General features: G+C 71.2%; 59 protein-coding genes (2 of these 59 only partly in view). 26 read left to right on the top strand and 33 right to left on the bottom strand.

Going from position 1 to position 54,584, the window contains the following annotated elements; genetic code table 11:
• From ACODT5_RS34830 to ACODT5_RS34820, 3 genes are all read left to right on the top strand, one after another.
• Nucleotides 1–84 carry the end of an amidohydrolase family protein gene (locus ACODT5_RS34830; protein WP_422523074.1) on the top strand. Its footprint begins 1,137 nt before the window's first position, so only the last 84 of its 1,221 coding nucleotides appear in the window; its start codon lies beyond the left edge, outside the window; it ends in the stop codon at nt 82–84.
• A 186-nt stretch (nt 85–270) separates the two neighbouring features.
• Complete coding sequence (locus ACODT5_RS34825; protein ID WP_422523073.1) at nt 271–510, top strand: type II toxin-antitoxin system VapB family antitoxin; 240 nt, start codon at nt 271–273, stop codon at nt 508–510.
• Entirely contained in the window at nt 507–923 is a 417-nt protein-coding gene (locus ACODT5_RS34820) for a PIN domain nuclease (protein WP_422523072.1), read from the top strand. Before ACODT5_RS34825 ends, ACODT5_RS34820 begins: the two co-directional genes overlap by 4 nt.
• A 40-nt stretch (nt 924–963) precedes the next feature.
• On the opposite strand, the gene ACODT5_RS34815 is transcribed toward ACODT5_RS34820, so the two are convergent.
• Complete coding sequence (locus ACODT5_RS34815; protein WP_422523071.1) at nt 964–2,055, bottom strand: alpha/beta fold hydrolase; 1,092 nt, start codon at nt 2,053–2,055, stop codon at nt 964–966.
• A 407-nt stretch (nt 2,056–2,462) separates the two neighbouring features.
• Here ACODT5_RS34815 and ACODT5_RS34810 point away from each other — a divergent pair, with 407 nt between their 5' ends.
• Nucleotides 2,463–3,110: a trypsin-like serine peptidase gene (locus ACODT5_RS34810; protein WP_422523070.1), complete on the top strand. Its 648-nt coding sequence runs from the start codon at nt 2,463–2,465 to the stop codon at nt 3,108–3,110.
• Nucleotides 3,107–3,529 (top strand): DUF6086 family protein, encoded by a 423-nt coding sequence (locus ACODT5_RS34805; protein ID WP_422523069.1) that lies wholly within the window; start codon nt 3,107–3,109, stop codon nt 3,527–3,529. The genes ACODT5_RS34810 and ACODT5_RS34805 overlap by 4 nt, the downstream gene beginning before the upstream one ends.
• A 2-nt stretch (nt 3,530–3,531) precedes the next feature.
• On the opposite strand, the gene ACODT5_RS34800 is transcribed toward ACODT5_RS34805, so the two are convergent.
• From ACODT5_RS34800 to ACODT5_RS34750, 11 genes are all read right to left on the bottom strand, one after another.
• Nucleotides 3,532–3,972, bottom strand: a complete 441-nt coding sequence (locus ACODT5_RS34800; protein WP_422523068.1) for an NUDIX hydrolase — start codon at nt 3,970–3,972, stop codon at nt 3,532–3,534.
• Nucleotides 3,973–4,080: 108 nt separating this feature from the next.
• Nucleotides 4,081–4,884 (bottom strand): crotonase/enoyl-CoA hydratase family protein, encoded by an 804-nt coding sequence (locus tag ACODT5_RS34795; protein WP_422523067.1) that lies wholly within the window; start codon nt 4,882–4,884, stop codon nt 4,081–4,083.
• 78 nt (nt 4,885–4,962) lie between these two features.
• Entirely contained in the window at nt 4,963–6,159 is a 1,197-nt protein-coding gene (locus tag ACODT5_RS34790; protein WP_422523066.1) for a cytochrome P450 family protein, read from the bottom strand.
• 1,024 nt (nt 6,160–7,183) lie between these two features.
• Entirely contained in the window at nt 7,184–7,738 is a 555-nt protein-coding gene (locus tag ACODT5_RS34785) for a GNAT family N-acetyltransferase (protein WP_422523065.1), read from the bottom strand.
• Between the two features lie 55 nt (nt 7,739–7,793).
• Complete coding sequence (locus tag ACODT5_RS34780; protein ID WP_422523064.1) at nt 7,794–8,684, bottom strand: DNA alkylation repair protein; 891 nt, start codon at nt 8,682–8,684, stop codon at nt 7,794–7,796.
• 5 nt (nt 8,685–8,689) lie between these two features.
• The gene (locus ACODT5_RS34775; protein WP_422523063.1) at nt 8,690–9,970 is read right to left on the bottom strand and encodes an MFS transporter; all 1,281 of its coding nucleotides are present in this window, start codon (nt 9,968–9,970) and stop codon (nt 8,690–8,692) included.
• Complete coding sequence (locus ACODT5_RS34770) at nt 9,967–10,506, bottom strand: ArsR/SmtB family transcription factor (protein WP_422523062.1); 540 nt, start codon at nt 10,504–10,506, stop codon at nt 9,967–9,969. The genes ACODT5_RS34775 and ACODT5_RS34770 overlap by 4 nt, the downstream gene beginning before the upstream one ends.
• 114 nt (nt 10,507–10,620) lie before the next feature.
• Nucleotides 10,621–11,901, bottom strand: a complete 1,281-nt coding sequence (locus ACODT5_RS34765; protein ID WP_422523061.1) for an ABC transporter permease — start codon at nt 11,899–11,901, stop codon at nt 10,621–10,623.
• The gene (locus ACODT5_RS34760) at nt 11,901–12,653 is read right to left on the bottom strand and encodes an ABC transporter ATP-binding protein (RefSeq protein ID WP_422523060.1); all 753 of its coding nucleotides are present in this window, start codon (nt 12,651–12,653) and stop codon (nt 11,901–11,903) included. The genes ACODT5_RS34765 and ACODT5_RS34760 overlap by 1 nt, the downstream gene beginning before the upstream one ends.
• Complete coding sequence (locus tag ACODT5_RS34755; RefSeq protein ID WP_422523059.1) at nt 12,650–13,858, bottom strand: peptidoglycan-binding protein; 1,209 nt, start codon at nt 13,856–13,858, stop codon at nt 12,650–12,652. Before ACODT5_RS34755 ends, ACODT5_RS34760 begins: the two co-directional genes overlap by 4 nt.
• Nucleotides 13,855–14,373 carry a hypothetical protein gene (locus ACODT5_RS34750; RefSeq protein WP_422523058.1) on the bottom strand — a complete coding sequence of 173 codons (519 nt, stop codon included), beginning with the start codon at nt 14,371–14,373 and terminating at the stop codon, nt 13,855–13,857. Before ACODT5_RS34750 ends, ACODT5_RS34755 begins: the two co-directional genes overlap by 4 nt.
• Nucleotides 14,374–14,463: 90 nt before the next feature.
• Here ACODT5_RS34750 and ACODT5_RS34745 point away from each other — a divergent pair, with 90 nt between their 5' ends.
• From ACODT5_RS34745 to ACODT5_RS34735, 3 genes are read left to right on the top strand one after another with little or no spacing between them, the layout of a single operon-like run.
• The gene (locus ACODT5_RS34745; protein WP_422523057.1) at nt 14,464–15,147 is read left to right on the top strand and encodes a response regulator transcription factor; all 684 of its coding nucleotides are present in this window, start codon (nt 14,464–14,466) and stop codon (nt 15,145–15,147) included.
• Nucleotides 15,144–16,412, top strand: a complete 1,269-nt coding sequence (locus ACODT5_RS34740) for a sensor histidine kinase (RefSeq protein ID WP_422523056.1) — start codon at nt 15,144–15,146, stop codon at nt 16,410–16,412. Before ACODT5_RS34745 ends, ACODT5_RS34740 begins: the two co-directional genes overlap by 4 nt.
• A 42-nt stretch (nt 16,413–16,454) precedes the next feature.
• A complete protein-coding gene (locus ACODT5_RS34735) occupies nt 16,455–17,345 on the top strand; it encodes a hypothetical protein (protein WP_422523055.1) in 891 nt (296 codons plus the stop codon).
• On the opposite strand, the gene ACODT5_RS34730 is transcribed toward ACODT5_RS34735, so the two are convergent.
• Nucleotides 17,317–17,979 carry a transmembrane-type terpene cyclase gene (locus ACODT5_RS34730; protein ID WP_422523054.1) on the bottom strand — a complete coding sequence of 221 codons (663 nt, stop codon included), beginning with the start codon at nt 17,977–17,979 and terminating at the stop codon, nt 17,317–17,319. The two genes, ACODT5_RS34735 and ACODT5_RS34730, sit on opposite strands and share 29 nt — an antisense overlap.
• A 174-nt stretch (nt 17,980–18,153) precedes the next feature.
• Between ACODT5_RS34730 and ACODT5_RS34725 the strand changes: the two genes are divergently transcribed.
• The 7 genes from ACODT5_RS34725 (at nt 18,154) to ACODT5_RS34695 (ending at nt 28,306) form a co-directional block, all read left to right on the top strand.
• Nucleotides 18,154–19,404 (top strand): FG-GAP-like repeat-containing protein, encoded by a 1,251-nt coding sequence (locus ACODT5_RS34725; RefSeq protein WP_422523053.1) that lies wholly within the window; start codon nt 18,154–18,156, stop codon nt 19,402–19,404.
• A gap of 513 nt (nt 19,405–19,917) precedes the next feature.
• Nucleotides 19,918–20,865 carry an LLM class F420-dependent oxidoreductase gene (locus ACODT5_RS34720; protein WP_422523052.1) on the top strand — a complete coding sequence of 316 codons (948 nt, stop codon included), beginning with the start codon at nt 19,918–19,920 and terminating at the stop codon, nt 20,863–20,865.
• Nucleotides 20,866–20,881: 16 nt separating this feature from the next.
• Nucleotides 20,882–21,667, top strand: a complete 786-nt coding sequence (locus tag ACODT5_RS34715) for an SDR family NAD(P)-dependent oxidoreductase (RefSeq protein ID WP_422523051.1) — start codon at nt 20,882–20,884, stop codon at nt 21,665–21,667.
• Between the two features lie 115 nt (nt 21,668–21,782).
• Nucleotides 21,783–22,910, top strand: a complete 1,128-nt coding sequence (locus ACODT5_RS34710; RefSeq protein WP_422523050.1) for an LLM class flavin-dependent oxidoreductase — start codon at nt 21,783–21,785, stop codon at nt 22,908–22,910.
• A gap of 390 nt (nt 22,911–23,300) precedes the next feature.
• The gene (locus ACODT5_RS34705; RefSeq protein WP_422523049.1) at nt 23,301–25,040 is read left to right on the top strand and encodes an N-acyl-D-amino-acid deacylase family protein; all 1,740 of its coding nucleotides are present in this window, start codon (nt 23,301–23,303) and stop codon (nt 25,038–25,040) included.
• Nucleotides 25,037–26,512 carry an aldehyde dehydrogenase family protein gene (locus ACODT5_RS34700; RefSeq protein WP_422523048.1) on the top strand — a complete coding sequence of 492 codons (1,476 nt, stop codon included), beginning with the start codon at nt 25,037–25,039 and terminating at the stop codon, nt 26,510–26,512. The genes ACODT5_RS34705 and ACODT5_RS34700 overlap by 4 nt, the downstream gene beginning before the upstream one ends.
• Before the next feature lie 243 nt (nt 26,513–26,755).
• Nucleotides 26,756–28,306 carry an APC family permease gene (locus tag ACODT5_RS34695; RefSeq protein WP_422523047.1) on the top strand — a complete coding sequence of 517 codons (1,551 nt, stop codon included), beginning with the start codon at nt 26,756–26,758 and terminating at the stop codon, nt 28,304–28,306.
• Between the two features lie 118 nt (nt 28,307–28,424).
• On the opposite strand, the gene ACODT5_RS34690 is transcribed toward ACODT5_RS34695, so the two are convergent.
• Both ACODT5_RS34690 and ACODT5_RS34685 read right to left on the bottom strand, forming a co-directional pair.
• Nucleotides 28,425–28,766: a helix-turn-helix domain-containing protein gene (locus ACODT5_RS34690; RefSeq protein WP_382756828.1), complete on the bottom strand. Its 342-nt coding sequence runs from the start codon at nt 28,764–28,766 to the stop codon at nt 28,425–28,427.
• On the bottom strand, nt 28,763–29,134 hold the full coding sequence (locus ACODT5_RS34685; RefSeq protein WP_422523046.1) for a type II toxin-antitoxin system RelE/ParE family toxin: 372 nt from the start codon (nt 29,132–29,134) through the stop codon (nt 28,763–28,765). The genes ACODT5_RS34690 and ACODT5_RS34685 overlap by 4 nt, the downstream gene beginning before the upstream one ends.
• 214 nt (nt 29,135–29,348) lie before the next feature.
• Here ACODT5_RS34685 and ACODT5_RS34680 point away from each other — a divergent pair, with 214 nt between their 5' ends.
• Entirely contained in the window at nt 29,349–29,798 is a 450-nt protein-coding gene (locus ACODT5_RS34680; protein WP_422523045.1) for a helix-turn-helix domain-containing protein, read from the top strand.
• Between the two features lie 77 nt (nt 29,799–29,875).
• Nucleotides 29,876–30,172, top strand: coding sequence for a hypothetical protein (locus tag ACODT5_RS34675; protein WP_422523044.1), 297 nt, complete (start codon nt 29,876–29,878; stop codon nt 30,170–30,172).
• A gap of 48 nt (nt 30,173–30,220) precedes the next feature.
• Here the strand turns inward: ACODT5_RS34675 and ACODT5_RS34670 are convergent, their stop codons facing one another.
• Entirely contained in the window at nt 30,221–30,673 is a 453-nt protein-coding gene (locus tag ACODT5_RS34670) for a nitroreductase/quinone reductase family protein (RefSeq protein WP_422523043.1), read from the bottom strand.
• Nucleotides 30,670–31,305 carry an NAD(P)-dependent oxidoreductase gene (locus tag ACODT5_RS34665; RefSeq protein WP_422523042.1) on the bottom strand — a complete coding sequence of 212 codons (636 nt, stop codon included), beginning with the start codon at nt 31,303–31,305 and terminating at the stop codon, nt 30,670–30,672. Before ACODT5_RS34665 ends, ACODT5_RS34670 begins: the two co-directional genes overlap by 4 nt.
• A gap of 59 nt (nt 31,306–31,364) precedes the next feature.
• Between ACODT5_RS34665 and ACODT5_RS34660 the strand changes: the two genes are divergently transcribed.
• Together ACODT5_RS34660 and ACODT5_RS34655 are read left to right on the top strand one after the other, a co-directional pair.
• Nucleotides 31,365–31,796 (top strand): winged helix-turn-helix transcriptional regulator, encoded by a 432-nt coding sequence (locus ACODT5_RS34660; protein WP_422523041.1) that lies wholly within the window; start codon nt 31,365–31,367, stop codon nt 31,794–31,796.
• A gap of 43 nt (nt 31,797–31,839) precedes the next feature.
• Entirely contained in the window at nt 31,840–32,628 is a 789-nt protein-coding gene (locus ACODT5_RS34655; RefSeq protein WP_422523040.1) for a bestrophin-like domain, read from the top strand.
• A gap of 21 nt (nt 32,629–32,649) precedes the next feature.
• On the opposite strand, the gene ACODT5_RS34650 is transcribed toward ACODT5_RS34655, so the two are convergent.
• The 3 genes from ACODT5_RS34650 to ACODT5_RS34640 form a co-directional block, all read right to left on the bottom strand.
• A complete protein-coding gene (locus ACODT5_RS34650) occupies nt 32,650–33,048 on the bottom strand; it encodes a VOC family protein (protein WP_422523039.1) in 399 nt (132 codons plus the stop codon).
• Nucleotides 33,049–33,068: 20 nt separating this feature from the next.
• Nucleotides 33,069–34,055: a sigma-70 family RNA polymerase sigma factor gene (locus tag ACODT5_RS34645; RefSeq protein WP_422523038.1), complete on the bottom strand. Its 987-nt coding sequence runs from the start codon at nt 34,053–34,055 to the stop codon at nt 33,069–33,071.
• A gap of 134 nt (nt 34,056–34,189) precedes the next feature.
• Nucleotides 34,190–34,762, bottom strand: a complete 573-nt coding sequence (locus ACODT5_RS34640; RefSeq protein ID WP_422523037.1) for a hypothetical protein — start codon at nt 34,760–34,762, stop codon at nt 34,190–34,192.
• A gap of 197 nt (nt 34,763–34,959) precedes the next feature.
• Here ACODT5_RS34640 and ACODT5_RS34635 point away from each other — a divergent pair, with 197 nt between their 5' ends.
• On the top strand, nt 34,960–35,577 hold the full coding sequence (locus ACODT5_RS34635) for a TetR/AcrR family transcriptional regulator (RefSeq protein ID WP_422523036.1): 618 nt from the start codon (nt 34,960–34,962) through the stop codon (nt 35,575–35,577).
• Between the two features lie 118 nt (nt 35,578–35,695).
• On the opposite strand, the gene ACODT5_RS34630 is transcribed toward ACODT5_RS34635, so the two are convergent.
• Nucleotides 35,696–36,334, bottom strand: a complete 639-nt coding sequence (locus ACODT5_RS34630; protein WP_422523035.1) for a LysE family translocator — start codon at nt 36,332–36,334, stop codon at nt 35,696–35,698.
• Nucleotides 36,335–36,629: 295 nt separating this feature from the next.
• Here ACODT5_RS34630 and ACODT5_RS34625 point away from each other — a divergent pair, with 295 nt between their 5' ends.
• From ACODT5_RS34625 to ACODT5_RS34615, 3 genes are all read left to right on the top strand, one after another.
• Nucleotides 36,630–40,067, top strand: a complete 3,438-nt coding sequence (locus ACODT5_RS34625; protein ID WP_422523034.1) for an Ig-like domain-containing protein — start codon at nt 36,630–36,632, stop codon at nt 40,065–40,067.
• Between the two features lie 214 nt (nt 40,068–40,281).
• Nucleotides 40,282–40,824, top strand: coding sequence for a GNAT family N-acetyltransferase (locus ACODT5_RS34620; protein ID WP_422523033.1), 543 nt, complete (start codon nt 40,282–40,284; stop codon nt 40,822–40,824).
• Between the two features lie 410 nt (nt 40,825–41,234).
• Nucleotides 41,235–41,507 carry a GNAT family N-acetyltransferase gene (locus tag ACODT5_RS34615; RefSeq protein WP_422523032.1) on the top strand — a complete coding sequence of 91 codons (273 nt, stop codon included), beginning with the start codon at nt 41,235–41,237 and terminating at the stop codon, nt 41,505–41,507.
• 32 nt (nt 41,508–41,539) lie between these two features.
• Here ACODT5_RS34615 and ACODT5_RS34610 read toward each other — a convergent pair whose 3' ends face one another.
• The 6 genes from ACODT5_RS34610 to ACODT5_RS34585 all read right to left on the bottom strand — a co-directional run bounded on the left by ACODT5_RS34610 (nt 41,540) and on the right by ACODT5_RS34585 (nt 46,974).
• Entirely contained in the window at nt 41,540–42,808 is a 1,269-nt protein-coding gene (locus ACODT5_RS34610) for an MFS transporter (RefSeq protein ID WP_422523031.1), read from the bottom strand.
• A complete protein-coding gene (locus ACODT5_RS34605) occupies nt 42,805–43,344 on the bottom strand; it encodes an ArsR/SmtB family transcription factor (RefSeq protein WP_422523030.1) in 540 nt (179 codons plus the stop codon). The genes ACODT5_RS34610 and ACODT5_RS34605 overlap by 4 nt, the downstream gene beginning before the upstream one ends.
• Nucleotides 43,345–43,421: 77 nt before the next feature.
• Nucleotides 43,422–43,868 (bottom strand): DUF6069 family protein, encoded by a 447-nt coding sequence (locus ACODT5_RS34600; protein WP_422523029.1) that lies wholly within the window; start codon nt 43,866–43,868, stop codon nt 43,422–43,424.
• A gap of 241 nt (nt 43,869–44,109) precedes the next feature.
• A complete protein-coding gene (locus tag ACODT5_RS34595; RefSeq protein WP_422523028.1) occupies nt 44,110–45,774 on the bottom strand; it encodes an FG-GAP-like repeat-containing protein in 1,665 nt (554 codons plus the stop codon).
• 106 nt (nt 45,775–45,880) lie between these two features.
• Nucleotides 45,881–46,132, bottom strand: coding sequence for a DUF397 domain-containing protein (locus tag ACODT5_RS34590; protein WP_422523027.1), 252 nt, complete (start codon nt 46,130–46,132; stop codon nt 45,881–45,883).
• Nucleotides 46,129–46,974 (bottom strand): helix-turn-helix domain-containing protein, encoded by an 846-nt coding sequence (locus ACODT5_RS34585; RefSeq protein ID WP_422523026.1) that lies wholly within the window; start codon nt 46,972–46,974, stop codon nt 46,129–46,131. Before ACODT5_RS34585 ends, ACODT5_RS34590 begins: the two co-directional genes overlap by 4 nt.
• Before the next feature lie 119 nt (nt 46,975–47,093).
• Here ACODT5_RS34585 and ACODT5_RS34580 point away from each other — a divergent pair, with 119 nt between their 5' ends.
• Both ACODT5_RS34580 and ACODT5_RS34575 read left to right on the top strand, forming a co-directional pair.
• Nucleotides 47,094–47,516: an ATP-binding protein gene (locus ACODT5_RS34580; RefSeq protein ID WP_422523025.1), complete on the top strand. Its 423-nt coding sequence runs from the start codon at nt 47,094–47,096 to the stop codon at nt 47,514–47,516.
• Between the two features lie 108 nt (nt 47,517–47,624).
• Nucleotides 47,625–48,029, top strand: coding sequence for a hypothetical protein (locus ACODT5_RS34575; protein ID WP_422523024.1), 405 nt, complete (start codon nt 47,625–47,627; stop codon nt 48,027–48,029).
• Nucleotides 48,030–48,046: 17 nt separating this feature from the next.
• Here ACODT5_RS34575 and ACODT5_RS34570 read toward each other — a convergent pair whose 3' ends face one another.
• The 5 genes from ACODT5_RS34570 to ACODT5_RS34550 all read right to left on the bottom strand — a co-directional run bounded on the left by ACODT5_RS34570 (nt 48,047) and on the right by ACODT5_RS34550 (nt 51,343).
• The gene (locus ACODT5_RS34570; RefSeq protein ID WP_422523023.1) at nt 48,047–48,298 is read right to left on the bottom strand and encodes a hypothetical protein; all 252 of its coding nucleotides are present in this window, start codon (nt 48,296–48,298) and stop codon (nt 48,047–48,049) included.
• A 108-nt stretch (nt 48,299–48,406) separates the two neighbouring features.
• Nucleotides 48,407–48,685: a type II toxin-antitoxin system RelE family toxin gene (locus ACODT5_RS34565; RefSeq protein WP_422523022.1), complete on the bottom strand. Its 279-nt coding sequence runs from the start codon at nt 48,683–48,685 to the stop codon at nt 48,407–48,409.
• A 3-nt stretch (nt 48,686–48,688) separates the two neighbouring features.
• Complete coding sequence (locus ACODT5_RS34560) at nt 48,689–48,970, bottom strand: type II toxin-antitoxin system Phd/YefM family antitoxin (RefSeq protein ID WP_422523021.1); 282 nt, start codon at nt 48,968–48,970, stop codon at nt 48,689–48,691.
• Between the two features lie 40 nt (nt 48,971–49,010).
• Complete coding sequence (locus tag ACODT5_RS34555; protein WP_422523020.1) at nt 49,011–49,871, bottom strand: TIGR03619 family F420-dependent LLM class oxidoreductase; 861 nt, start codon at nt 49,869–49,871, stop codon at nt 49,011–49,013.
• A 188-nt stretch (nt 49,872–50,059) separates the two neighbouring features.
• A complete protein-coding gene (locus ACODT5_RS34550) occupies nt 50,060–51,343 on the bottom strand; it encodes an ADP-ribosylglycohydrolase family protein (RefSeq protein WP_422523019.1) in 1,284 nt (427 codons plus the stop codon).
• A 713-nt stretch (nt 51,344–52,056) separates the two neighbouring features.
• Between ACODT5_RS34550 and ACODT5_RS34545 the strand changes: the two genes are divergently transcribed.
• Nucleotides 52,057–53,139, top strand: a complete 1,083-nt coding sequence (locus tag ACODT5_RS34545; RefSeq protein WP_422523018.1) for a tyrosine-protein phosphatase — start codon at nt 52,057–52,059, stop codon at nt 53,137–53,139.
• Between the two features lie 137 nt (nt 53,140–53,276).
• Here the strand turns inward: ACODT5_RS34545 and ACODT5_RS34540 are convergent, their stop codons facing one another.
• Nucleotides 53,277–54,584, bottom strand: the final stretch of a protein-coding gene (locus ACODT5_RS34540; protein ID WP_422523017.1) for a bifunctional FO biosynthesis protein CofGH. 1,317 nt of this gene lie beyond the right edge of the window; the window shows 1,308 of its 2,625 coding nt (coding positions 1,318–2,625); the start codon falls outside the window, past its right edge — the gene reads right to left on this strand; the stop codon is at nt 53,277–53,279.

The following is a 54,584-nucleotide window of genomic DNA, read 5'->3' as shown; positions in this document are numbered from 1 at the left end:
CCGGACGTGGTGGACCGCATCGTCCGCGGCAACGCGATTGACCTCCTCGGCCTGACCCCGGAAGGCCTCTGGCCGGGCGCGTAGCGGCACGAGCACGCCAGTGGACAGCCCCGGCCGGGATCGCTCCGGCCGGGGCGTTCGCCGTTTGTGGGGCGTGGGTCGCCGTCCGCGGGTCGTGGGCCTTGCCTGCAGAAACGATATCTCTTGACGTCGATCTTGATATCGTTTAAGTGGACAGGGGGCGGTCGCCCCTCGCTCAGGAGGTTCACGATGACCAGAACCGTGATCGACGTGGATGACGCCCTGCTGGCGGAGGCCGCCGAGCTCTTCGGAACGAAGACGAAGGTGGCGACGGTGAACGCGGCCCTTCAGGACGTGGTCAACCGGCGCAAGCGGGAGGACTTCCTGAACTGGATCGCCGAGGGAGGACTGCCCGATCTGACCGGCCCGGTCGAGCCGGCCGCCGAGACGCTCGCGGAGACGGAGCACGTCCAGGACAGGGCGGCATGACCGAGCGCTTCCTCATCGACAAGTCTGCTCTGGCGCGCTACCCCAAGCCTGCCGTGCACAAGGTCGTCTTTCCGCTCCACGTGGCGGGAGTCCTTGCCGTGTGCGGCGCCGTGGAGCTGGAGGTGATGTACAGCGCCCGCTCGAAGGCCGACGCGGAACGGGTTCGCAAAGGCATGGGCGCCTTCGACTGGCTCGCCACTCCCGACGAGACGTGGGACCGGGCCTTGGAAGTGCAGAGACTGCTCATCGAGTCGGGCAACTGGAAGGCACTCTCCCTCCCGGACCTGATCATCGCGGCGACCGCCGAACGGCACGGAGCCACCGTCCTGCACTACGACGGCGACTACGACATGATCGCCAAGGTCACCGGTCAGCCGATGCGGTGGGTCGTCCCGCTGGGAACGGCCGACTGAGAGGCCCAGGGCGGGGCTGGGGTCGGCCGGGCCGGGGTGGTCAGACGGTGGAGCGGCGCTCGCCCGTGACCACCGGGCGGACGTGGGTCTGGAGGAGCTCCAGAAAGCGGTCCGGGCGGGCGAACGAGGCGAAGTGGCTGCAGTCCTCGATGAGGGCGAACTGCTTCACCGGAGCCTCGACCTCGTCGAAGAAGGCCTTCGCTGCGGCCGTCGGGGTGAGGACGTCGTGCTCGCCCTGGAAGACGAAGAACGGGATCTCGAAGCGCGTACCGTCGGCCCGGTCGTCGAGCCCCGCCGTCCCCCCGGTGATCCGCTCCGAGAAGGCCTGCCCGCGGAAGTAGTCCCGCAGATCGCGCAGCGAGTGCAGCGGCGACAGCCACATCGACCCCAGGACCACCTTCTTGAGCGTGGCCAGCGTCAGTGGATCGCTCTGCGCGCTGATCTTGGCGTACGCCGCCTGCTGCTGCGGGGTCCACGCGCGCGGGTCGGCCCCGATCGCCTCGACCTGCGCGAGCAGCTTCGCCTTCCCGGCGGCGCGCAGCCGCTCCCGTAGGGCGTCGTGGGCGGAGGTGTCCCGGCCGCCGGTGTGGATGTTCTGGTCGGTGCCCACGTACGCGGAGTAGAGCTCGGGGTGGTTGCGGGCCAGCCGCAGCCCGAAGACGCTGCCGTAGGAGTTGGCCAGGAGCACCACCCGTTCGGCGCCCAGCAGGTCCCGGGCGTACCGGGTGACCTCCAGGGCGTCCTCGTAGAGCCGCTCGAAGGTGGCCTCGCCCTGGCCCTGCGGGCCGCCGCGGCCGAAGGTCTTGCCGGCGCCGCGCATGTCCCAGCGGACGATCGTGAAGTGCCGCTCCCAACTGCGGGTGCGCACCGTGTAGATGGAGTTGGCGGCGCCGGGGCCGCCGTGGATCTCGAGGAGGACCGGATGGGACCGGTCCTCGCCGCGGACCGAGATCCACTGGTCGATGCCGCCGATGCGGACGAAGCCCTGCTCGTCGATGCCGTGCGCGGAGCCGATCCGCAGGGCCTTGGTGGCCTGTGTGCGGCGCAGGGCACGGTGGGCGAGGAGGCCGAGGAGGGTGGCCGCGGGGGCGGCGAGTGCGGTGGCGGCGACGGCGGCAAGGGTGGCGCTCATTTTGCGTCCTCCGTAAACTGTTTCTAGTGGATACAGAAGAGTGTGAGGGGTGACCGGGGAGGTGTCAACAGCCGGGGGCAGGGGTCCCCGTTGCCGGGGTTGCCGCGGTCAGGGCATGCTTCGCCGGAGTGAGTGGGGGAGGGGTGTCTGTGATGGACAAGCGGGCCGTGGTGACCGCGGTGTTGTGTGCGGTGGCGGCGCTGGGTGCGTCCGCGGTCATGACGAAGGTGGTCCCGGCCGATGACGGCAAGGCGGTCGCGCGCGCGAACGCGGCCCCTCCGGCGACTTCCTCCACGACCCGGCCGTCGCCGTCGCAGTCGCAATCACCGGAACAGGCTCGGCCGTCCGGCGTGTCGACGGGTGTGTCGTCCGGTGTGTCGTCTGGTGCGCCGACCCCCGGACCGTCGGTGTCGCCCCCCGCGCCGGGCGGGCCCGCGAGCTTCGCCGGGGCGCTGTTCGAGGGCGATGTGACCGGCAGGCACTTCTGTACGGCGACCGTCGTGCACAGCCCCGGGCGGAACCTGATCGTCACCGCCGGCCACTGTCTGCTCGCCGGCCGGGTCAAGGAGGGCGGAGCCTCCTTCGCACCCGCTTACGCGGACGGGCGGGCCCCGTACGGCACCTGGAAGATCGCGGAGGTCTTCGAGGACCCGCGCTGGGCGAACGGTACGAACGACGACTACGACCTCGCCTTCGCCCGCCTCGCCCCCGACGCCTCGGGCCGGAACATCGAGGACGTCACCGGCGCCGCGGTCCTGGACACCACGGGCCGCACGGACGAGCAGGTCACGGTGACGGGCTACCCGTCGGACCGCACGGTCCCGCGCACCTGCCTGTCCCGCGCGGTGCGGCTGAGCGCCACGGAACAGCGCTTCGACTGCGCGGACTTCCCCGGCGGCACGAGCGGCAGCGCGTGGATCGCCGGCGACGGAAAGATCATCGGCGTCCTGACCGGCGGGGACACGGACGACGTCTCGACGAGCACGATCCTGAACGACTACGCGGCGCAGCTGTACGCGCGGGCGACGGGCGGGGCGGGCGGTGGCGGGCGGTGAGTCAGCACTACGACGTCGGGGACGAGACGGTCTGGAACCCCTCGAACGGTGCCGCCCGGCTCTTCCACCGCCAAGTGGCCGTCTTCGAGGAGGAACTGGGTCTCCCGTCGGGCATCGGCCCCTTGATCAACGACGAGTGCCGGATCGACCCGGCCGCTCTCGGCGTCTTCGCCGAAGCCCTCGTCTCCCGCCACGGCCACACCGGCCACGCCGTCATCCGCGCCCTCTCGGAGGGATTCGTCGCCGCCGTGCTGGTGCTGGCGGAGCGGGCGGGCGCGCAGGTGCACTGGCCGCGCCCGGCCGATTCGTTGGAGGGGGCACGGGACGTTCAGGTCCCGCTCCCGGACTCCTACGCGTCCTCGGCGGAGTCCGGGCTGCGCGCGGCCGCCCGGGAGCTGTCCCGGCGGATGCCGCGCTGAGCTCAGGCGAGCAGCCCCAAGTGCACCGGCTCGGCGGGGACTTCGTCGAGCAGTTCCGCGAGGCGCGGCGGCCACAGCGGTTCGCCGAGGGTGGCGAGGTTCAGCGGGGACAGCCACCGCCAGTGGGCCTCGGGGTACTCCGGCACCGGATCGCGGTGCGGGCCGGTGGTCACGTAGATGTGCTCGTGCTGGCGTACGGGGATGCCCTGGTGGGTGAAGTCGTGCTCCCAGGTGCAGAGCAGTCGCTCCGGCTCCAGGTCCGTCCAGCCCGTCTCCTCGCGCAACTCCCGCCGCACGCAGTCCTCGGGCGTCTCCCCGGGATCGATGCCACCGCCGGGCGGCAGCCAGTGGATGCCGACTTCCACGTTGTTCTCGCGGAACAGGAACACGGATCCGGCGGGGTTGAGGACGACGATTCTTGCGGCCTGCCGTGGAGTTCGCATCAGACCAGCGTACGACGGGGGGTGCGCGGGGCGGGAGAGGTTTGATCGGGGCGGGGGCCGGCCCGGGGGGAGCGGGGGTGGTGGGTCGTGGTGGGCCGGCCCCGCGGATCAGAGCCGGCGGGACGCCGGAGGCCCGTCCCAGGCGGGAGTGCGTTTCTGGGTGAAGGCCCGGGCGCCCTCCGTAGCGGCGGTGGTGGCGAACACGGGTGTGCTGAGCGGGTCTTGGACGCCGTAGGCGGCGTGGTCGTCCAGGCCGCGGGTGTTCTGGACGATCTGCTTCGTGATGTGGACGGCGTGGGGGGAGTGGGCCTGGATGCGGGCGCTCAGGTCGAGCGTCGCTTCGAGTGCCCGGCCTTCGGGGGTGAGGCGGTTGACCAGCCCGTAGCGGGCCGCGTCGGTGGCGGACAGGGGAGCCGCCGTCAGGAGCATCTCCATGGCCACGTGATAGGGGAGCCGGCCGGGCAGGCGGATGGCTCCGCCTTCGGCGGCGATGAGTCCGCGGGCCACCTCGGGCAGGGCGAAGAACGCGGTGTCGGCCGCGGTGATCAGGTCGCAGGCGAGGGCCAGTTCGAAGCCCCCGGCGACGGCCGTACCCTCGACGGCGGCGATGAGCGGCTTGCGCAGCCGGGCGCGGGTCAGCCCGGCCAGCCCCCGCCCGGCGACGACGGGGACGCCTTCGGTGGGGAAGGCCTTGAGGTCCATCCCCGAGCAGAAGTGGCCCTCCGCACCGGTGAGGATGCCGACGGCCAGCGACGGATCGTCCTCCAGCCGGGTGAGCGCCGCGTCCAGGGCCTCGGCGAGGGGTCGGTCGACGGCGTTGCGGACATGGGGCCTGTTGAGGGTGATGAGCAGGACGCCCGGGGCGGGCTCGGCCAGCACCACGGGGTCGGCGGCGTCGGGCTTGTCGAGCATGAGGAGTTACTCCTGCGGGTGGGTTGGTGGGTTGGTGAGTGGACCGGTGGGCCGGGCCGGCGTGGGTGGGCGCCGGGATCAGTTCCGTACGACGGGGAGTGCGGCCAGCCCGCGCATGACCCGGGCCGGTCGCCAGGGGAGTTCCTCGGCGGGCTTGGCCAGCGCGACGCTGCCCAGGCGCTGGAGGAGGAGGGGGAGCGCGACCGCACCTTCGAGGCGGGCCAGGGAGGCGCCGATGCAGAAGTGGGGCCCGTAGCCGAAGGCGAGGTGGTCATTGGGCGTCCGCCCCAGATCGAGCCGGTCCGGCTCGGGGAAACGGAGGCCGTCCCGGTTCGCCGAGCCGATCAGGAGGCTGACGATGTCCCCCTCGGCGATCACCTGCCCGTGGAGGACGAACGATTCTGCCGCGCAGCGGAAGGTCGCGTCGCGCACCGGGGAGTCGTAGCGCAGGAGCTCTTCGACGCCCGTGGTGACGAGCCCCGGGGAGGTGAGCCGGTCCGCCTCGGCGGGGTTGCGGAGCAGGGCGAGCGTGCCGTTTCCGATGAGGTTCATGGTGGTGTCGTGTCCGACCAGCAGCAGGAGGTACGCGGTGGACCGCAGCTCCTCCTCGCTCATCGCCCCGCTGTCGTCACTGGCCCGTACGAGAGCGCCCAGCAGGTCCACTCCGCTCTGTTCGCCCCCCGTGCGTTTGGTGGTGACGAGCCGGTCGAGCAGTGCGTGCAGGGCGCCCTCGACCCGGGCCGGATCCAGATCCGGAGCGGGCGCGATGGTGGCCATCAGGGTGTCCCGGGTCTCCGCGTTGTCCAGCTCTTCGGGGACGCCGAGGATCGCGCAGATCATCCGGAACGTCAGGGGCGCGGCGAAGTCCCCGATCACGTCCACGTGCGGGTGGCCCTCGACCCGGTCCAGGAGCAGGTGTGCGGTGTCGGTGATGAAAGGTTCCAGCTGGGCGATGCGGCGGGGCACGAAGGCCGTGTTCACCAGGGTCCGCAGCCGGGTGTGGTCCGGCGGATCGGCATGGACCAGGTGCCGGTTCAGCCCGGCCGGCCCTGCGACGTAACCGGGCACCCGCCCCGGGTACTTGCTCAGCCGCTCGTCGGTGAGCAGGGCCCGGACGTCCTCGTAGCGGGAGATCTGCCACACGGCGGGCCGCCCCTCCCGGCGCTCCACCCGCGCGGGCGCGTGCCGCCGCAGCCAGGCGAAGTAGGGGTACGGGTCCCGGACCCGAGCGCCCAGCAGGTCGGGAGGCGGGGAGGGCAGGGCGGGAGCGGGCACGGAAACTCCGGAATCGGCAACCAAGTACGGACACCGGTTCAACGGGCACGGATGGGAGGAGGGTGCGGAACGTACTTGGGTTCGAGGGGAGTTGTGGGAGGTCGGAGGGGGTGTACGGGTAGGAGGCGGGGAGCCGTAGGGGTGGGGAGCGGTAGGGGGCGGGGAGCGGTAGGGGTGGGGCGGGGCTGCGTGGGGGTTCGGGGGGAGCCCGGCAGTCCAGTGTCCTTTCGGGGTGGGCCGGTCCCTCAAGGGCGCTCCCTTCGGTCGCGTCGCTTCGCGATGGCCTTCGGCCACCCTTGACCGACCGACCCACCCCGAAACGCCACAAGACTTCCGGGATCCCCCCGAGGAACGGCCGGGAGGGAGGAGTGGGGAGGAGCGGCTCCGTCTGAGATGCCCGGGCCCCCTCCGGTCGGTCATCCGTACACGGCCCCGGCAGGACCGTGACCTCGGTCGGTACGGACGCGCGGGGTGATCAGAGCATCCAGGATCGGGCGTCTGAACACCCTTTCCGAGACCGCCGACCGCCACCCCGAGCGCAAGGGGCATGGGAAGCCCCTCAGGGTCGGTGGGCGCGACAGATCGCTACACAGTTCTTCTCGGCTTGGCGACTACCGACCGTCCGTGGCTGATCGCGGAGCCGGACGGGATTCTGCACCGGGTGCGGATTCGGACAATGGCGATCGGCCTCGGTGTTTCGCAGTCGGAGACCCTGTAGCCATGGTCGCGCGCCTGCGGGAGGAACATCACAACGGACCGTGGGACCGCAGGTGGAACAGCCTTGAGGTGGTGGGTGTCGATCTGGTGTCGCTCGACACCAGGCTCGGAGGCTGCACGTACACGTGGGTCGCCAACGGCGCTTCCCTCCACGAGCGGGGGATGGCGACGGCCCGCACGTCTGGCACCGGGTGCACCGTATGGCTCAGCTCATCGCGGCTCACGAGATCCCGCCGGCGTTGATCCCGTCGCATGTCCGGACCGACGAGTCAGGGAAGAGCCGGTCACATGGTCGGCCGGAGAGGTTCTAGAGGGGCGGCTGGGGCGGCTGGGGCGGGTTCGCCGGGCGTTCGAAGACGAGGGTGATGCCGTCGGTTTCGTTTCCTTGTTCGGCGACTTGGGTGAAGCCGAAGCCCGCGAGGGTGGCCAGGGAGGCGGTGTTGTCGGAGCGGATCGTGGCCCGGACGGTTCTGACGTCGGGTTCTTCGGCGGCTCTGGTCAGGAGGGCGGTCAGCAGGGCGCGGGCGTAGCCCTGGCGGCGGTAGGCGGACACGACGCTGTAGCCGACCTCGACCACGCCTGTTTCGTCCGGCGGGCCGTGGAAGCCGGCGTCGCCGATGACGGTCCCGTCCGGCTCCGACACGGCGGCGCGGGTGGTCCAGGGGGCGGCGGAGGGGTCCCGGGTGAGCTGGTCGGCGCGGTAGGCGAAGATCCGGCGGGCGCGGTCGGACACGAAGTACGCGTCGAGGTCCACCCCGGCCTCGGCGCTGCCACCTGCTAGGTCGCCGTCGGCGAGGGCTCGTAGGGCCTTCGCGTTGAGCTGGACGAAGCGGACGCGTTTGGGGAGAAGTTCGTTGCTCATCGCGGAGATGCTCACGCAGTGGGTGAGGGGTGTCCACTGCTTTACGGGCCGCCGCTCACCCAGACGTCGCGGCGTCCTTCCGGCGCACCAGTTCGGTGATCCAGGTGGGTGCGTACGGAGAGGTGCAGCCCGGGGGTGTCGGGTAGTCCTTCAGGACCTCCAGGCGCTCGCCGATGGCGAGTGCGCGGGTGCGGTACTCGGCGTGCTCGATGCCGATCTGGGCCAGGCAGTGGTTCATCGCCCACTGCAGGCGGTCGGGGGCGTCCTTCATCCGCGCCTCGATGACGTCGAGCAGTGCCGCGAGGTCCAGACCGTCGGGCTTCTTCGCCACCCGCTCGGTGGTCAGCGACCACCCCGCGCTAGGGCCTGTCGTCAAACTCCCGTCGTCGCCCGAAGGGCGGCCGCGCGGCGTCTGGTGCGTGCTCTCGGCGTGCCGGGCGGAGGCCTGCGTACTGGACGTACTTGGCTTTCGCCCGGTGCGGCGAGAGCGCGTGCCAGGCGTCGCGAGGCAGACGGGAGTTTGACGACAGGCCCTAGCGACCACGGGATCCGGATCGGCGAACCACGCGAGGCGCAGCTCTTCCGCGTGCGGGCTCTTCTTCACCACGTAGTTCACGAGCCAGTCGTGGACCTTGGGCCTGCGCGCCTCGCGCAGCATGGCGTCCAGCTCGTCCCGGCCGAAGGCCTTCGGGCGGCAGATCAGGAGCGCCAGGAGCCTGGCGGCCGTGTCACCCGTCTCCCAGAGCCGGCAGGCCAGTTCGTGCTGTGTCTTCAACCGCTTCGCGATCGCGCGCAGCTTGCCGAGGTTCACACCGTGGTCGTCACCGTGCTTCTCGTTCACCGCGCGCGCCTTCGGGTCCTCCAGTGCGGCCAGCTCGGCCATCACCGTCTCCGTCGTCTCCGTCGTCACCGTCTCGGCCACCACGGACTCCTCTCCCTCGCGCACGGGATTCAGCCTATGAGGGAATCCGCCTCAGCCGCCTTCGCAGCGTCGCGCAGTGCCGCCTCGACCCGGCGGTTGCTGGTCATGTTCGCCGTGATGGCGGTCATGGCGAGGAGGAGGCCGGCGGCGGCGTAGAGCGGGGTCCGTATGTCGTAGCTGGTGGCCAGCCAGCCGCCGAGGAAGGCGCCGAACGGGGCGGCGCACATGGCGAGCATGCGGGAGGTGGAGGCGACCCGGCCCATCAGGTGGGCGGGGACGATCGCCTGCCGGAGGGAGGGCGCGAGCACCATCGTGGCGCCCATGCCCGCTCCGCAGACGGCGAGCGCGAGGCCGGCGACGTACGGGTTCGGGGCGACGGCGAGGCCCAGGATGGCGAGTCCCTCGACTGCGGCTGTGCAGGTCAGCGCGGTGCCGGTGCCGAGGCGCCGGCCGAGGAAGGAGGCGATGCCCGCGCCGAGCAGGCCGCCGGTGGCCTCCGCCGTGAGGAGCAGGCCGAAGCCGAAGGTGTCGATGCCGAGGCGGTCGTGGGCGAAGAGGGCGAGGACGGTCTCCACGGCGAGGAAGGCGATGTTCCCGACCGCCGGACGCAGTGCGAGACCGAGCAGCAGCCGGTCCTTGAAGACGTACGAGGCTCCGGCGCGTGCCTGCCGCAGCAGCGACTCGCGGGCCTCCGGCCGTACGGGGGCAGGCAAGGCGGGCAGTGACCGTACGAGCAGTGCGGAGACCGCGAACGACAGGGCGTCGGCGAGCAGCGGAACCGCCCGGCCGAGCGCGAGCAGGGCGCTGCCCGCGGGCGGTCCCGCGAAGCCGGAGGCGGCGGTCTGGGTGCCCCGTAGGCGGGAGTTGGCGCGCTCCAGGAGCGCGGGGTCGCGGCCGAGCAGGTCCGGCAGGTAGGCCGTGGCGGCGGTGTCGAAGAAGAGTCCGCCGAGGCCGAGCAGGAAGGCGACGGCCGCGAGCAGCGGAATGCTCAGCACGTCGAGCACGGCGGCTGCCACCGGTATCACGAGCAGCACCGCGCGTCCCGCGTCGGCGACCCACATGGTGCGCCGGCGGTCCCAGCGGTCCACCAGGGCGCCGCCGAGCACCCCGAAGAGCAGCCACGGCAGCGTTCCGACGGCGGTGACGACGGCGAGCGCCATCGGATCCCGCGTCAGGGTGAGCGCGATCAGCGGCAGTGCGGCGTGCATCACCCCGTCACCGAGGGAGGACACGGTCTGTGCGGTCCACAGTCGTCCGAAGCCGACCGGGAACTTCTTGATGTCCGAGATCTCCGAGATGTCCGAGGTCACTTGGCATCCCCTCCGACCTGCCGGCGCGGTGCCGGGTGGAACAGTGCGAAGACGAGTGACGCGTCCGGCAGCGACGGATCGGACAGCTCCCGGTACTCGTCCGCCAGCGCCGCCAGTCGCGCACCCAGCTCCGCGAACTGCTCCTCGGTGAGGCGCAGATGAGCCATCCGTACGTGCCGTTCGGCGTCGGGCGACGCCGCCTCCAGGTCCGCCACCGCATGCCGCATCAGCACGTCGGGTCCTCCTTCGCCCGGGTCCGGCAGTACGAGCCCCCGCGCGGCCATCGCGTAGTACCGCTCGGTGACTCCCCGGACCTTCCGCGTCCGCACCACCTTGATCAGGCCGGCCCGTTCGAGCAGTCGTACGTGGTAGCTGGAACTCCCCTTCGCGAGGCCCACGCGCTCGGCGATCTGCGTGATCGTCGCGGGCTCGAAGCGGAGGACGGCCATGATCCGGTGGCGCGTCAGGTTGGAGACGGCGCGCAGCTGTTCGTCGGTGGTGACGTGGAGGGTCTCGGGGAGATCGTCTGTAGGCATGTGCCCAATGGTCAACACTTCTTGACCATTGGGCAAGGGGGTTTCTCCTACGGATTTCCGGACGCCCGGAGTCCGGAAATCCGGAGGTCCGGAGTCCGGTCGGCCCTCCCCGCCCTACCCCGCCTGCAGCGCCAGCGTCGGCGACAGCTTCGCCGCGCGGACCGCCGGGTAGAGGCCCGCCACCGTGCCGATGGCCAGGGTCGATGCGAAGCCGCCCGTGACGGCCCAGAGGGGGACCACCCAGGGGAGGTCGCCGGCCCGGGCGTACACCGCCGTGGCCGCGCCGCCCAGCACGATGCCCGCCAGGCCGCCCAGGCCCGACAGCAGCAGGGACTCCGTGACGAACTGGATGCGGATCTGGCCCTTGGTGGCGCCCAGGGAGCGGCGCAGGCCGATCTCGTGGCGGCGTTCCAGCACCGAGATGATCATGGTGTTGGCCACCCCGACCCCGCCCACCAGCAGGGCGATGCCGCCCAGGCCGAGGAGCAGGGTGCTGAAGGCGCCCTCGGTGGCGGCCTTCGCCTGGAGGGCCGCCGACGGGTCCGTGACCGCGACCGTGCTCGGGCTCTCCGGGTTGGCCGTCTTGGCCATGAGGCCCCGGACCTGCTGGACGCGGTCGTCGGCGGAGCGCTCGTAGACGGACGTGGGGTGGCCGTCGAAGCCCAGGAGGCTCTGGGCGGCGTCCCAGCCGATGAGTGCCGAGCGCTCGATATCCGGGGCGAGGGGGATCGGGTCGAGGATGCCGATGACGGTGAAGTACTCGCCGCCGATGAAGACCTGCCCGCCCGGCCCGGTGATGCCCAGGCGCTCGGCGGTGACGTGTCCGAGGACCACGGACGGGTAGCGGCCCGTCGCGTCGTTGAGCCAGCTCCCGCTGTGCATCCGGGCCCGGAGCGTCTTCAGGAGCTCGTCCTTCGCCGCCTTGAGCGCGATGCCGTTGGTCTCCTCCTTCGGGATGTTCTCGCTGCGGCGGACGGACTCCTTCACGTCGCCCGTCGTGCCGACCGACTCGACCCCGTCGATCCGGGCGATCATGCCGGGGGCGTCCTTCGGCAGCTTGGTGTCCTGTCCCGAGAACATGGAGGGGGCGGGGGTGGCGACCATCATGTTCGTGCCGAGCTTGTCGAGTTCCTGGAGCAGCTTGGCCTGGCTCGACGAGGAGATGCCGACGACCGCGATCATCGTCGCGATGCCGATCGCGATCCCGAGCGCGGACAGGAACACGCGCATGGGCCGCGAGCGCAGCCCCGCCGATCCCACGTGGAACACGTCCCTGGGACCGAGGCGCGGCGGAGACAGCCTGCGGGCCCTCTGCTCGGCGCGGCGGGCCCTCCTCTCGCCGCCGCGCGCCTTCTCCTCGGCCGCGCGGGGCTTCGTACGGGTACCGGAACCCATTACGCGCCCACCCCCAGCGTGTCCGCGTCCGTGTCCGATGGCGCGTCAGCGTCAGCGTCAGCGTTCGCGTTCCACACGTCCGCCACGATCTCGCCGTCGCGGATGCGGACCTGCCGGGGCAGGCTCGCCGCGATCTCGTTGTCGTGGGTGATCACGGCGATGGTGGCCCCGTCCTGGTTGAGCTCGTGCAGCAGTTCCATCACCGACTCGCCGGACGCCGTGTCCAGGGCGCCCGTCGGCTCGTCGGCGAGCAGCAGGTCCGGTTCGCCCGCCACCGCGCGGGCGATGGCCACGCGCTGCTTCTGGCCGCCGGACAGTTCGTGCGGCCGGTGGTCCATGCGGTCGCCGAGGCCGACGCGCTCCAGGGCGCGTTCCGCCCGCCGTCCGCGTTCGGCGCGGGACAGGCCGGAGTAGAGGAGTCCCTCGGCGACGTTGGCCCGGGCGCTGATGCCCGGTACCAGGTGGAAGGACTGGAACACGAAGCCGACGTGGCGGGAGCGCAGGGCCGACAGGGAGCGGTCGGAGAGGCTCGCGATGTCGTACCCGGCGATGGCGACGCGGCCGGCGGTCGGCCGGTCGAGGGTTCCGACGATGTGCAGGAGCGTGGATTTGCCGGAACCCGACGGTCCTACGATGGCGAGGAGTTCGCCGTTCAGGACGGTGAGGTCGACTCCGCGCAGGGCCGCGACCCCGCCGGGGTACTCCTTGGTGACTCCGGTCAGTTCGACGACCGCGTGGGCGTGCTTGTTCATGACGTGGGGACTCCTACGAGCATGCCCTCCTTGAGGGCGTCCCCCTTCACCTCCACCCGGCCCTGGCCGAACATGCCGAGCTCGACCTTGACCTCGCGGACCTTGCCGTCCTCGACGACCTGGACTCCGAAGCCGCCCTCGGCGAGGGCGAGGAGCGAGTTGACCGGTACGGAGAGCACCCCCTTGCGGACCTCGCCCGTCAGGCCCACCGAGACCGGGGACTGGTCGGGGCCCGTGGCCTCGGCGGGGTTGTCGAGGGCGACCTCGACGTCGACCTTCGGCTTCTTGTCGCCGCCTCCGCCACCGCCCCCGCCGCCCGAGGACGGGTCGTCACCGTTGGCGGTGGCGCCGATCGAGCTGATCTTGCCCTTGCCGGTGCCCCCGCCGGGCAGGCTCACGGTCACCGGGTCGCCGGTCTTGACCTTGCCCGCCTTGGTCACGTCGAGCTGGAGGCGCACCATCCGCTCGGTGCCGGTCAGGGTCATGACGGGCTTGCCGGCGGCCGCCTCGTCGCCGACCGCCATGTCGTTCTTCTGGATCCGCTGGGGTCCGGAGGCGAAGGCGATGTCGCCCTTGCCGACCTCGCCCGTCTCCTTCGCCTTGTGGGACTTCTGCCAGCGCTTGACGGCGGTGGCCGTCCCGGCGGTGAAGGTGCCGTCCGTGGCGTCCAGGCCGGTGCCGAAGCCGAGGGCCTGGAGGTTCTGCTTGAGCTGTTTGACGTCCTCGCCCTTGTCCCCGGACTTCAGGGACCGGTACATGGGCGTGGCGCCGTACAGCAGGCGCACCGGCTTGCCGTTGACCTCGTAGAGCTTGCCGTCACGCTCTACGGAGGAGCCGGCGGGCGCCACCCAGGTCAGGGTGGCGGAGCCGGAGCCCGACCCGGAGCCCGCCCCCGCCCCGCCCGCGCCGGGGGCTCCGCCCGTCCCGCCCGCCCCGCCCGGCGCGTCCGCGCCCACCGCGTTGAGCTTGCGTTCCTTCGCGAAGCCGAGCGTCCCGTCGGCCTTGAAGCCGGAGCTCAGGTCGCTGCGCGTGACCGGGGACGTGGCCCCCGGCAGCCCGTCCGCGCGGTCCTGCTTCGAGCCGCCGCCGCCGCTGCCGCCGCTGCCGCCGTCCGTCCCGGCCTGGGCGACGACCGCGTACCCGCCGCCCGTGACGGCGAGCACGACGGCCAGCGAGCCCAGGAGCCACCTCCCGCGCTTCCTCACTGGTCGGCGCTGCACTTGTTCAGCTGGGCCATGAAGGCGTCCTTGTCGGCGCCCTCGGGTATCGAGAACCCGGACCGCGCGTTCCCGTTGAACTCCGGGTCCGGCATGTCGAAGCCGTTGTCCCGCATGCACTTGGCCTGCTTCAGGGCCTTGTCCTTCTCCGCCTGCGGGACCTCGCCGCCGGAGCCGGGACCCTTCATCCCGCACTTGTCCATGGCCTTCTTCAGGACCTCCTGGTCCATGCCCGCGCCCAGCGTCATGCCGCGCGGGTCCTCGCCGGGCTTCGGGTCGGGGGCGTCGACGCCGTTCTCGCGCAGGCACTTGCGCATCTTGAGGGCGTTGTCGGCGTCAGCGCCGCCACCGCCGCCGCTGCCGCCCGTGCCGCTCGAGTTCGAGGAGTCGTTCTTCTCGTCCTTCTTTCCGTCGGAGCCGCCGGCGCCGCCCGTGCACGCGGTGACGAAGAGGGTGAGGCCGGTGAGGAGCGCGGCCGTGGTCATGGTCGTGGATCGCTTCATGGGCCCGAGCCTGCGCGAACAGCGGGTTTCGCTTCTCTAACGGCTCGTGCTTACAACGGCGAAATGCCCCTCTCCGGTAAAGAGGACGCCATGCGAGTTCTGGTGGTGGAGGACGAGGAGTTCCTGCGGGAGATGATCGCCGAGGGGCTGCGCGGCGACGCGCTGGCCGTCGACGAGGCGAGCGACGGCCTGGAGGCCCTGAACCGGCTGCGGCTGGGCGCGTACGACGTCCTGATCCTCGACCGCGACCTGCCCGGCCTGCACGGCGACGAGGTCTGCCGCCAGGTGGTGCGCGAGCGGCTGCTGACCCGCGTCCTGATGCTGACCGCCTCCGGGACCGTGCGCGACCGGGTGGAGGGCCTCGGCCTCGGCGCCGACGACTACCTCACCAAGCCCTTCGCCTACGACGAGCTGCTCGCCCGCGTCCTGGCGCTGGGCCGGCGCGCCCAGCCGGCCCTGCCGCCCGTGCTGGAGCGGGCGGGGGTGGCCGTGGACGTCGCGCGGCGCACCGCCACCCGGGAGGGGCGCAGGCTGGCGCTGTCCCGCAAGGAGTTCGCCGTGCTGGAGTCGCTGCTGCGCGCCGAGGGTGCGGTCCTCAGCAGCGACGACCTGATCGAGCAAGTCTGGGAGGAGGACACCTCGTACAGCACCAACGCGGTACGGGTGACCCTGAGCAAGCTGCGCGCCAAGCTGGGGGAGCCGCCGCTGATCGAGACCGTCCCGGGCGCCGGGTACCGGATCGGTGACGACCACCGGATCGGTGATCCACGATGAGAGCAGTGCTCCACTCCGAGCGCGCCCGTCTCACCGTCCTCTACGGCTCCCTGCTGCTCCTCGCGGGCGGCGGCCTCATCGCACTGATCAACATCCTGCTCCGCAACGGCCTCTACAGCCGCATCAGCGGCGCCGTCACCACCACCAACATCGTCCCGGCCACCCCCCGCGGCCAGGGCACCCTGCCGCCCACGATCCCGGGCCAGCGCCTGCCGATCCCCGCCGAGAAGCTCGACTCCGGCGCCACCCCCAGCCCCGAACAGCTCGAACAGTGGCGGGCCACCCGCAACCTGACCGCGGCCGTCGAGCAGGCCACCCTCCACGAGCTCCTGATCGTCTCCCTCCTCGCCCTCGCCGTCTTCGCCGTCCTGTCCATCTGGCTGGCCTGGTGGATGGCCGGCCGCGTCCTGCGCCCCGTCGGAGTGATCACCGAGACGGCCCGGCGGCTGTCCGGCGCCAACCTCCACGAGCGGATCGGCCTGAAGGCCCCGCCCGGCGAACTCAAACGCCTGGCGGACACCTTCGACGGGATGCTCGACCGGATGGAGGACCTGGTCGGGGCGCAGCGCCGGTTCGCCGCGAACGCCGCCCACGAGCTGCGCACCCCGCTCGCCGTGCAGCGGGCGGCCGCCGAGATCGGGCTGGCGGGGGAGCCGCCGCCGGAGAAGGTGGCCCGGATCCGCTCCAAGCTCATCGAGGTCGCGGACTCCAGTCAGCACCTCGTCGAGTCGCTGCTCCTGCTCGCCGTCTCGGAGGAGGGTCTGGAGGCGACGGAGCCGGTGGACCTGGCGGGTCTCGCGGAGGCGGAGCTGGCGGGCATCGAGGGGACGGTCCCTCAGGACCTGGTGGTCGTACGGGATCTCGGGCCGCTGACCGTGGCGGGCGACCGGACCCTGCTGGGCCACCTCGTACGGAACCTGCTGGCCAATGCCGTACGGCACAACCGCGCGGGCGGCCGCCTGGAGGTGGCGACCTCCCGGGAGGGGGTGCTGACGGTCTCCAACACCGGTCCGGTGATAGAGCCGGCGGACGTGCCGCGGCTGCTGGAGCCCTTCCGGCGGCGGGCGGAGCGGCAGCACACGGCGGGCGAGGGCGCCGGGTTGGGGCTCTCGATCGTCGCGTCGATCGCCCGGGCGCACGGCGCGGAACTGACGGCGCGGGCCAATCCGGCGCCGGGTGGCGGGCTGATGGTCCGGGTCTGGTTCCCGGCCGAACCGCCCGCGCCACCGGCGGCGCGACCCGCCGAGGAAACGCCGGGAGCTTGACCGGTCAACAAAAATGAAGATCGGCTGTGTACGGTCGGGTCAATGAGCAAGCACGCCCGAGCCGGCTCCCGCGCGTCCCGCCCGTCCCGTACACCCGGGGCGTCCCGCCCGACCCGGCGCTTCCGCGCCGGTGGTGCGCGGCGCGCCGGCGGCGCCGCGCGCGGTTCCCGCGGCGCCTTCGGCTCGCGCCCGCTCGCCTTCGCGGCCGCCCTGGGGCTGCTCGGCTTCGGCGTCGGCTGGGCGTACCTCGCGCAGGACCCGCCGGCCAACGCCGCGGCCCTGGCCGCCTCCGATGCCCGCCCCCCGGCCGAGGAGCGGGCCGCGCGGGCCGCCGAGCGCGACCCCTTCCAGGGCCTGCCCGAGGTCAGCGAGCAGACCCGGGCGAAGATCCCCGCGGACGCCCGCCAGCTGATCCTGGTCACCGGCAAGGCCAAGAACTCCTCGGAGTCCACCGCGGCCCTCTACACCCGTCCGGAGACCGGCGCCGACTGGCTGAAGAGCCACAGCTGGCCCGCGCGCAACGGAGCCAAGGGCTGGTCCACGGAGCGTACGTACGGGGACCTGACCTCCCCCGAGGGCGTGTTCGCGCTGACCGACGCGGGCGGGCTGCTGGCGAAGCCGCCGGGCACGAAGTTCCCGTACGACCAGGACGCCTCCTTCGTGGCGACGGGCCGCGGGGTCAACGGGGAGTCGCTGCTCGGCTCCTTCGACTACGTCGTCGCCATCGACTTCAACCGCAAGACGGGAGTGAGCCCCCTCGACCCGACGAAGCCGGACGGCGAGGACAAGGGCGGCAACATCTGGCTCCACGTGGACCACGACGGCCCCTCGCAGGGCTGCGTGGGCATCCCGAAGGCCGCGATGAAGCAGGTCCTTCAGACCCTCGACCCGGCGGCGAAGCCGGTCATCGTGATGGGGCCGCAGGGCTTCTGAGGTCCGCTTCCTCGAGGTCCGTCTTCCCGCCCGCCGGGTTCCGGGCCAGCAGCGCGATGTACGCGAGGTCGAAGACCGCGCACATCAGCCCCAGGCCGAGGATGAACGGGGCGTCCTCGATGACGCCGAAGAGGAAGGTCGGCGCGAGCGTGCCGATCCATTTGGCGACCGCGATGACCAGGGACTGTCCGAGCGGGCCGCGCCGGCTCGCGTAGAGGGCGATGAACAGCCCGGACATCAGCAGGTTCTGCAGGAACGCCGAGTACCGGCTCGCGTCGTGCGCGCCGAAGTGGGCGAGGAAGAGCCACTGCACGGCGAAGGCGCTCGCGAAGAGGAGCACCGTCCAGACGGCGAACAGCGGCCGGGTCACGAAGCCGGGCAGCTCGGCCCGCCCGTAGCGCAGGTACGTGTACACGATGACGATGTCGGCGAGGGCCCACACCACGTTGACGACGCCCTGGGCCGAGAGGCCGGTACGGATGTCGTTGACGGCGTAGGTCGACTCCCACGCGAAGTTCAGCGCGAGCGCCGCGACCGGCATCGCGTACGTCCGGTCCCGCAGCCCCACCCGGATCGCCTCGGCGTACACGAGGGTCCACGCCACCCCGCTGACCAGCGTCAGAAACAGTTCCACGCGCGGCACCCTAGCGGTCGGCCTTGCACCTGCACAGCCTTTTGCGAGGCCCGCCGGTCCCGGTGCAAAGGGCCAGGTCTATGCTCCAGGCACTCGATTCCGCGTTCCGGAGGGGGGCCGTCTCCGGCGGGACCTGTGCGAACGCGGATGTTTCGTACGGATCCGGGGGATTCTGTGAGCCTTTCCATTCCGCGCGCCGTCCGCGGTGCGCTCGTCGCCACCGCCACGGCGCTCGCCACCACCGGCGGCCTGCTCGCCGCCGCCTCGTCCGCCGAGGCGGCGATCGGGTACGACCGCTGCGCCCCGGGGCAGGTCTGCGTGTTCAGCGGGTCGGCCGGCACGGGCTCCATGATGGTCCTCACGAAGAGCCTGCCCAGCCTCGGCGACTGGGACGACCGCATCAGCTCGATCGCCAACTACAGCACGTACACGGTGTGCTTGAGCGCCGGGCCGGACTACGAAGACTACGGCAGGTCGTACCCTGACGAAGAGGTGTCCTTGGCCGAGCGCGACCGCCCGGATCTGGACAACAACATCAGCTCGATCGAGCTCTTTCACGGGCAGGCGGACGATTGCGGTCTGGCCTACTACCCCTCGACATGGCATGACCAGTCGCCGCGGGTGCGTCCCTTCTCCACGGCCGCCGAGAAGGCCTTCGGCGACCTCAACGGTGACGACCGTGCCGACCTGCTCGCCCGCAACCGCTACAGCGAGGTCTGGTACTGGGCCCCCGCACATGAGTGGCCCGTGACCGACACGTTCGAACGCATTCGCACCGGCTGGACCGGGATGAGCCAGATGCTGCGCCACGGCGACTACAACGGAGACGGAAGCGAGGACGTGTTCGCCCGGGACAAGAGCGGCATCCTGTGGTTCTACCCCGGCACCGGCTTCGGCACCAGCAAGCGCCTCGGTACGCGCGTCCAGCTCCCCGGCACGTGGAACGCAATGCGTGACATGGCTGCGGCCGGAGACCTGAACGGTGACGGCAAGCGGGATCTGCTCGCGGTCGACGCGGCCGGTGTGCTGTGGTCGTACCCGGGCAACGGGAAGGGTTCGTTCGGGACGCGCAAGAACCTCGGTGGCGGCTGGGGCGTGATGAACGAGCTGGTCGGTGCCGGTGACATGAACTCCGATCACCGCTCCGACCTCGTGGCGCGTGACACGACCGGTCGGCTGTGGCTCTACCCGGGCAACGGCCGCGGCGGCTTCGGCGACCGGCGCCTGATCGGCACCGGGGGCTGGAACGGCTTCAAGGAGCTGGTGGGGGTCGGTGACTACAACGGCGACGGGCACCCCGACCTCCTTGCGCACGCGCACCAGGACAACTCCGTACGCATGTACCCCGGGACGGGTGCATCGGACGGTCACCTCGGCCGCGCGGTGGCTGTCATCCAGACCTCGGACGCGCACCTCGTCTTCTGAGCCACGGCCGCCAGGCCACCTCGACGGCTCCATCATGGGCCGGTTCGACAACGGGATCAGCTCCATGCGGATCGCCACCATCGCACCGGCGCCCTGGGTGCGCGGCTGAACCTGGGCGCCGGCTGGAACGCCATGCGCGAGATCAGCGCGGCCGGCGACCTGACCGGTGACGGCAAGCGGGACCTACTGGCCCGCGACACGGCCGGTGTGCTGTGGATGTAGGCCTTCACGTACGCGGGCACCGGGACCGGCAGCCTGCGCGGCCCGGAGGCCGGCATGAGCTGGGACACGGCCGACCGGGTCCGCGTCTTCTGACACCGGGGGCTGCGGCCCCGAGTGTTCCGACCCCGCGCCTCCGGGCGCGGGGTCGGACGTGTTTCCGGGCCCGTGCTCCCGGCCCGTGCTCCGGGCCCGTCTTCGCGCCTACCCCTTGCCTGACGACCCGTCAGCTACGACGATGGCCCCCGCACCGGTATGACGAATCGGCAGTCGAGGACGAGGCGGGTACGGCCCATGGCGCGCGTGTTTCCGGAAGGTCGGCTGGTCTACGGGATGCAGCTCCCGATCCAGTCGCAGAGCACCATCTACGCCGAGCCCTGGGAGGCCACGGCCGGCGCGGCCGACCTCGCCGCGGTGGCCAGGGCCGCCGACCGGGCCGGCTTCGGCTACGTCGCCACCTGCGACCACGTGGCCATCCCGCGGCACATGGCCGGCCCCATGAGCACCATCTGGTACGACCCCATAGCCACCCTCTCCTTCCTGGCCGGGATCACCGAGAACGTGCGGCTGCTGAGCCACGTCGCGATCCTGGGCCTGCGCCACCCGCTGCTCAGCGCCAAGCAGTACGCCACCGTCGACCACCTCTCCGGCGGCCGGCTGATCCTCGGCGTCGGCGCCGGGCACGTGAAGGAGGAGTTCGAGGTGCTCGGCGTGGACTTCGCGCGCCGCGGAGCCGTCCTCGACGAGACCCTCGACGCGCTGCGCGCCGCGCTGGGCCCCGAGGAGTACCCGGAGTTCGAGGGCGAGCTGTTCTCCTTCAAGGACCTCGGGCAGCTGCCCCGGCCCGTCCAGGCCCGGATCCCCGTCTGGGTGGGCGGCTCCTCGCCCGCCGCCGTCCGCCGGGCCGCCGTGCGCGGGGACGGCTGGCTCCCGCAGGGCGACCCGCTCGACAAGCTCCCGGCGCAGATCGCCCGGATCAAGGAGCTCCGCGCCGAGGCCGGGGTCGCCGGACCCGTGGAGTTCGGCGCGATCACCGCGCCGCTGTACGTCGGCGAGCCCGGCTGGGACACCGGCCGGCGGACCCTCACCGGCAAGGCGGAGGCGCTCGCCGAGTCGCTGCGCGCGTACAAGGCGATCGGCATCGACCAGATCCAGGTCCGCTTCCGCAATCGCGACCGGGCCGAACTCATCGACCAGATCACGGCTTTCGGGTCCGAAGTGGGCCCGCTCCTCAACGACTAGCGACTAGGGGTACGGCATGGGCAAGCTGGACGGACGCGTCGTCATCATCACGGGTGCCGCGCGCGGCCAGGGCGAGCAGGAGGCCCGGCTCTTCGCCTCGGAGGGCGCCAAGGTGCTCCTGGGCGACGTACTGGACGAGCAGGGCGCGGCGGTCGCCAAGGACATCGGCGAGGACCGGGCCCGGTACGTACGGATGGACGTGAGCCGGGAGGAGGACTGGGCGGCCGCCATCGCGGTGGCCAAGGAGGCCTTCGGCCCGGTGAACGGCCTCGTCAACAACGCGGGCATCCTGCGCTTCAACGAACTGACCGCGACCCCGCTGGAGGAGTTCCAGCAGGTGGTCCAGGTCAACCAGGTCGGCGCCTTCCTCGGCATCAAGTCGGTGGCCCCGGAGATCGAGGCGGCCGGCGGCGGCACGATCGTCAACACCTCCTCGTACACCGGCCTGACGGGCATGGCGTACGTGGGCACGTACGCGGCGACCAAGGCGGCGATCCTCGGTCTGACCCGGGTGGCCGCGCTGGAGCTGGCCGCGAAGAACATCCGGGTCAACGCGATGTGCCCGGGGGCCGTGGACACCCCCATGGCCACCCCCGGGCACGTGAACCCGGCGGACCTGCCGCAGGAGGCCAAGGACGCCATGGCGGAGCTCTACAAGCGCGTGGTGCCGATGGGCCGGGTGGGGCAGCCGGAGGAGATAGCCAAGCTGGCGCTGTTCCTGACCAGCGAGGACTCCTCGTACATCACCGGCCAGCCGTTCGTGATCGACGGCGGCTGGATGGCGGGCGTCAGCATCGCCTAGCTCCTGCCGACAGGATCTGATGGAGCGTCAGGTATTGACGCTCCCGCCCTCGCGATGGAACAGTCGTGACATCGAATCTGACGCAACGTCAGAAACAGAAGGACGGTGAATCCCCTTGGAATTCGGGCTCTTTGTGCAGGGATACGTGCCTGAGGCACGGTCCAAGGTCGACCCCGAGGCAGAGCACAAGGCGCTGATCGAGGAGACCGAGTACGTCATCCAGGCGGACAAGTCCGGGTTCAAGTACGCCTGGGCCTCCGAGCACCACTTCCTGGAGGAGTACTCGCACCTGTCGGCGAACGAGGTGTTCCTCGGGTACCTCGCTCACGCCACCGAGCGCATCCACCTCGGCTCCGGCATCTTCAACCCGCTCGCCCCGGTCAACCACCCGGTCAAGGTGGCCGAGAAGGTCACCATGCTCGACCACCTCTCCAAGGGGCGCTTCGAGTTCGGCACCGGCCGCGGCGCCGGCAGCCACGAGATCCTCGGCTTCCTCCCTGGCATCGAGAGCATGGACGGGACCAAGGAGATCTGGGAGGAGACCATCGCCGAGTTCCCCAAGATGTTCCTCCAGGAGGAGTACGAGGGGTTCCAGGGCAAGCACTGGTCGCTCCCGCCGCGCAAGATCTTCCCCAAGCCGTACGGCAAGGGCCACCCGGCCATGTGGTACGCCGCCGGCTCCCCGGCCTCGTACGCCATGGCGGCCAAGAAGGGCCTCGGAGTCCTCGGCTTCAGCGTCCAGAAGGTCTCCGACATGGCCTGGGTGCTGGACCAGTACAAGACCGCGATCCAGGAGGCGAAGGCGATCGGCGCCTTCGTCAACGACAACGTCATGGTCACCTCGACCGCGATCTGCGCCGAGACCCACGACAAGGCCGTCGAGATCGCCGTCAACGCCAACATGAACCGCTTCCAGTCGCTGGTCTTCCGCTACCACGACACCTTCCCGCGCCCCGAGATGATCCCCGAGTGGCCCGAGATCCTCCCCGAGTACAACGCGGAGATCATCGAGCTGCTGATCGCCGAGGAGCTGCTCATCTGCGGCGACCCGTCCGAGGTCCGCGCGCAGTGCAAGCGCTGGGAGGAGGCCGGCGCCGACCAGCTCTCCTTCGGTCTGCCGACCGGCGTCTCGCCCGAGGACACGATGACCACCATCAAGCTCATCGGCGAGCACGTCATCCCGCACATCGACACCGACCCGGTGCACCGCACGACCCGCTTCCGCGAGGCTTCGGGCGCCTGAGGCTGGGGCTTCTCAGGAACTGGGGCGGCGTCTTCCCGGACCGCCGCCCCGCAACCGGCCCCGGCCGGGGGTCGTACGGAGGCCGCGGCCGGCCGAAGACCCCCGACCGGGGCCCTGGGCGGTCCCCTGCGGCGCCGCTGCCGGGGACCAGCCCCCGGACCCCCGCTCCTCAAACGCCGGAGGGGCTGGATGTGGCTGATGCCGTCCGAGCGGGGCTCGAATTGCCCTGTGGGCAATCGAGCGGGGAGCGCGGCGAGCTGCCCGCACGTGCGGGCCGAGCGGGCCGGAAAATCAGCCCCGCCGGCGTTTGAGGCGCGGGGTCCGGGGCGGAGCCCCGGGAGCGGCGCCGCACCGCGACCGCGCACCGCAACCCAAGGCAGAGAGGACGTCATGCTCGACCATCTGATCAAGGGCGCCACCGTCGTGGACGGGACCGGCGCCCCGGCCCGCGTGGCCGACGTAGGGATACGCGACGGCCGGATCGCCGTCATCGCCGAGCCCGGCACCGTCACGGAAGAGGCCAGGACCACCGAGGACGCGACCGGCCTCGTCCTGACCCCCGGGTTCATCGACCCCCACACGCACTACGACGCCCAGCTCTTCTGGGACCCGTACGCGACCCCCTCCATGAACCACGGAGTGACCACCGTCGCGGGCGGCAACTGCGGATTCACCCTGGCCCCCCTCAACCCGGCCCGCCCGGAAGACGCCGACTACACCCGCCGCATGATGAGCAAGGTCGAGGGCATGGCGCTCAAGGCCCTCGAAGAGGGCGTCGACTGGACCTGGTCCACCTTCGGCGAGTACCTCGACGCGCTCGACGGCCGCATCGCCGTCAACGCCGGTTTCATGGTCGGCCACTGCGCGCTGCGCCGCCACGTCATGGGCGAGGACGCCGTCGGCGGCCAGCCCACCGAAGAGCAGATGCAGGCGATGCTCGACCTGTTCCACGACGCCATGAACGCCGGCGCCTGGGGCCTGTCGACCACCCAGTCCTCCACCCACTCCGACGGCTCCGGCGCCCCCGTCGCCTCCCGGCACGCCAAGCCCGAGGAGCTCCTCGCGCTCTCCCGCGCGGTCTCCGAGCACGAGGGCACCCAGCTCGAGGCGATCGTCGCGGGCTGCCTCGACCAGTTCGCCGACGAGGAGATCGATCTCTTCGTCGAGATGAGCGCCGCCGCCGGACGGCCCCTGAACTGGAACGTGCTCACCATCGACGCCTCCGTCCCCGAGCGCGTGCCGCGCCAGCTGATCCCCAGCGAGCGCGCCCGCAAGGCCGGCGGCCGCATCGTCGCGCTGACGATGCCGATCCTGACCCCCATGAACATGTCGCTGGGCACCTTCTGCGCCCTCAACCTCATCCCCGGCTGGGGCGAGATCCTGGGCCTGCCCGTCCCCGAGCGCATCGCGAAGCTCCGCGACGCCGACGTGCGCGCCGAGATGCTGGTCCGCGCGGCCAGCAAGGAGGCCGGGGTCTTCCGGCGCCTGGCCAACTTCGGGCGCTACGTCATCGGCGACACCTACAGCGAGGCCAACGAGGGACTGTCGGGCCGTGTCGTCAACGACATCGCGGCCGAGCGCGGCCAGGACGCCTTCCAGTGCCTGGTGGAGATCTGCGCCAACGACGACCTGCGTACGGTGCTCTGGCCCATGCCGACCGACAACGACCCGGCGAGCTGGGCGCTGCGCGCCGAGACCTGGCAGCACGAGGACGTCATGCTCGGCGGCTCCGACGCCGGCGCCCACCTGGACCGCATGTGCGGAGCCCCGTACACGACCCGCTTCCTCGGGGACTGCCTGCGCGGCCGCAAGCTGGTGCCGCTGGAGCAGGCGGTACGGATGCTCACCGACGACCCGGCCCAGCTGTTCGGGCTGCGCGAGCGCGGCCGGATCACCGAGGGCTTCCACGCGGACCTGGTGCTCTTCGACCCGGAGCGGATCGAGGCGGGACCCGCGACGCTCGTGCACGACCTGCCCGGGGACAGCCCGCGGCTGGACGCGCGGGCGATCGGCATGGTGTCCGTACGCGTCAACGGCGTGGAGACCATCCGCGACGACGAGGTGACGGGGGCGATCCCGGGGATCGTGCTCCGTTCGGGCCGGGACACGAGGACGGTGAGCACGCGATGACCGCGCAGGAAGCTCCGCAGAAGCTCTACATCGGCGGCGAGTGGGTCGAGCCGGCAGGCGGGCACTACGAGGTGGTCAACCCGGCCGACGAATCCGTCGTCGGCCTGGCCCCCGAGGCCTCGCGCGGCCAGGTCGAGGACGCGGCGCGCGCCGCGGCCGCGGCCTTCGAGGGCTGGTCCCGGACGAAGCCGGAGGAGCGGGCCGCGATCCTGGACCGGGCCGCGGACATCATCCAGCGCGAGTACGAGCCCTGGTCGGCGCTCGCCCAGGCCGAGACGGGCGCCCCCACCGGGATCGCGCGCGGCATGCAGGTCGGGGTGGGCGTGGCCCGCTTCCGCCGGTACGCGAAGGGCGCGCTGGAACCGGTCGAGCGCGGGCTGCCGCCGCAGGTCACCGAGGCCGGCCCGATGGGCGCGGCGAGCATCCTCGGGGCGCTGGAGGTACGCCAGCCGGTCGGGGTCGTCACCTGCATCACCTCGTACAACAACCCGTGGGCCAACCCGGCCGGCAAGGTGGCCCCGGCGCTGGCCATGGGCAACACGGTGGTGGTCAAGCCGGCCCCGCAGGACCCGCTGTCGGTGTTCCGGATGGCGCAGGCCCTGCACGAGGCCGGGGTCCCGGCGGGCGTGGTGAACGTGGTCTCCGGCACCTCCGTGGAGGTCGGCGAGGCGGCCGTGGACTCGCCGGACGTGGACATGGTGTCCTTCACCGGTTCCACGGGCGTCGGGCAGCGCATCGCCGAGGTCTGCGGCCGCACGATGAAGCGGCAGCTGATGGAGCTGGGCGGCAAGGGCGCGGCGATCGTCCTCGCGGACGCCGATCTGGACGCGGCGGTGATGGGGATCGGCACCACCTTCTCCTTCTACTCCGGGCAGATCTGCACGGCTCCGACCCGGGTGATCGTCCACCGGTCGGTGTACGAGCAGCTGGTGGAGAAGCTGCAGGGCTACCTGGCCTTCATGAAGGTCGGCGACCCGTCGGTGCGCGGCACCGTGGTGGGCCCGGTCATCTCGGCGGCGCACCGGGACCGCGTGGAGTCGTACGTAGAGCTGGGTAAGAAGGAGGGCGCCCGGATCGCCTTCGGCGGCGAGCGCCCGGTGGTCGGTACGGAGGGGAAGGGGTTCTACGTGGCCCCGACCCTCCTCGTCGACTGCACGAACGACATGCGCGTGGTCCGCGAGGAGATCTTCGGACCGGTGGTCGTGGTCGTCCCCTTCGACGGGGGCGAGGACGAGGCGGTGGCGCTGGCCAACGACAGCGACTTCGGTCTGATCAGCTACGTGTGGTCCGCGGACGCGGCGCGCGCCTTCCGCGTGGCGCGGCGGCTGCGGGCGGGCGGGGTCGGGGTGAACACCATCGGGCGGAACATGGAGGCGCCGTTCGGCGGCTTCAAGCGCTCGGGGGTGGGCCGGGACGTGGGCTCGTACGCACTGCACGCCTACAGCGAGATGCAGTCGATCGTATGGGCGTGACCACGGGCGTGACCAAAAATTGACCTGGAAAGTTTGAAACCGGCCAAAACGGACAGTGCTGCGGTTTCCGCATAGTGAAATCAAAGGTCCAGGCCTGCCGAAACGATGATCGGCAGGCCTGTGAACCTTGCATTACATCCTCATGAAGACTCTCGGTGTCGAGATTCCAAGGGCTTTGGGTGTGCGGCTGAGCGGACTTAAGTCCTCCAGATGTGGAAAACGCAGCGTCTAACGTCCTTACCCATGACACAGACGGATGTTCGGCCCCCGGCCGGAGACACGGTAGGCGGAGCCGCCGAGGGCGTGCGCGGCAAGGGGCTCGGCGGCAACTCCGTCGGCCTCATCGGCAACGCGGTGATCGGCGTCTCCACGGTCGCCCCGGTCTACTGCCTGACGGCGACCCTGGGCCCCACGGTCAGCGAGGTCGGCGTGCAGATGCCCGCCATCTTCCTGGCCGGATTCATACCCATGCTGCTGGTGGCCTTCGCCTACCGCGCCCTGAACAAGGCGATCCCCGACTGCGGCACGTCCTTCACCTGGACGGTCAAGGCCTTCGGCCCCCGCGTCGGCTGGATGTGCGGCTGGGGTCTGCTCGTCGCCACCGTCGTGGTGCTCTCCAACCTCGCGGGCGTGGCCACCAACTACTTCTACCTTCTCCTGGGCAGAGTGAGCGGCAGCGAGGATCTCGCCGCCCTGGACGGCAACAAGGCCATCCACATCGCCACCACCCTGACCTTCATCGCGGTCGCCACGGCCATCAGCTATCGAGGCATCACCGCGACCAAGTGGGTCCAGTACGTCCTGGTCGGGCTGCAGCTCACGGTGCTGGCGATCTTCGCCTTCATGGCCATCACCAAGGCCGACGAGGTCGCGGGCTCCCTCGACTTCTCCTGGTCCTGGATGAACCCCTTCGCCGTCGAGTCCCTCGCCGCCTTCACGGCCGGTCTCTCCCTGTCGATCTTCATCTACTGGGGCTGGGACGCCTGCCTGTCGGTCAACGAGGAGAGCATCGGCAGCGCCAAGACGCCCGGCCGCGCCGCGATGCTCGCCATGGTCGTCATCGTCGCCTCCTACATGGTCGTCGCCATCGCCTCCCAGATGTACGCCGGCGTCGGCACCGAGGGGAACGGCCTCGGCAACGAGGAGACCGCGGACAACGTCTTCGCCACCCTCGCCGAGCCGATCATGGGCTCGGGCCTCGACGTCCTGCTCTTCCTCGCAGTCGTCGCCTCCGCCGCCGCGAGCCTGCAGACCACCTTCATCCCGGTGGCGCGCACCGTCCTGTCGATGAGTACCTACGAAGCGCTGCCGTCCTCCTTCGCCAAGGTCCACCCCCGCTTCAAGACCCCGGGCCGCGCCACCGTCGCGGCAGGCGTCGCCACCGGCGTCTTCTACTCGGTGATGACCGTGATCAGCGAGAACGTGCTCATCGACACGATCTACGCCCTCGGCCTGATGATCTGCTTCTACTACTCGATCACGGCGTTCGCCTGCGTCTGGTTCTTCCGCTCGGAACTGCGCTCCTCGGTGCGCACCCTGTTCGTCAAGGGCGTCTTCCCGGCCGTCGGCGGCCTGATGCTCGCCGCGGTCTTCTTCCAGACGCTGTTCGACATGTGGGACCCGGCCTACGGCTCCGGCTCCTCGCTCTTCGGCATCGGCAGCGTCTTCATCATCGGAGTCGGCCTGCTGCTCCTGGGCGTGGTCGTCATGCTGATCACCGAACGCCGCAGCCCGGCCTTCTTCCGCGGCGAGGTCCTCACGAAGTCCACCCCGGCCCTGGTGATCCAGGACTGACCCCAGGGGGCCTCTGCCCCCTCAGCTGTGTCATGCGCGCCCGCGGCCCCGGATCGATCCTCCGATCCGGGGCCGCGGGCGTTGTCGGCTGTGGGTCAGCCGAGGGGCAGCGCGTAGGTCAGCCGAGGGTGTACTGCTCGTCGCCGAACTCGGCGACGATCTTCAGTTTGCCGCCGAGCGCACGGACGTAGGCGGCGAGGGTCTCGACCTCGCTGCGCTCCAGCTCGCCGTTCTCGATCCGGGAGACGCGCGCTTGGGTGACACCCATCGCTTCCGCGACCTGGACCTGGGTGGTGTGCTGCCGCTTGCGGACCTCCGCCAGCCGGTGGGCGCGCACGACAGAAATCATCTCCGCCGCCCCCCGGTCGATCTCCGCCTGCTCGGCGGGCGAGAAGGCGAACTCCTCGACGAGGTCGTCCCAGCGGGCAGCCTTGGCGCTGCGGTCGGGTGTCGGGCTCACGGGGTGTCCTCCTCCTGCTGTGTCACGTAGTCCTGGTACGCCGCCTCGGCCAGCGGGATGGACGAGCGGTACCAACCTTGCCAGTTGCCGGCCTTGTCCCCGCCGACGAGGAGAACTGCCCGCCGCAAGGGGTCGAAAACGAACAGTAGACGCACCTCGGTGGCGCCCGCGGACCCCGGCCTGAGCTCCTTGAGGTTGGCCAGCCGGGACCCTTTCACGGTGTCCACGAGGGGGCGCCCCATGGCGGGACCCTCCCGACGCAGAGCGGTGATGGCCTTGCTGATCTGGATGAGCGTAAGCCGATCGCTCTGGCGCAGTGTGTGCAGCCATGAGAGAGCGGGTTCCACGACGATCACTTCCCAGTCCACGGACCTTCCCTACGATTATGACCCATGCGACATATTGCGCAAGAGTTATATCGCGGATGGAGGGGTTGCCGGTGATGTTCCGATTCGGGGGCTCCCCCTGTCGTGTCGTGCACACCCGGGGCCCCGGATCGACCCTCCGATCCGAGGGCGCGGGCGTTCGCGCGCGTTGGGCCTGCACGGGTTACAGTTATTTCAGTTGCCTGAGGAGGCTGAGATGGCGCGTACGAGCGTGCTCGCGAAGGCGACCACCGTGGAGTCGAGCCCGGAGATCCAGGACGCCCTGGCGAAGGCGGGGCGCATGATCCCCGGCGAGGTGGACGTCATACTGCGGTCCGCCGACGGCAGTGAGAGCGTGCTGCCACAGGAACTGGTCCGTATCCTCGCGGCTTCCGCAAGTGAGCTGGCGATCGGACACGCGGTCACCGTCCTCGCGGCGGAGACGCACCTGACGCCGGCCGAGGCCGCCGAGCTGCTCGGTCTGTCCCGGCCCTTCGTGGCCCGCTTGCTGGACTCGGGTGACATTCCGTCGAGCCATCTGCCGGACAGCCGTCACCGCATCGTGCGGCTCGCCGACGTCCTTGCCTTTCAAGCTCGGCGGGCAAGCCGCCGAGAGGGTCGCCGGCGGATCGCCGAGGCCGCGGAAGGCGCTGGAGTGCCGTACTGAGTTATGGGTTGACCCGGTTCGCCGATCGGCTGGGGGCGACCGGTGACCCGTAGCCGCTCGGGGTCGTTGGGCCGGGTATGAACGCCATCAAGCGCAGCCTCGCCGCCCTCGTCCTGTCCGGAGGAGCGGCCCTCGCCCTCTGCCCCGCCGTCGCGCACGCCGCCGACGAGCCCGCCATCCAGGGGCCCCCGATCACCCAGCGCGTCGGCGAGATCGTCGACCACCCCGGGGGCGCCGTCAAGGACGCGAAGACGGCGGTGGAGATCACCGCCGGGGCCGCCGGTTCCGCCTCGAAGGCCACCGACGCCTCCCTCGGCGGCGCCGGGACCGCACTGTCCGCCGGGCTGCCGAAGGCGCCTAAGGTGCGCGCCTGAGGTGCGCGCCTGAGGGGCTGGGGGGCTGAGGGTCGGGGGGCCTGGGGTTCAGTAGGCGGTGCGGGTGACCAGGGTCAGCGGGACCTCGCGGGCGGCCGTCTGGGCGGCCGCGTACGAGGGCATCGCGGCCACCACCACCGGCCATAGCCGCTCCGCCTCCGCCGGGGTCGCGGGGCGGGCGAGCGCCGGGAAGGTCTCCGTGCCGACCTGGAGCGTGACGGCCGGGTCGGCGCTCAGGTTCAGGTACCAGGCCGGGTGGCGCTCGGCTCCCGCGTTGGACGCCGTGAGGACGTACGCCGCGTCGGCGGACTCCCCGTCCCGTATGTACGCCAGCGCCGTGCGCCGCAGCACCCCGGAGCGGTGCCCCCGCGTGGTCAGCAGCAGATCGCGGATCCCGGGGCGCGGCACCCCGCCGGTCTCCTCGAAGCGGCGGATGTGGTCCGCCACCCAGGGGTTCGGGCTGTCGGTGGGGGCCGGGTGCAGGGGCAGGGTGCCGGTCATGCTCCCGTCACCCCCGCGTGGGTGCCGTGCACGGTCGGGGCCAGCAGTTCGTCCAGTACGGCCCGGGCGAAGTCCGCGTGCGTGATCCGGCCGTCGGCGTCGGCGGGAGCGAAGGCGTAGCCGCCGCCGGGCGCACCCTCGACCGTGAAGTCGCCGGAGGGGCTCAGTACCGCCCAGTCCAGGGCCGCCGGCGCGGCCGCCCGCAGGGCTTCGGTGCCGGCGCCGTGGCCGACGTAGAACTCCCGCCACTCCTGCGGGTAGCCCGGGGTGTCCATCAGCAGCGCCCCGGAGTGGGTGGGCAGTACCGACGCCAGCCCGACGGACACCAGGCGCCGCACACCGGCCCCGCTCAGCCCCGCCGCCAGCGCGCGGGCGGCCGCCGGGAAGAACGCGCCCGGGGCGGCCCCCGTGTCGTACACCGCCGCCACCGCCGCATCGTGGCCGGCGGCGAGCCGTGCCACGTCCGCAGCCGAGGTGACGTCCCCGTCGCGCCGCCCGGCCTCGGTGACCTCGTGGCCCCGCGCCCGCGCCTCGGCGACTACGGCCCGGCCGACGCGGCCGGCAGCTCCGAAGACGATGATCTTCTGCCGAGTTTGATTTCGCTGGTTCCCCTGGTTCCCCTGATTCGTCATGCCCCGGACCCTAGGGGGAACGGTGGTTACCGATCGGATACCGGCCTACCGTGTGGATCATGACGCAGAGGCCGCCGATCACGCCCCCACCCCTCGATCCCGAGATGTTCGACCCCGTCTGCCCGTCGCCCCTGGTGCCGTTCCGGATCGGCGACAAATGGGCCACGCTGATCCTGCGCTGCCTGCAGGACGGCCCCCGCCGCTTCTCGGAGCTCAAGGTCCCGCTGCGCGAGATCACCGCCAAGTCCCTCACCCAGTCCCTGCGCGGGCTGGAGCGCGACGGCTTCGTGGTGCGCACGGAGTACGAGACCCCGGCGCGCCGGGTCGAGTACGCACTCACCCCGCTCGGGCGGGGACTGCTGGGCCCGCTGGACGCGGCGTGCGAATGGACGCGGGAGCACTGGGACGAGCTGCTCGACGCCCAGGAGGCGGGGGCTGCGGCGGCGGTGACGGGATCCGCGGAGCCGCCGCGCGCGAGCCGCTCGCGCTGATGTGGGGGCGGGCCCTCCCGACGGGGTGGTCGTTGGGCAGGACATGATCCTCTGGTTGCTCAATCACCTCAGCACATTCGTCCTCGGCGTCCTCCTCGTCGGCGGCTTCGTCGCCCTCGCCATCGGCGGCAGCCTGGCCGCGCGCCGCCGCTTCCCGCACCTCGCGGACGGCGACCACAACGAGATGGTCGGGGTGGCCCTCGGCATGTTCGGCGCGATCTACGGCATCATCCTCGCCTTCGTCGTCGTCACCCTGTGGACGCAATTGGAGAACACCCAGACCATCGTCGCGACCGAGGCCACCGACCTGGCCCTGGTCGTCCGCAGCGCGGAGGCCTTCCCGCCGGCCGAACGTGCCCGCGTGGACCGGGCGGTGGGGGACTACGTCCACGCCGTCGTCGAGATCCAGTGGCCCCTCATGCGCGAGGGCCGCCCCAGCTACGAGGCCACCGCCGACCAGACGCACGCCCTGTACACGGCACTCCAGGCCTACGAGCCCTCCGGTCCCCGGAGTGAGACCTTCTACAGTGAGGCCGTCAGCCGCCTCAACGACGTGGCCGCGCAGCGCCGGGCGCGCATCACGATGGCCGAGACCTCACTGCCGCCGCTGCTCCAAGTGCTCGTGTACGGCGGTGCGTTCGTGATCCTCCCGCTCACCTTCCTCTTCGGGCTGCGGAGCCTGAAGATGCAGCTGCTGTTCGTCTCGGCCGTGGCGGGGCTGATCGGCTTCAGCCTGCTGCTGGTGGTGGCCCTGGACCGCCCCTTCGCCGGTGAACTGAGCGTGAGCCCGGCACCGTTCAAGGAGGCGGCACTGGCGAAGTTCTGGCCGTAGGGGGTGCGGTCGCCGACGCCATCAGCCCCAGGTGCGGGAGGACAGGACGAGCTGGTAGCCGTCGGGGTCGGTGACGGTGACCCCGTAGGTGTCCCAGTAGGGGTTGTGGGCGGGCGTACGGGTCCCGCCGTGCTCGACGAGCCGGGCCACGAGGGCCTCGTCGGGCTCCTTGCCCAGGTAGACGACGAAGAGGTCATCGGCGGTCGGGGAGGGAGCCACCGGGTTCTCGGGGTCGCGGGTCAGCTCGAAGTGCCAACCGCCCCCGAGGGGACCGACCATCAACAGGTCGTGCTCCCCGGAGCGCCGCTCCGTGGAACGCCACTGCACGTCGAGCCCCAGCCCTCCCACGTAGAACCGCTCGGCGGCGGCGAGATCGAGGGAGGGCCGGGCGATCCGGATGTGCGCGCGTGGGTCGATCATGGGGAGAGGGTACGGGCCCTTCAGGTGAGCGGGCCGAGGTCGATGAGGTCCAGCCGGTCGGGATCGGTGAGTACGTCGATGGCGGTGATCCGGCCGTCCGTGACCGTGAACGCCATCACCGACATCAGCCGGCCTTCGACCACGCACAGCACGCCCGCGGCCCCGTTGACGAGCACGGGGCGGACGAACGGGGCGAGCGCGCGGTAGAGGGCCGCCTGCGACCCCACGGTCCGGGCACCGTTCAGAACCACCGACTGGCCGGCGCGCGCCACGCCGCCGTCGGAACGCAGGACGACGTCGGGGTGGAGCAGGGCGAGGAGCGCGTCGAAGTCCCCGTCGCGGGTGGCCGCGAAGAACGCCCTGACGGCCTCGCGCTGCCGGGCCAGGTCCGGATCCGGCGCGGGCACCCGCCCCTGCACGCGGCGCCGCGCACGGCTGGCGAGCTGCCGGGTGGCCGTCGGAGTCCTGTCGAGCATCAGGGCGATCTCGTCGAAGGGCACGGAGAACATGTCGTGCAGGACGAACGCCAGCCGCTCCGCCGGAGCGAGGGATTCGAGTACGACGAGCAGCGCCAATCCGACGGAATCGGCCAGCAGCACTTCCTGCTCCGGGTCGACCACGCCGCCCTCCAGGGCGAGGACGGGGTCGGGCATCCGGGGAGCGGGGCCCACGTCGCCCGTCCGGTCCAGCCGGTCGTCGAGGGAGTCCTCCCGGCGGGTCTCGCGGGCACGCAGCCCGTTCAGACACAGCCGCGCCACGACCGTCGTCAGCCAGCCGCCGAGGTTCTCCACGTCACCGACATCGGTGCGGCTGAGCCGCAGCCAGGCCTCCTGGACCGCGTCCTCGGCCTCACCGATCGCCCCGAGCATCCGGTAGGCGACGGCCCGGAGGTGGGGGCGGTGCTCCTCGAAGCTGAGGGCTAGCTGGTCTTGGGCGGGGGAGCTTGGGTCCTGAGTGGCGCTTGCGGCTGCGCCCGTATCCCCACCCGTAGTGACAATGACGTCCATTCCCACGTCCATACCCACACCCCCGTGTTGAGCCCTCGACCGGTCGGTTCAGTAGATCATCCGACCGTGCCGAAACCTCGTTGCTTCGAGGGGGACTTAGAGCGTCCGGCTCGCTCTCTCCGTTTCTCTGCCCCTCATTGCCGCGGCCGGCTCCCCGCTCTGCGGGCCGCCGCGGCCAGCCAGTCGTGGCGGATCAGGCTGCTGAAGGGTTCGATCAGCAGCCAGTAGGGTCGGAACCGGCGTACGGACGCCCGGTCGGTCCCGTAGATCCTGGTTTCGGTGTGCAGGTGGGTGCCGGCGCCCCGGCTAGCGACCGAGAAGGCCATCAGTCCCTTGATGTGCCCCGGCTCGTCGAATTCCAGGTACTCGTCGGGCGTCAGCGTGAGCCACTTCTGCCGCAGGGACCACGGCTGTCCCACGAAGCCGACGACGAGGTCCCCGCCCGGGTCGTCCTGGAGCTGGAAGGCGCCCACCCCCTCGTACAGCCCGTCGACGACAGGCGCGTCCCGGTCCAGATGCCGCTCCTTGTCAGGGGACGTGAGGCGGGCCGGAATACTGCGCACGAAGACCAGCGGCCTGAGCGCGTACATCTCCGCGGGCTGCACCTCGCGCACCGCCCGCGCGACCACCCCGGGTTCGGCCGGCACGCTCCGGCCGTGGTGGGTGCGCCACTGGTACTGCGGCAGCCAGCTGTCACAACTGGCCATCTTCGGATCTGTCCTGTGACTGCACATGACGTCGCCTCTCGTCCCTTCCCTCGATGAGATCCGCGCTCGCCCGCTCCGGATACACCCGGCGAAGCGCTCCCTCGTCCCGCGCGGCGGTGTATGCGGGGCGCCGGTGGGGCGTCCAGCGGCAGTTACGATACCTGAGTTCCGGAACTTGGGTATCGTAAACTTGGGCCATGCCGAATCCGACACCACGACTGGGGCGCCCCAGGGACAGCCAGATCGACAGCAGCGTGCTCCGAGCCGCGCGCGAACTGCTCGCGGAGGTCGGCTACGCCGGGGTGACCATGAACGAGATCGCCGACCGTGCGGGTGTGGGCAAGGCGGCTATCTACCGCAGGTTCGGCTCCAAGGCGGAGCTGCTCTTCGCCTCGGCCGTGCATGGCATGGATATCGAGCCGCCGCCGGACACCGGCTCCCTGCGCGGCGACGTCCGCGCGATGGCGGGCCTCGCCCTTGAGCGCCTCTCGACGCCCGCGGCCCGGATGCTGACTCCCGCGCTCATGGTCGAGATGTCCCGCGACCCCGCGCTGGTCGCCCGCTTCCAGAGCACCTTCATCGCGCAGGAGCGGCGCGACCTCACGGCGATACTGGAGCGCGCCGAGAAGCGGGGGGAACTGCCCGGGCCGCAGGACCCGACGGTGGCTCATCTACTGCTGGGCGGCCCGCTGTTCCTCGCACTGTTCGCCTTCCATCTGCCGGTGGACGAAACCCTGCTCGACGAGCTCGCCTCGGTGATCGCCGCCGGGCTCATCGCCCGCGCCCGGGGCGCTGCGGGCTCACCCAGAGCCTGAGGATCCCGCCGACGTTCCCGTCCGAGGCGAGAAATCGATTCTCGATTGAAGTCATCCCAGGCTCCGCAGCAGCTTGGCCACACGACTGGCGGACGCTCGTACTAGCCTCAGCCCCGGATCAGTCCTTGCGCCCGGTCGCGGCGACGGTCACACCCAGGCCGATCATCGCGAGCCCGCCGGCCCCGCCTACGGCGGAGAGCCGCTGTGGAGACCGAGAGAACCAGCTGCGGGCGGTCGCGGCGACCATGCCCCAGGTGCTGTCGCAGACCACGGCGATGAGGTTGAACACGAGCCCGAGCAGCAGCATCTGGGCGGTGACGTGCCCCTGATCGCGGTCGACGAACTGCGGCAGGACGGCGGCGAAGAACACGATGGTCTTCGGATTGGCCACCCCGACGGCGAACCCTTCCCACAGCGACCGCCAGTTCCCGTACTCGGGTGCGTCCGACCCGAACTCCGCACGGAGCGAATGCCGCTGCCGGAAGGCCTTGACCCCCAGGTAGACGAGGTACGCGGCCCCCACGAGCTTGAGCGCGGTGAACACGAGCAAGGACCGCTCCACCACGGACCCCACACCGAGGGCCACCGCGACGACGAGTACGTATGCCCCCAGCGTGTTCCCGGCCACCGTGATCAGCGCGGCCCGCCACCCCTGGGACAGCGCCCGCCCGATGACGAAGAGCACGCTCGGCCCGGGGATGAGGATCAACAGCAACGACATGGCGGCGAACGCCAGCAGTCGGTCAGTGGACACCATGCGGCTCATCGTGGCCGACGGGGAGGTGGGAGGGGAAGCGGTTTTCGGGAGGGTGGCGGCGTCCTCATCCCTCCCGGTCACGGCATCAGCCCCGTTCGAGAACCGGCCTACTCCAGGCGGGTGCTTCTTCCGGCGATCTTGGTGAATTCCCGTGACGCGGTTCGGAGCGCCGTGTGTGCCGCAACCGGCGTGGTGTCAGTGTCCTCTCTCGAACAGCACGTGGAGCCGCTCAGGTCAGGTGCGGCCGTCGGGCTGGAAGGAGAGGGATGTACAGAGCCAGAGAGCGGAACGCATCTTGAGCAATCATCTCTACAGGCGTGCCTTCACCACCGTCAGCAGCATTCTCCTCGTACTGCAGTCGCTCGCGATCCTCGGCCCCGCCGCCTCCCCCGCGTGGGCGGGCGACGACCGCAGGATCGGCACCGGCAACAACGAGCCGCACAACGCCACCGCCAACCCCCGCAAGCCCGGGCAGGTCGCAGTCATGGAGGGCTGCACTGTCCACATCGACCTCAACTACGGGCGGGACGGCTTCCCGATCACGCGGACGTCGACCGTCACCCCGTGCAACGGCGACCCGGTGCTCGGCTTCGACGCCGACGGAAACCTCTTCGTCACGCACCTGTCGCGCGGCGGCCTGAACACCAACCCGACCCCCGCCCGGCTCGGGCTCGGGGTCGGCCGGATCAACGACACCACGACGACGGGAACCCAGACCTACACCCCCGTCCAGGTGAGCCCGAACGGCAACATCGACCACGACAAGCAGTGGCTGGTCGTCGACTCCAACCCCACCAGTCCGTACGTGGGCAACGTCTACATCGTCTGGACGGAACTCCCCGCCGCCGGCGGCTCGAGGATCCTGTTCTCGCGGTCCACGAACGGCGGCACGACCTGGTCCGCCGCGGCTGCCATCTCCCAGGCCGGCGAGGGCTTCGTCTGGCCCTCGCACGCGGCCGTCGCCCAGAACGGCGACCTCTACGTCGCCTACCACACCAACACCTGCGCCGGCGATGGAGCAGTGGGCTCGACCCAGCTGCTCCGGGACGGCTCCGGCGGCGCCGACTTCGCCGCCGGCACCCCCCGGCAGCGGACCGTGCCGTTCGGGGCGGGCCAGGCCGACGTCACCTGCAACCGGCAGAACAACCCGGCCACCGAGATCCCCGGGACCGACTTCTGGCTCCAGGGCTCCGTGCAGCCGTGGATCCTGCCCGACCCGGCGCGGGCCGGGAACGTCTACGTCGTCGCCAACGACGACCCCAACAACGACTACGGGAACGGCGACGACGCCGACGTCGTCATCGCCCGCTCCACGGACAACGGGCTGAACTTCACCCGGAGCCGGGTCGACCACGGGCCGGGCCAGACCTTCGCCGTCATGCCCAACGCCCACATCGACCAGGACGGCAACGCCGTCGTCACCTGGTACGACAACCGCAGCGGCCGCCGCAACGGCGGTACCGGGCCGAACGGAGCCGACAACTTCCTGCTGGAGCTGTACGGCACCACCAGCCGGGACGGCGGCCAGACCTGGACGCAGGACTTCCGCGTCAGCGACTCCCCCTTCGACCCCGACCGCAACGCCCCGTGCCGCTTCGGCAACTTCGCCGGCTGCGGCACCATGGTCGCCGGCGAGACCCGGCGGACCCTCCGGATCGGCGAGTACAACGGGGTGTGGACGGTGAACGGGATCGCCTACGCGTCCTGGACCGGCAACACCACCCCGCCCACCCCCACGGCCCCCTCCGCGGGCAACCAGGACACCTACTTCGACGTCTTCTCGATGCTCGGGGCCTTCCCCGACTCCCACGAGCCCAACGAGTCGATCGACCACGCCGTGGCCGCCGACCTCGGCTCGAACGAGCAGTTCAACCGGCGCGGCCTCACCCTGCACACCGCGACCGACGTGGACTTCTTCCGGGTCACGCCCCGTCACACCGGCCACCTCACCACCGAGATCCGGTTCAACGAGGTGATCGCCCCGCTCGCGGTCCGCGCGTACGACAAGTCCGGCAACCGCGTCGCCACCGGCACCGTCTCCACCCGGGCCGGCACCTCCACCGGCCGGCTCGCGATCCCGGTCGTCCAGGACGAGCCGTACTACGTCGTGGTCAGCGCCGCCGGCGTGACCGACCCGACCCGGCCCGGGGACGCCTCACCGACCGACCCGCCGCAAGGCACGTACGACCTCGTCGTCGCCAACCGCGCGGCCCCCGAGCCCTTCAGCCTGGACCTCAAGCAGCAGTCCGACTCGGGCCGCTTCGACAACGACGACGTCACCAAGATCGCCGGGCCGGACCTCTTCCTCCGCGTGAACGACGCCGAGCTCCGCGCCGCCGGCATCCCGCTGTCCCCGCAGAACGCCACGCCCGCCCTCGCCGACGACGCCCCCGGCTACAAGGTGGCCGTGGAGCGCGACGGGGAGCGCGTCGGCTTCGCCACGCCCATCGACCCGACGAACAAGCCGGGGCTGTACCAGATCAGCCTGGACCCGGTCCTGCGGGAGGGCGAGAACCAGATCACTGCCGAGGTGATCATCGTCGACCCGTCCGACAACCCCCGCGTCGCCGGCACCACCCACGTCACCGGCTCGGGCGCGGAGAGCGCGCACGCACTCGTGATCACCCTGGACACGGTCGCGCCGGTCCGGCCGGCCGCCGCCCCCGACCTGCTGGCCTCCAGCGACAGCGCGGGCAGCGACGTCGACAACATCACCACCATCATCAAGCCCGCCTTCCAGGGCTCGTCGGTCGAGCCGAACGCGCTGGTCCGGCTGCTGACCACCCCGGCGGGCGGCAGCGCGGCCGTGGTCGGCAAGGACATCGTCACCCCGGCCGGTGAGTACGAGGTCGTCAGCTCCGCGCTGCGCGACGGCCGGTACGACGTCTCCGTCCTCCTGGAAGACCTCGCCGGCAACGTGAGCCCGGCCTCTCCCTCCCTCGCGGTGACCATCGCCAAGCATTCGCTCAGCCTCACCGGCGCCACGGCGAACGTGCTGGTCGACATCGCCGAGGGCCGGGTGACGGGCTACCCGGGCATCCCGGGCGGCTTCGCCGGCATCCAGGGGATCCCGGTCGTCAACCTCGACGCGAACGGGCACGGCGCGGCCGTAGCGGGCGGGTCGGGCGACGACCGGCTCACCTTCACCCCGCTCAGCGTCAACAGCGGCCGGCTGGAGCGGGCGGGCTCCCGGCAGGTGCTGAACTTCTACAACGTCACCGGTGACGTGGGGATCAGCACCGACGGCGGAGACGACGAGGTGACCATCGTGGGCACCACCCGCGGCGACCGGATCCGCGGTGTCGTGGACACGTACACCACGCTCCACGTCGACTCCCTGCCCCTGGTCCGCAAGCCGGCGCCGCTCGTGGCACTGCTCGGCCTGACGATCACCACGGCGCAGACCGAGCGGATCGGCGTCCTCGCCCGCGGTGGCCAGGACACGATCGAGTTCCTCGTCAAGGACACCGTCAGCACCCAGATCTCCGTCGACGGCGGCGACCCTTCCGGGGTCCGGCCGGAGAAGGGTGACGAGCTGCTCGTCCGCACCGGCTCTCCCAAGGGCGAGCTGAAAGAGGAGTACGGCGGCAAGGGCAAGGGCTCGGTCCTCGTCCTCTACCCGCACACGACGCATGCCAAGACGCGCATCGACTTCACAGACACGGAGAACATCACGCTGAAGGGCCACGACCAGAAGGGCAAGGGGAACGGCAAGGACAAGGGCAACGACTAGTACTCCAGCAGGATTTCGCTGTCCGACCTGTGAGTTTCGTTGGGCGGCTGGAGTGTAGCGGGGCATGGTCAGGGGCGGTCTCAAGGAGGCCGCCCCTCGAACGTGCGACAACGCCGCAGGTAGTGGCAGCGCCGGGCGACTGCTTGGCGTCGTCGGGGGCGTTCCGTGATCAATTGGGTTGCCGCCGGCCGGGACGGTCGGATAGGAAGCTTGCATGCTAAAGGGCAACACCATCGGGCTCAGGGCCCGGCACGAGGACGACATCCCGATCCTGCATACCGGTCTCCACGACGACGTGGTCACCGCCTCCCGGGCCACGGGCCAGCCGTGGCGACCGCTCATGGCCGGCTCCGAGGCCCTGTCGTTCATGGTCGACGACAAGGAACAGGGCCACGTTCCGTTCTCCGTGGTGGACCTGGACAGCGGCGCGCTGGTCGGCACCGCGACGCTGTGGGGCATCGACAACCACAGCCGGTCCGCGCACGTCGGGCTCGGGCTGTTGCCGGTCTCTCGGGGCAAGGGCTACAGCACCGACGTGGTCGCGGTGCTGTGCCACTACGGCTTCGTCGTACGCGGCCTGCACCGGCTGCAGATCGAAACGCTGGCGGACAACATCGCGATGATCCGTGCCACCGAGCGCAACGGCTTCGTCCGCGAGGGTGTGCTGCGCTCTTCGGCCTGGGTGATGGGAGAGTTCCTGGACGAGGTCCTGTTCGGACTCCTTGCCCAGGACTGGAAGCCCCTCCCCGGCGCGTAATGTCCATTCGGCGCTATGACCTGGTCAGGGGGCGTGCGGCGATGCCGGACACCAGGATCAGTGAGCTCGTGCGGATGTGGATCGACGGCTGGGTCGTCTCCCGGGGCGGTCGGACCCGATCGGTGAGCCGTGGGGGTGGACGATCGACGTCGGGCAGTCCAAGCACGTGGCCCGGCACGTGCTGCCGGAGCCCTCCGAGGCCGATGTACGCAAGATCGTCGCCGCGACGAGCGCGCCCGGGACGTGGCTGAAGCTGTTCGCCGACGAGCAGGCGGTCCTGCCCTGGGTCGGGCCGGGCTGGCGGCTCGACGTCGCCGGGTTTCTGATGACCTGCGACCTCGTACCGGAGCGCACCCGAAGTGCCGGCCGATTACACGCTCACCAGGTGGAGCCGGGGCGGAGTCACCCGAGTGCTGGTCCGCACGCAGGCCGGGCACTTCGCGGCCCGTGGCCAGATCGCCCACGCCGGCGCCCATGTCGTGGTCGACCAGGTCGAGACCGCCGCCGAACACCGGCGCAAGGGCCTCGGCGGCTTGGTGATGCGCACCCTGCAGAGCACCGCGTACGAGGCCGGCGCCACGACCGGCCTCCTGGTCGGCACGCCCGACGGCCGGGCGCTCTACTCCGCGCTGGGCTGGACCACGCACTCCCCGATGACGAGCCTCTGGTACGAGCCGAACTGAACAAGAGATCGTGGCCGGCGCGATCTGCGCTTCTAAACGGCACGCTCCTGAACGGGATCTGGATCACCGGCCGTGGCTGCGGCGCGCAGTGCCGCCTCGACCTGGCGGTTGCTGGTCATGTTCGCCGTGATGGCGGTCATGGCGAGGAGGAGGCCGGCGGCGGCGTAGAGCGGGGTCCGGATGTCGTAGCTGGTGGCCAGCCAGCCGCCGAGGAAGGCGCCGAACGGGGCGGCGCACATGGCGAGCATGCGGGAGGTGGAGGCGACCCGGCCCATCAGGTGGGCGGGGACGATCGCCTGCCGGAGGGAGGGCGCGAGCACCATCGTGGCGCCCATGCCCGCTCCGCAGACGGCGAGCGCGAGGCCGGCGACGTACGGGTTCGGGGCGACGGCGAGGCCCAGGATGGCGAGTCCCTCGACCGCGGCCGTGCAGGTGAGCGCGGTGCCGGTGCCGAGTTTCCGGCCGAGGGCGGAGGCGATGCCCGCGCCGAGCAGGCCGCCGGTGGCCTCCGCGGTGAGGAGCAGGCCGAAGCCGAAGGTGTCGATGCCGAGATGATCGTGGGCGAAGAGGGCGAGCACGGTCTCCACGGCGAGGAAGGCGACGTTCCCGACCGCCGGACGCAGCGCGAGCCCGAGCAGCAACCGGTCCCTGAACACGTACGAGGCGCCGGCCCGCGCCTGCCGCAGCAGCGACTCGCGGGCCTTCGGCGCGGGCCGGGGCATGGCGGGCAGCGACCGTACGAGCAGTGCGGAGAGCGCGAACGACATCGCGTCGGCGAGGAGCGGAACCGCCCGTCCGAGCGCGAGCAGGGCACTGCCCACGGGCGGCCCCACGAAGCCGGACGCAGCGGTCTGGCTGCCCCGTAGGCGGGAGTTGGCGCGCTCCAGGAGCGCGGGGTCGCGGCCGAGCAGGTCCGGCAGGTAGGCCGTGGCGGCGGTGTCGAAGAAGAGTCCGCCGAGGCCGAGCAGGAAAGCGACGGCCGCGAGCAGCGGAATGCTCAGCACGTCGAGCACGGCGGCTGCCACCGGTATCACGAGCAGCACCGCGCGGGCCGCGTCCGCGACCCACATCGTGCGCCGGCGGTCCCAGCGGTCCACCAGGGCGCCGCCGAGCACCCCGAAGAGCAGCCACGGCAGCGTTCCGACGGCGGTGACGACGGCGAGCGCCATCGGATCCCGCGTCAGCGTCAGCGCGATCAGCGGCAGCGCGGCATGCGTCACCCCGTCACCGAGCGAGGACACGGTCTGCGCAGTCCACAGCCGTCCGAACCCGGTCGGCAACTTCTGAACGTCTGGGGTCACTTGGCGTCCCCTTCGGCCTGCTCGGACGATCTCGGGTGGAACAGTGCGAAGACGAGTGACGCGTCCGGCAGTGAGGGATCGGACAGCTCCCGGTACTCGACCGCCAGCGCGTCCAGCCGCGCACCCAGCTCCGCGAACTGCTCCTCGGTGAGGCGCAGGTGCGCCATCCGTACGTGCCGCTCGCCGTCCGCCGGCGCCGCCTCCAGGTCCGCCACCGCATGCCGCATCAGCATGTCCGGCCCGCCCTCGCCCGGATCCGGCAGCACGATCGACCGCGCGGCCATCGCGTAGTACCGCTCGGTGACCCCCCGGACCTTCCGCGTTCGTACCACCTTCACCAGGCCGGCCCGTTCGAGCAGCCGTACGTGGTAGCTGGAGCTCCCCTTGGCGAGCCCCACTCGCTGGGCGATCTGCGTGATCGTCGCGGGCTCGAAGCGGAGCATGGCCATGATCCGGTGGCGCGTGAGGTTGGAGACAGCGCGTAGCTGCTCGTCGGTGGTGACGTGAAGGGTCTCGGGAAGATCATCGGCAGGCATGCGCCCAATGGTCAACGTTTCTTGACCATTGGGCAAGGGGATTTTCGTGCGGCCTTCCAGGCTTCACTGTCAGGAGCTCACCGGCGCTGGAGCTGGAGAGTGGTGACGACCGCCACGCCGAGGGTGAGGTGCATCAGGGACAGGGCTGCGACGGTGCCGCCGTCGGCGCCGGACGACAGCGGTCCGGCAACCGACAACAGCGCCAGCCCACCGCCCACGTACTGCGCGATCCGCAGGAAGACCGGCTTCCACAGGGCCATCAGGAAGGCAGCGCCAGCCCCGAAGGCCAGCGGCACGATGGACGCGCCAATGACGCTCCCGACTGTGATCGGATGCTCCGCGCCGTCACTGACGACGATGAGCGAGGCACCGGCCAGGTTGGCGACGGCAAGAACGATCAGATTGACCACGACCGCACCGCCGGCGCCGGTGGCCAGCGCCTTCCACCAGGTGAGGCCGGAACGGCGGACCGGGGCTGCGGTGGGCACAGTGGGGACGGAGGTGGGAACGGCGTTGCTCGACATGGGACTTCCTCCAACGCATGAAGTGGTGCGCTGCCTGAGGTCAGCGGCATACGAGGAAGCTTCCAACCTGAACTTCACTTGAGGTCAAGCCCTGGCAAACCCCAGGCCTCGCCTCACCCCTCGGAGCCACCGGCTAGCCCAGACCACTGACCAATGACCGCCGGCCCGTCTCCCCCTGGGGAGACGGGCCGGCGGCTTGGGAGTCCCGACGCGCAGTGTCGCGCCGGGGCTCCGGTGTTTCTCAGGCGAGGGACTCGATGTAGGCCCAGCCGCCTTCGCCGACTCGGACCGGGGTGCCGAAGGTGCCCGTGGTGCCCGGGCGGAACCACAGGTCGCCGCCCGTGGCGGTTGTCGCGTCGTACTTCGTGGTGACCCAGAGGTCGGCGCGGCCGTCGGCGTCCGCGTCGCCGAGGGAGACGGCCAGGGGGCGCTGTGCGGCGGTCCAGGTGTCGCCGCCGATCGTCTGGGGCGCGGCCAGGCCGGCCGCGCCCTTGGAGCGGAACTCCTTGAGCTCGCCCGTGGTTCGGTTGCGTGCCCACAGGTCGGCCATGTTCTCGTCACCGGTCTCGGCCGGGTTCTCAGTGGCGTCCCCCGGGGTGAGCACGTCGTGATCCGCCCAGTCCCCCTCGGTGGGCAACAGCTCGATCGCCGCGCGGGGCAGTGAGGGGCCGGTCGCCGGGGTGCCGCCCCGGTGCAGCCACAGGCGGCTGCCGCTCGCGCTCTTGACGACCAGGTCGCTCTGGCCGTCGCCGTCGAGGTCTCCGGCGGCGAGCGGGACGGTGCCCGTCCAGCCGGTTTCCCGGTTGGGTACGGCTACGCGCTCGCCCAGCGTTCCGCCGCCCACGTTGGGGTAGACCCACAGGTTGTCGCCGATCCGCGCCACCACGTCCTCGCGCCCGTCGCCGGTCCAGTCGCCGCGGTGACTGATCACGGCCCCCAGCCAGCCACCGCTTCCGATCAGCTGAGGGGAGCCGAACCGGCCGGCGCCGATGCCCGGGTAGAGGCGCAGCGTCCCGTCCTTGCGTACGGCGAGCAGGTCGGGGCGGCCGTCTCCGGTGAGATCGCCGTCCACGGGGGCCCGGGTGACCGTCTTCGCCCGCAGGAGGGCGTGGTCCTTCGTCCCGGCGAGCTGCACGTCGGCGACGGACGCGGACAGGGTCTCGAAGTCCTCCGAGCTGAAGAACGCGTGGTCGAACTTCGCCGTGTAGGCCTTGGTGGTGGAGTTCCACCCCGCCGTCGGGGTTTTCGGCCCGGCGTCCGCTTCGACGAGCGGGCCCGTCACGGGCCTGCCCGGTCCGACCGTCGGATCCACGACGTCGGGCCTTGCGTTGAAGTCGCCGCCGAGGATCACGGCGGCGCCGCCCGCGTTCGCCTCGATGTGCCCGAACAGCTCGTGCATATCGCCCGCCGAGGTACTGGCGGACAGGTGGACGCTGCAGGCCAGGGTGTGGCGGCCGGCGACCGGACCCTTCGCGCACACCGCGAGCCGCGTGTCGTTCGCCACGACCTGGACGGACGATCCGACGACGCCCGCGCTCGTCCGCAGGATGACGGCCTGTCCGAGCCGGGTCGAATCAGTGGTCGGCGTGGCCGTGGTGCTCCACTGGTCGCATCCGGCGCTGCTCAGCTTGGCCGTGAAATGGCCGGAGTATCCCGCGCCCAGCTTCTGCATCAGCTTCTCGTACTGGCCGGCGCACAGCTCCTGGAGCATGACCACATCGGTGGCCCCCAGGTCGGGCACCTTCTGCAGCGCCTCGTCCGCCCACACGTCCTCGTCCGCCGCGCTGCTCTGGCACGTCGACGCGCCGCACACGTTGTACGAGATCAGGCTCACCGGCTTCCCGGCCGGGGCGACCCCCTCCGCGACGGCCGGGCCCGCCGCCGCACCGGCGAACAGGCCGGCCACGAGAACGAGTCCGGCTACCAGTGTTCTTCGTATCGCTTGCACGTACCCGTGCCACCCCTCTGAGGAAGATCACCAAAACCCGGTGAGTCTACGAGGGCTCCTCACGCTACGGGCACGCTCCCGTGACCTCGCCGAGGAACGCGGCCCAGGACCCGGGCGTCACGGCCAGCTCGGGGCCGTCGTCCACCTTCGAGTCCCGGATGTGGACGGCCTCTGCGCAGCTCGCGACCTCGACGCAGCTGTCGCCGTCGCCACTGCTGTACGTCGACTTGTGCCAGGACAGGGCGACTTCGACGCAGTTGTCGCCGTCGCCACTGCTGTAACTGCTCTTGAACCACCGCAACTGGGAGCCGTTCACAGAGTTCCTCGCATTCGCATCAACAGGCCCACGCTGTCCGCAGGGTTGAGGGCCTGGATGCGAAGTTTGGCATACCGCTGGTGGAGGAGACTGACGTCTTTCGGGTTCGAGATCACCTGGCCCGTCTGCTGGCCCTCGCTGTAACCCAGCCATTCGTTCTCCTCCGTCTCAAGGAGCTGGAAGGCCCCGCCCAGCCCCACATGTTCGGGGCTGACCTTCGGCATGATCTGCAGATCGACGTTGGGTAGTGCGGCGCACGCGAGCAGATGGTCGATCAGCTCGATGGTCACCTCCCGTCCGCCCGTCTGCCGCTCGATCACGACCTCATCGAGGATGAAGCTGAAGATCGTGTACGGCGCGCGGTGAAGGATCTTCTGGCGGGCCAGCCGCGCCACGATGCGGGCCTCGACCTCTTCCGTCGTCGGCAGCGGCAGGACTGCTGCGATCAGTGCCCGGGCGTAGGACTCGGGCTGTAACAGCCCGGGGACCGACCGGCACTCGTACGTATTCAGCGTGACGGCCCCTTCCTCCAGCTCCGCCCACCGCCTGAACCACGATGCCAGTCCGCGCCTCCGCTGTAGCTGCCTCGCCGCGATGCGGATGACGCCGAAGGCGTCCAGGAACTCCTCCACCCGGTCCACAAACTTGGTCGACGGGTGGCGGCGGCCCTGTTCCACCGAGCCGATGTACTGGACCGAGTAGCGGATCAGGGGGCCGAGTTGCTCCTGTGTCAGGCCGGCCCGTTTGCGGAAAGCCTTGATGGTCTCCCCGAAGTTCCGCAGGTCGTTGTCGGGCTCGACCTCGCCGTCACCGCTTTCGTCCACACTCGCCAAGGCGGTCACCTCCCCGCGGACATCCTCACGTTCAGTGACCGCTACTGTCCAGAGAGTGGACTCGTACAGATGAAAAGTAGCGGTTGCCTTGCTGGGGAACGCCCCTGCCTGCGCGGGACTTTGCTGTCATGACCGCACCCTCGGATTCCCCCCAAGCCCTCGTACGCGTGTTCACTCAGCGTTTCAGCTGTACCCGCCGCGGTGCCCGCCTGGCCCGGCAGCTCGCGCTCGTCGAGCTGCACGACTGGGGGATCCCCGAGACCACCGGGCTCTCCGAAGACGCCGGGCTCCTCGTCGCCGAGCTCGCCGCCAATGCCGTCACCCACGGGCGGGTGCCCGGGCGGGACTTCGAGCTGCGGATGACGCTGTTGCCCGGTGCGCTCCGGATCGAGGTCTCCGACGCCCGCCGCGACCGCCGTCCCGCCCTGCGCCCGCACGCCTACCAGGCGGAATCCGGCTACGGGCTGCGGATCGTCGATGCCGTCGCCGTCGGCTGGGGGGTCAGGGACCGCCTGATCGGGAAAACGGTCTGGGCGGAGCTCAGGGCGTAACCCGCCAGCGCGGGGCCCCGTCGTCCGGGTCGTCGGGGGAGGCGAAGTGGAACGGGACTCCGAGGTGCGTCGCCAGGGCCGTGCCGGCGCGGATGGCCGCGGCGGCGCGTGCGGCCGCAGGGGGCCGGGGTCGGCGCCTTCGGCTTCGAGGGCGCGGACGCCCGTACCCCAGTACACGGTGGCCAGTTCGTGTTCCCCGGCCGGGTCGTCCGTGACGGCCAGGAGCCGTACGAACCAGTCGTGCACGGTGTCCCCGTCCCAGACGGCCTCGACCGCCGCCACCCGCGCCGGGATGCCGGAGGCGCGGGCGGCGAGGGACTCCAGGTCGAGCGGGGAGTCGGGCGTACGGGCCACCCTCTCGCCGAAGTGCTCGTAGCGGGTGTGGACGATCTTCTGGGCCTCGATGAGGTCGATCCCCCGGGTGCGGCCGGCTTCCAAGACGATCCGAATTGCCGGGAAGCGGCCGTCCTGCAGGACGTACGCGTCGACCTGAGTGCGGATGCCGGCCGGTAGTTCCTCCCACAGCTCGGTCATGCGGACACCACCTCCGGCACGAAGTGGCTCACCTCGTACGTCGTCGGGTGGGCGAGGCGGCCGCAGAGGGTGGACAGGCGCAGTCGCTCCGGGTCGGTGACGGTTCCCTCGGCGTACAAGCGGCGGATGTACTCCCTCAGTTCCGCCTGGTCCCCCGTCGAGAACAGGGTTTCCCAATAACCGAGGACCTCTCGCGTCCGGTGGTGGGCCCGCTCTCTGCGGTGTTTGCGTTTGCGCTGGCCTGGCATGAGGTCATTCTCGGGGCGTGCGCGCGGCCTTGACCAACGGGTTTCGTGGAGCGGTGACCGCCTGGCTGCCTGGCCCGCCCGGCCCGCCTGGCCAGGAGGTCGTGCGCCTCAGCGGTCTCGGTAGACCTCGCGTCGGTGGCCTGCTGCCAGGACCCAGATGATGAGCCGGTCGTCCTCAAGGGTGTAGACCACGCGGTAGTCGCCGATGCGGAGGCGCCAACGTGATGCGTGGCCTTGTAGGGCCTTGATGTCGAACGCGGCCGTGTCCCCCGCCGTGAGGGCTTTCTGCAGCTCGGCTAGCCGGTGCAGGATCCGCACTGCGTCGGGGCGGGGGACCTTGAGCAGATCGCGTTGTGCGTGGGGCGTGAAACGGGTGACGTATCCCATCCGTCACGCCTGCTGATCGCGGAGGATGGCGGCCATTTCCTCAAGGGACATGGACCCCTCGACGCCTTCGGCCTCGGCTTCGTCGGCCAGACCATTCAGCCACTCGTCCTCGGCTTCGTCGGCCAGGCGGCGCAGCCGCTGGTACTCGTCGATGTCGATCACGACGGCCTCCTGCTTGCCGCGGCGCGTGATGATCGTCGGCACTCCCTCACGGCGCGCGCGGTCTATGGCGTCCGCGAGGTGGCTCCGTACCTCTGCCATGGATTCGATCACGGGCTCACTCATGCCATAAATGTACCAGGTGTACATGAGTCCCGCCCGGCGGTCAGAGGTGCTGCGCGAAGGTGTCCAGGACGCGGAGGATCTCCGCCTCGCCCTCCGAGGGGAGCTGGAGGACGACCTCCTCGATGCCCAGGTCGGCGTAGTGGGACATCTTCCCGGGGGTCGGCTGGACGGCGTACGGGACCACCTGGAGGGACTTGGGGTCGCGGCCCGCGGCCTCCCAGACCTGGCGCAGGGCGGGGAGGGACTCCGTGAGGCCGCCGCCGCCGATCGGGAGCCAGCCGTCGCTGTGGTCGGCGATGGCCGCGAAGAGCTTCGGGCCGGCCTGGCCGCCGATCAGGGTGCGCGGGCCGTACAGGGGGACGCCCGGGGCGAGCTCGCGCGGGGTCTGGGCCGGCTTGGGGTGGGCCGAGCTGGCCTGGACGGAGGAGAACTGGCCCACGTACGCCGTGGGGTGCGGGGACCACAGGGTCCGCATCAGGGCCATGCGGTCGCGGACCAGTTCGCGGCGGGTGCGCCACTCGACTCCGTGGTCGGCAGCCTCCTCCACGTTCCAGCCGTAGCCGATGCCGAGGGTGACGCGGCCGCCGGACAGGTGGTCCAGCGTGGCGACCTGCTTCGCGAGGTCGATGGGGTCGTGCTGGGCGACGAGGGTGATGCCGGTGCCGAGGTGGAGCCGCTCGGTGACGGCGGAGGCCTGGCCGAGGGCGACGAAGGGGTCCAGGGTGCGGCCGTACATCTCCGGCAGCTCGCCGCCCATGGGGGCCGGGGTGGCGCGGCTGACCGGGATGTGGGTGTGCTCGGGGAGGTACAGGCCGGAGAAGCCGCGTTCCTCCAGGGCCCGGGCGAGCGGTACGGGAGCGATGGTGCGGTCGGTGAGGAAGACGGTCGTGGCGATCCGCATGTGCGCTGACACCTCCGTGGTGTGGGGAGGGTCAAAGTACGGCTTCGCGCGTGCGGAGGGCAGGGGCGTGCGTCGGCCATGGCCGGGGGTGGGAGGTGGAGTTGGGGGCGGCGCGGGCCGGGGCGGGGGCCGGGGTGCCGGGGGCCGGGAGGTTCCCCCGGTGTCCGCTGCCCCCTCCGGAGGGCGGGTCAGCCCCGCGGGTACCGGGTCAGCCAGGCGGTGGAGGGCGCGGCCGGGCCGTGGAGGGCCGGGCCCTGGGTCATCTCCAGGGCGAAGTCGTCGGCGAGTTCCAGGAGCGTGGCGCGGCCTTCGAGGCCGGCGAGCCAGGCCGCCGGGAGGGCCGTCTCGCCGTGCTGGGCGCCGAGCAGGGAGCCGCACAGGACGCCGGTGGCAGCGGAGTCGCCGCCGTGGTTCACGGCGAGGCGCAGGCCGTGTGCCACGTTCTCGGCGACGAGGGCGCAGTACACGGCGATGGCCAGGACCTCTTCGGCGTGGCGGCCGTGGCCGGGGGACAGGCCCTCGATGGTCTGCGGGGACGGGACGCCCGTGGTGACGGCGCCGAGCGCGCGCTGCAGGGCGTCCGTGACGGGCTGGTGGCCGGGGCGGACACCGAGCAGGCCCAGGGCGCGCTGGACGGCCGCGTCGAGGGATTCGCCGCGGGTCAGGCCGTGGACGATGACGGCGTGGGCGCCGGCCGCCAGGTACGCGGTGGGGTGTCCGTGACTCTGCGCGGCGCACTCGACGGCGAGTTGGAGGACCAGGGCAGGCTCCCAGCCGACCAGGAGCCCGAAGGGCGCGGAACGGGTGGCGGCCGCCGGGTCCAGGGCGGCCGGGTTCTTCGGCTGGGCGAGCGTGCCGAGGACTCCGTCGGCGAAGCCGGTCAGGGAGGAGCGGTCGGGGGAGCGGCGTACGTAGAGCCACTCCTCCTGCGCGAGCCAGCCGTTGTCCTCGCGGCGCTCGTCGGGGCCCCATTCGTGCTGGGTGAGGGCCCAGCGGAGGTACGCGCGGTGCACGTCGGTCGGCGGGTGCCAGGCGCCGGTGTCCCGGCGCACGTGGGCCCGTATCAGGCCGTCCACGGTGAACAGGCCGAGCTGGGTGGCGGCGGTGACCTCGGCGCGGGGGGCCGGCTCGGTCAGGCCCGCCGGGCCGTGGGCCTCGAGGAGCTCGGCGAGGGAGAGGGCGGCGGCGGGTGCGCCGAGGGCGTCGCCGATGGCGGAGCCGAGGAGTGTTCCTCTGACGCGGCTACGGAAGTCCTGCTGCTCGGTGCGGCCCCAGAGGCCGGTGGTGACGGCGGCACGGCCGCCGAGGGTGCCGCCGGTGGGTGTGGGGGCGGGCGTGGGGGCAGGTGCGGGTGCCGGTGTCGGTGCGGATGCAGGTGCCGGTGCCGGTGCCGATGCAGGTGTCGGCTGGAGGGGCTGGGCTGCCCCGGGCCTGCTCTGTTGCTCCCCGGACGTTTCCGTCGCCGTGTCCATTGTGATCCCCCCGGACTCCCGCGCGTGCTCTGGCGGGCACTGTAGTGGACAGTACCGATCGGGTCCGGAAGTAGTCGGTCATGCGGGCGGTATGGGGTCGGGGAACGGCTGGATTCCGCCGGTGCCCTTCATCGCGCGGCCGGTCGGTGGCGCCGCCACGGGGGGCTTGGTGCGCAGCCCCGGTGGGCGGGTGCGGGTGGTCGTCCCTGCGGGGCGAAGTCCCCTACCCGCCCTTCCACCATCCCCCAGACTCCGTCCGGGGGGACCCCCAGCAGGGCTCCGCCCGGACCCGCGCCTCAAACGCCGGCGAGGCTGAGGATGCCCCCGGGCTCCGCCCGGACCCCTGGGGCTCCGCCCCGGACCCCGGTCCTCAAGCGCCGGACGGCTGAAAGGGTCCCGGACCCCTGCAGCGGCGCCGCACGCGGCAGCGGGTCCGGGCGCAGCCCGGGGAACGGGCGAAGGGCGGGTAGGGGACCTCGCCCCGCAGGGCCGACCCAGCCGCACCCGCCCCCCGGCCGCAGCGGCAGGCATGCCACCGGCCCCGCCGCGGCCCCAGGGGGCGGCGGAGAGGGCGGTGCCCGGGAGGGACCTGCCGGGCTGCGTTCCCGCGCCGGCCAGGCGGGTGGCACGTTTTGACACTTGCCTTGCACCCGGTCGGTTTCGGCCATGCCGTGTTCACGTGGAGTTATTCGGAGGCCAAGAGTCTCGGGGGCATGAAGAAGGCACTGCTCGCCGCGACCGTCGTCGCCTCCACGCTCACCGTCGCCATCGTCGCGGCCCCCGTCGCCTCCGCCTCCGGGTGGGACCTCCCCTGGGGCGGCCGGCACCACGGCAACTCCTCCATCCCCTTCACCGAGGCCACCGTCACCGCCGGTGCCGACGGCGCGTACACCCTGAAGTGGAACGCCAAGGGCACCAAGCGCGTGGAGATCAAGGCGAACGGCAAGGTCGTCGCCAAGGGCGGCGCCCAGGGCGAGGCCGTGGTCGGCGGGCTGCCCGCCGCCGACCGGCAGTGGTTCGACTTCGAGCCCGAGCGCGGCGAGGGCCTGCGCCTGGCCGACCGGCTGATCAAGCTGGACGGCACCACCAACTTCCGTGACGCGGGCGGCTACCGCACCACGAACGGCCAGTGGGTCAAGATGGGCGAGATCTACCGCTCCGACGCCCTCAACAAGCTCACCGAGAACGACCTCGCCAAGCTCCAGCGCCTGCGCGTCAAGACGGTCTTCGACCTCCGCATGGAGAGCGAGCGCACCACGGACGTGGACAGGGTCCCGGCCGGTGCGAAGTACGTCGTCGCCGACGTCTTCGCGGGCTCCGGCTCCTTCCAGGTCATGCCCAAGACCCCCGACGAGGCCGTCAAGGCCATGGTCGACGCCGAGCGGGCCATGGTCAGCGGCGAGGGCGGCAAGAAGGCCTACACGCAGGTCTTTGAAGGCATCGAGCGCGACCGCGACCGCTCCGTCCTGTTCCACTGCACCGCGGGCAAGGACCGTACGGGCTGGGCGAACGCCTCCCTGCTGACCGCCCTCGGCGTGCCGAGCGAGACCGTGATGGCCGACTACCTGGCCAGCAACGACTACCGCAAGGCCGCCAACGACGCGATCCTCTCGCACCTGCCGGCCTCGCACGCCGCCGTCTACAAGCCGCTGCTCGACGTGCGCCCCGAGTACCTCAACGCCGGGTACGACGAGGTCCAGTCGAAGTTCGGCAGCTTCGACAACTACCTCAAGACCGGCCTCGGCATCGACGGCCACGAGCTGAAGCAGCTCAAGAAGGACCTCCTGGTCGGCTGATCGATCCCATCGATCCCATCGGGCCGATCAGCCTGATCAGCCCCCGGCGTGCGGGCCCCGCCGGGCTGTCCCCCTGGCAGGGCCCGCACGCGTTCGCGGGGCCGGTCGGCCGTCCGTCCGGTCGGCCGGTCGGCCGGTCAGTCCAGGACCGGCAGCAGTTGCGGCAGGTGGCCGTCCGAGGCGCGGGCCGCGGCCTGGCGTTCCTCCGGGACCTCGCCGTAGAGGGTCGTACGGGCCTTCGCGGGCCGGCCGGCCGCCTCGGCGACGGCGATCAGGTCCTGGACGGACTTGTACGAGCCGTAACTGGAGCCGGCCATCCGGGAGATGGTCTCCTCCATCAGGGTCCCGCCCAGGTCGTTCGCGCCCGAGCGCAGCATCTCCGCCGCGCCCTCCGAGCCCAGCTTCACCCAGCTGGTCTGGATGTTGGTGATGTGCGGGTGGAGCAGGATGCGGGCCATGGCCGTCACCGCGCGGTTGTCGCGCACCGTCGGGCCGGGCCGGGCGATGCCCGCCAGGTAGACGGGGGCGTTGGTGTGGATGAAGGGCAGCGTCACGAACTCCGTGAAGCCCTCCACCCCCTTCGCGTGCGCGTCCTGCTGCATGCGCGCCAGCGTGCGGAAGTGGCCCAGCCAGTGCCGGGGCTGGTCCACGTGGCCGTACATCATGGTGGAGGAGGAGCGGATGCCGAGCTCGTGCGCCGTGGAGACCACGTCGATCCAGTCCGCCGTCGGCAGCTTGCCCTTGGTGAGGACCCAGCGGACCTCGTCGTCCAGGATCTCCGCCGCCGTGCCCGGGATCGAGTCGAGACCGGCCTCCTTGGCCGCCGTCAGCCAGTCCCGTACCGACATCCCCGTGCGCGTCGCCCCGTTGACTACCTCCATCGGGGAGAAGGCGTGCACGTGCATGCCCGGCACGCGCTCCTTCACCGCCCGCGCGATGTCGAAGTAGGCCGTCCCGGGCAGGTCCGGGTGGATGCCGCCCTGCATGCACACCTCGACCGCGCCCACGTCCCAGGCCTGGGCGGCCCGGTCGGCGACCTGGTCGAGGGAGAGGGTGTACGCGTCCGCGTCCGTGCGGCGCTGCGCGAAGGCGCAGAAGCGGCAGCCGGTGTAACAGACGTTGGTGAAGTTGATGTTGCGGGTCACGATGTACGTGACGTCCTCGCCCACCACCGACTTGCGCAGGTCGTCCGCGATCCGGCACAGCGCGTCCAGCGCCGGGCCGTCCGCGTGCAGCAGGGCGAGCGCCTGCTCGTCGGTGAGCTTCGTCGGGTCGTCGGCGGCCTGCGCGAGCGCCCCCCGTACGTCGGTGTCGATGCGCTCGGGATCGGGGACCATGCCGGGGGCCGCGGCCTCGCGCAGGGCCTCCCAGTCGCCGTAGACCTCGTCGAAGTCGTCGCGGCGGTCGCCGGTACGGCCCTGCGTGTCGATGGTGGCGTGCAGGTC

Origin of the sequence: Streptomyces tatrensis, assembly GCF_049310065.1 — a bacterium.
GTDB lineage: Bacteria > Actinomycetota > Actinomycetes > Streptomycetales > Streptomycetaceae > Streptomyces.
Note: the sequence above shows the minus strand (reverse complement) of the source record. Positions and strands in the feature narration are given on the sequence as shown.

Bases quoted from the DNA above. Each gene is read 5' to 3' on its own strand.
- ACODT5_RS34630 (WP_422523035.1), bottom strand. From the start codon at position 36,334: ATGGTGTCCACTGACCGACTGCTGGCGTTCGCCGCCATGTCGTTGCTG.
- ACODT5_RS34570 (WP_422523023.1), bottom strand. From the start codon at position 48,298: ATGCCAGGCCAGCGCAAACGCAAACACCGCAGAGAGCGGGCCCACCAC.
- ACODT5_RS34545 (WP_422523018.1), top strand. From the start codon at position 52,057: ATGAAGAAGGCACTGCTCGCCGCGACCGTCGTCGCCTCCACGCTCACC.
- ACODT5_RS34620 (WP_422523033.1), top strand. From the start codon at position 40,282: ATGCTAAAGGGCAACACCATCGGGCTCAGGGCCCGGCACGAGGACGAC.
- ACODT5_RS34655 (WP_422523040.1), top strand. From the start codon at position 31,840: ATGATCCTCTGGTTGCTCAATCACCTCAGCACATTCGTCCTCGGCGTC.
- ACODT5_RS34560 (WP_422523021.1), bottom strand. From the start codon at position 48,970: ATGAGTGAGCCCGTGATCGAATCCATGGCAGAGGTACGGAGCCACCTC.
- ACODT5_RS34735 (WP_422523055.1), top strand. From the start codon at position 16,455: ATGAGCAAGCACGCCCGAGCCGGCTCCCGCGCGTCCCGCCCGTCCCGT.
- ACODT5_RS34635 (WP_422523036.1), top strand. From the start codon at position 34,960: ATGCCGAATCCGACACCACGACTGGGGCGCCCCAGGGACAGCCAGATC.
- ACODT5_RS34705 (WP_422523049.1), top strand. From the start codon at position 23,301: ATGCTCGACCATCTGATCAAGGGCGCCACCGTCGTGGACGGGACCGGC.
- ACODT5_RS34820 (WP_422523072.1), top strand. From the start codon at position 507: ATGACCGAGCGCTTCCTCATCGACAAGTCTGCTCTGGCGCGCTACCCC.
- ACODT5_RS34675 (WP_422523044.1), top strand. From the start codon at position 29,876: ATGAACGCCATCAAGCGCAGCCTCGCCGCCCTCGTCCTGTCCGGAGGA.
- ACODT5_RS34660 (WP_422523041.1), top strand. From the start codon at position 31,365: ATGACGCAGAGGCCGCCGATCACGCCCCCACCCCTCGATCCCGAGATG.
- ACODT5_RS34695 (WP_422523047.1), top strand. From the start codon at position 26,756: ATGACACAGACGGATGTTCGGCCCCCGGCCGGAGACACGGTAGGCGGA.
- ACODT5_RS34565 (WP_422523022.1), bottom strand. From the start codon at position 48,685: ATGGGATACGTCACCCGTTTCACGCCCCACGCACAACGCGATCTGCTC.
- ACODT5_RS34745 (WP_422523057.1), top strand. From the start codon at position 14,464: ATGCGAGTTCTGGTGGTGGAGGACGAGGAGTTCCTGCGGGAGATGATC.
- ACODT5_RS34645 (WP_422523038.1), bottom strand. From the start codon at position 34,055: ATGGACGTCATTGTCACTACGGGTGGGGATACGGGCGCAGCCGCAAGC.
- ACODT5_RS34665 (WP_422523042.1), bottom strand. From the start codon at position 31,305: ATGACGAATCAGGGGAACCAGGGGAACCAGCGAAATCAAACTCGGCAG.
- ACODT5_RS34720 (WP_422523052.1), top strand. From the start codon at position 19,918: ATGGCGCGCGTGTTTCCGGAAGGTCGGCTGGTCTACGGGATGCAGCTC.
- ACODT5_RS34640 (WP_422523037.1), bottom strand. From the start codon at position 34,762: ATGGCCAGTTGTGACAGCTGGCTGCCGCAGTACCAGTGGCGCACCCAC.
- ACODT5_RS34700 (WP_422523048.1), top strand. From the start codon at position 25,037: ATGACCGCGCAGGAAGCTCCGCAGAAGCTCTACATCGGCGGCGAGTGG.
- ACODT5_RS34760 (WP_422523060.1), bottom strand. From the start codon at position 12,653: ATGAACAAGCACGCCCACGCGGTCGTCGAACTGACCGGAGTCACCAAG.
- ACODT5_RS34550 (WP_422523019.1), bottom strand. From the start codon at position 51,343: ATGGACACGGCGACGGAAACGTCCGGGGAGCAACAGAGCAGGCCCGGG.
- ACODT5_RS34785 (WP_422523065.1), bottom strand. From the start codon at position 7,738: ATGAGCAACGAACTTCTCCCCAAACGCGTCCGCTTCGTCCAGCTCAAC.
- ACODT5_RS34770 (WP_422523062.1), bottom strand. From the start codon at position 10,506: ATGCCTACAGACGATCTCCCCGAGACCCTCCACGTCACCACCGACGAA.
- ACODT5_RS34680 (WP_422523045.1), top strand. From the start codon at position 29,349: ATGGCGCGTACGAGCGTGCTCGCGAAGGCGACCACCGTGGAGTCGAGC.
- ACODT5_RS34555 (WP_422523020.1), bottom strand. From the start codon at position 49,871: ATGCGGATCGCCACGACCGTCTTCCTCACCGACCGCACCATCGCTCCC.
- ACODT5_RS34800 (WP_422523068.1), bottom strand. From the start codon at position 3,972: ATGCGAACTCCACGGCAGGCCGCAAGAATCGTCGTCCTCAACCCCGCC.
- ACODT5_RS34605 (WP_422523030.1), bottom strand. From the start codon at position 43,344: ATGCCTGCCGATGATCTTCCCGAGACCCTTCACGTCACCACCGACGAG.
- ACODT5_RS34815 (WP_422523071.1), bottom strand. From the start codon at position 2,055: ATGAGCGCCACCCTTGCCGCCGTCGCCGCCACCGCACTCGCCGCCCCC.
- ACODT5_RS34825 (WP_422523073.1), top strand. From the start codon at position 271: ATGACCAGAACCGTGATCGACGTGGATGACGCCCTGCTGGCGGAGGCC.
- ACODT5_RS34750 (WP_422523058.1), bottom strand. From the start codon at position 14,373: ATGAAGCGATCCACGACCATGACCACGGCCGCGCTCCTCACCGGCCTC.
- ACODT5_RS34795 (WP_422523067.1), bottom strand. From the start codon at position 4,884: ATGCTCGACAAGCCCGACGCCGCCGACCCCGTGGTGCTGGCCGAGCCC.
- ACODT5_RS34740 (WP_422523056.1), top strand. From the start codon at position 15,144: ATGAGAGCAGTGCTCCACTCCGAGCGCGCCCGTCTCACCGTCCTCTAC.
- ACODT5_RS34670 (WP_422523043.1), bottom strand. From the start codon at position 30,673: ATGACCGGCACCCTGCCCCTGCACCCGGCCCCCACCGACAGCCCGAAC.
- ACODT5_RS34600 (WP_422523029.1), bottom strand. From the start codon at position 43,868: ATGTCGAGCAACGCCGTTCCCACCTCCGTCCCCACTGTGCCCACCGCA.
- ACODT5_RS34650 (WP_422523039.1), bottom strand. From the start codon at position 33,048: ATGATCGACCCACGCGCGCACATCCGGATCGCCCGGCCCTCCCTCGAT.
- ACODT5_RS34715 (WP_422523051.1), top strand. From the start codon at position 20,882: ATGGGCAAGCTGGACGGACGCGTCGTCATCATCACGGGTGCCGCGCGC.
- ACODT5_RS34765 (WP_422523061.1), bottom strand. From the start codon at position 11,901: ATGGGTTCCGGTACCCGTACGAAGCCCCGCGCGGCCGAGGAGAAGGCG.
- ACODT5_RS34580 (WP_422523025.1), top strand. From the start codon at position 47,094: ATGACCGCACCCTCGGATTCCCCCCAAGCCCTCGTACGCGTGTTCACT.